Source organism: Paractinoplanes atraurantiacus (genome assembly GCF_900215205.1).
Lineage (GTDB): Bacteria > Actinomycetota > Actinomycetes > Mycobacteriales > Micromonosporaceae > Actinoplanes > Actinoplanes atraurantiacus.
The window spans coordinates 100685-158355 of record NZ_OBDY01000004.1; the positions used below are offsets into that span (position 1 = coordinate 100685).

Below are 57671 nucleotides of genomic sequence, written 5' to 3' on the forward strand. Positions count from 1 at the left end.
GCCGAGCGCGACTCCGTCCGGGCCCGCCTGCTGAGCCTGCGGGCCGTGGCCGAGCGGCTGCTCGACGAGCTCGACCCGGCCCTCGAGGACGCCGAAGCGGGGCTCGAGCACGCGAAGAAGGCCGGCGATCCGGTGCTCGAGGCCACCGTGCTCGGGCGGCTCGCCCATGTGCGGCACTGGCGGGGTGAGTATGCCGAGGCCGACCGGCTCTACGCCTTGGCCTCGTCGCCGGAGCTGCCGACGCGGCTTCAGGCCGAGCTGCACGAGCTGGCCGGGCGGTCGGCCTTCGAGCAGGGACGCTACCTGGAGGCCGTGAACCACTTCGAGACAGCTCTCGACCTGCGGAAGGGCACCGACCCTGATCTGGTCGAGCGGATCGAGCTGGCCCTCGACACGATCACCGGGTTGACCACTGAGGGCTGGGGCCCCTATCCGCGTACACCCGAAGAAATTGGCGGCGAACGGCCCGCGCCGGGACCTTCCCTCTTCGAGGACGAGAACGGCTGGGGTGCGGTCGACGAGCACGGGCAGGTCGTGGTCGAGGCGAAGTACGACCGCTTCGCCGACGGCTTCACCGCCGAAGGGCTCGCCGTCGTCGAAAGCGACGGCAAGCAGGGCGTCATCGACCGTACGGGGCAGGTCGTGCTGCCGCTGGAGCACGCCGAGGTGCGCCTCCACCCGGCCGCTTTCCTGGTCGCCGACAAGTTCGGGCTGTGGGGTGCGCTGGGGCGCGACGGCGCGCCGATGATCGAGTTGACGCACTCCGAGCGGGCCGATGTGATCGAAGAAATCGAGCGGCGTGTGCCGGCCACCCGGCCGGTTCTGTGACGAGGCAATAGTGTCAGGGGCATGGAGTTTCGTCATCTGGGCCGTTCCGGCCTGCTCATCAGCGAGATCGCCTACGGCAACTGGATCACCCACGGTTCGCAGGTCGAGGAGGACGCCGCGCGTGACTGCGTGCGAGCCGCCCTCGACGTCGGCATCACCACCTTCGACACCGCCGACGCGTATGCGGGCGGGCGCGCCGAGGAGGTGCTCGGCCGCGCGCTGAAGGGTGAGCGCCGCGCCGGGCTGGAGATCTTCACCAAGGTGTTCTGGCCGACCGGGCCGGGGCCGAACGACCGCAGCCTGTCCCGCAAGCACATCATGGAGTCGATCGACGCGTCGCTGGGCCGTCTCCAGACCGACTACGTCGACCTCTACCAGGCGCACCGCTACGACTATTCGACGCCGCTCGAGGAGACCATGCAGGCGTTCGCCGACGTGGTCCGCTCCGGCAAGGCGCTCTACATCGGCGTCTCCGAGTGGACCGCCTCGGAGATCCGCGCCGGGTGGGAGCTCGCGCAGGACCTGAAGATCCCGCTGGTGTCGAACCAGCCGCAGTACTCGGCGTTGTGGCGGGTCATCGAGGCCGAGGTGGTGCCCACCTCGATCGAGCTGGGTCTGGGCCAGGTCGTGTTCTCGCCGATCGCGCAGGGCGTGCTGACCGGCAAGTACAAGGTGGGTCAGGAGCCGCCGGCCGGTTCGCGGGCCACCGATCAGCAGGGCGGCGCCGGTTTCATCCAGCGCTACCTGAACGACGAGGTGCTGGGCGCGGTGGCCAAGCTTGAGCCGCTGGCCAAGCAGGCCGACCTCTCGCTGGCCCAGCTGGCCGTGGCCTGGGTGCTGCAGAACTCGAACGTGTCGGCCGCCATCATCGGCGCGTCCCGGCCGGAGCAGGTGCGTGACAACGCGGCCGCGGCGGGCGTCAAACTGGACGCCGACCTGATGAAGGCGATCGACGCCGCGCTGGACGAGGTGGTCGAGCGGGACCCGGCGAAGACGCAGAGCCCCGCCCGCCGTCCGTAGCGGTCAGGAGCCCGACCAGAAACGCATGAGCTCGAGGCCGACGCGGATCAGGGCTTCCGACAGCCCGATCCGCTCGGCCAGCCAGAACACCACGTCGTAGAACCACTGCCCCACCTTCGTCTGCCACAGCAGCAGGAAGAGCAGGATGAAGCCGTACGGGGCGAACAGGTTCCACGCCCGCTGGTAGGCCGGGCTCATCCAGGGCGCGATGATCCCGCCACCGTCGAGCCCGGGGATCGGCAGGAAGTTGAGCACGCTGGCCGTGATCTGCAGGAATGCGAGCGCGGCCAGCGCTGCCCAGAACTCCAGGTGGTCGGTGGAGCCGCTCAGCGCGTACCCGCCGAGCGACGGCACCAGCTCGGGCCCCACGCCGATCAGGAACGGGATCGACACCACCAGCGCCAGGATCACGTTGGTGAACGGGCCCGCGAAGCTGATCAGCGAGTCCTTGACCTTGCTGCGGATGTACCGGTGGTCGACCCAGACCGCGCCACCGGGCAGGCCGATGCCGCCGAGGATCACCACGACGACCGGCAGCACGATGGACAGCAGCGGGCTCGTGTATTTCAGCGGGTTGAGCCGCAGATATCCCCGCTCGGCCACGGTGTGGTCACCGGAGAAGTATCCGATCAGCGCGTGCGCGTACTCGTGCAGGCAGAGCGACACCAGCCAGCCCGAGACGATGAACAGGAAGACGTCGACCCGTACGTTGCCGAAGCCCGTCCACGTCATCCAGCCGCTCACCGCGAAGATCGCGACGATGCCGACGAAGACCGGGCTCGGGATGAAGGCGTTGCGGGGCGTCCGCGTGTAGACCGGTTCGTAAGTCACGTCACTCCGCCGGCAACAGGCTCATCCGGTAGTCCACCCGGTCGTCCTCGACCAGCACGACACCCGCCACGCCGGACTCGGCCAGCTGCCGCCACTCCTGGCCGATCCACGACTCGGCGTCGGACTGGCTGCTGAACGTCTCCGGCGGACCGGCCACCGGTTGCCCGTCGACGTTCTCGTACCGCCAACTCCACGGCATTCGCCGCCCCCTCACGTCCTCGGTCGGTGCGTCTCCACCCTACGGCGTCGCGCTGTGCGCCCCGGCCTTAAGGTACGGGGCATGTCCGATGATCGGTGGCACACCGTCCTGGTACTCGGCGGGATCCGCTCCGGGAAGTCCGAGTTCGCGGAATCGCTCGTGGCCGACGCCCCCGCAGTCCGATATGTCGCCACCGCGGTGGGCGGTGAGGACGACCCGGAGTGGCTGGAGCGGATCGAGACGCATCAGCGCCGCCGCCCGCAGGCCTGGTCGACCGAGGAGACCGGCGCCGACCCGTCCCGGCTGACCGAGCTGCTGACCGAGGCCAAGCCCGGCGACACGCTGCTGGTCGACGATCTGGGCGGCTGGGTGGCGGCCCTGCTCGACCCGGCCCGTCAGCCCAACGACGACGAGGCCGATGTGGCCGCTCTGGCCGCCGCCGTCCGCGATTGTGAGGCGCGTGTCGTGCTGGTCAGTCCCGAGGTGGGCCTGACTCTCGTGCCGACGACGCCGGTGGGCCGCGCTTTCGCCGACGCTCTCGGCACGACCAACCAGGCCTTGGCGCAAGCTTGCGACGGGGTCGCGCTGGTCGTCGCGGGCCAGGCCGTCTGGCTCAAAACAGCAGATGTACGGAATCACACAACCACCGAACCGCAGCCGACGGCCTCGACAGTCCACGACGTGGTGACCGAGTCCCCGGCCGCGCCGGCCCCCGCCGCCACCCCGGTCGCCACGACGCCGGCGGCGTCGGTGACGGAAACGATCCAGCCCCCGCCGGTCATCGAGCCCCAGCCGGCGGCCACCCCCCTGGCCCGCGTGCTCGACGAGCCCACCATGAGCCTGCCCGCGATCGGCGCCCGCCCGGTCTTCGAGCCCGGCATGGACCTGCCCCTGCCCGACACCGAGACCGGCCCCGAGGCCCGCGAACGCCTGGCCACCGTCGACTTCCCCGGCTCCGGCCTGGGCGCCCTGGTCGGCGCCGTCGAGTTCGCCGCCGCCACCCAGTCCACCGTCACCCCCCAGCCCTGGTCTTCGCTGCGCGTGCTGCTCCTCTCCGGCCGCCACGCCGGCGGCGCCGGTGCCGGCGACGACGTCGTCGACGTCGAGCGCCGCGTGGCCCAGGTCGAGAACGGCGAGGGCGTCCTCAGCCGCCTGGCCGGCGCGGCCGGCGCCGACATCGCCATCCTGCGCACCGGCGAGTCCACCGCCATGGAGGCCGGCCCGGTCCTCACCGACGACGAGGTGGAGCACCACCTGCAGACCGGCTGGCAGCTGGCCGAGGCCGCCGCCGACGCCGGCAAGGACCTGCTCGTGCTCGCCTCGATCGGCGTCGGCACCGACGCCGTGGCCGCCGCCGTCACCGCCGCCACCACCGGCGCCGAGGCGGTCGCCATCCTGCCCCGGGTGCTGCTGCCCGGCGGCGTCTACGACGACGAGTCCTGGATGCGCCGGGCCGCCGCCGTCCGCGACGCCCTGCACCGCATCCGCCGCGAGCCCCGCGGCGCCAAGGACCTGCTCCGCGAGCTGGGCGGCGCCGACACTGCCATCGCCGTCGGCGCCCTGCTCGGCGCCACCGCCAAGAAGCTCCCCGTGCTGATCGACGGCCCGCTCGGCATCGCCGCCGGCCTGATCGCCCGCGACCTGGGCAGCCAGGCCAAGCACTGGTGCCTGCTGGCCGACTCGGGCGGCCTGCACCTGGTCAAGGAGGGCGGCGACTTCCTGGGCCTGAACCCGGTGCTCGACCTCGGGCTCGGCCTCGGCGAGGGTGCCAATGCCCTGGCGACGCTGCCCCTGCTGCGTACGGCAATCGGATTGGCCGGAACCGTCGCCGTGCACCCCGCCATGTTGTCGGAGCTGGGCGACGGCGGCGCCTCCGACCTGATCGTCCCCAACGACGACGACGTGGACTTCGCCGAGCCGGAGCCCGACGGCCCCGGCCCCGCCTCGACCACCGAGTGACCCTGCTCGACGGCCTCAGGCTGAGCATCACCACCTTGACCGTCCTGCCCGTCCGCGGCGGCCGCGTGGACCGCGCGACCGCCGCCGTGGCCATGACCGCGGCCCCGCTCGTGGGCACCTTGCTGGGCGGCCTCCTGGCCCTCCTGCTGTGGCTGCTCCGCGAGGCCCACGCCCCCACCCTGGTTGCCGCCGCGGTAACCGTCGCCGCCGCAGCCCTACTGACCCGCGGCATGCACCTGGACGGCCTGGCCGACACCATCGACGCCTTGGGCTCCTACCGCCGAGGCGACGCGGCCCTGGAAATCATGAAAAAACCAGACATCGGCCCGTTCGGCGTAGCCGCAATCGCCGCGACGATGCTGATCCAAACGGCGACGTTGACCAGCCTGTCCGCCACAGCCGTGATCATCGCCTGGGCGGCGGGCCGGTTGGCGATCCCGCTCGCCTGCCGACGCGGTGTCCCCGCGGCCCGCCCCGAGGGCTTGGGCGCCCTGGTAGCCGGCACAGTCCCACTTGCAGCCGTCATCGTCGCCGCCGTCGTGATCGCCGCCGCGGGCGCACTCGCCCACCCGTGGCACGGCCCACTGGCCGTCGCCCTGTCGATCTCAGCGACGCTCCTGCTGGTCCACCACTGCACACGCCGCTTCGGCGGCATCACCGGCGACGTCCTCGGCGCCTCCGTAGAGCTGTCGACGACCATCGCCCTAGTAGCGCTGTCGCTGCATTGACCAGACCCACGCCTGACCACAGGTTGATGGCGCTTCTCTTCCGCCAGATCGTGGACGACGGCGGCGACATCGTCGACATCGCGCTCGCCGCCCGCCTCCACGGCTGGAACAAACACAGCACCCAGGCCGCCGCAGCACTGCGCAACGAGTTCGCCGTCCCACTCGAGGAGGTCTTGGCCTTCGCCGCCTGGATAGAGGCCTCAGAAGACACCGCGGAAGCTCACGCCACGCTCCGCGCCGGCGTTCCCACCGCCCTGCGCCTCACCCTTGACCCACGAACCCGCGCAACCGGCCTGGAATTGCCGCCCAGCCCGCCACCAGGCCCGGCCCGCGTGACCGGCTCCCCCACCCGCACCCCAGCGCGGCAGCGAACATCTCCCCGCATCCCGCGCAAGGTGAGCAGCAACCCGTCGTACCACCAAGCAGCGAGTAACCACCCACCCAGCCACACCCGGCCCTCAACCGTCCCAGCGCAAGCAAGTCCAACCCACTCAGCGCACCGACGGCTGCACGAACGGCGGCTTCACCACCCGCGCCTCGATCCGCTTACCGCGGATGTCGATCTGGACCAGGTCCCCGTCGGCCACGCCCGCTGCCGTGTCGATGAGGGCCAGCGCGATACCCACCTTCTTGGTCGGCGAGAACGTCCCGCTCGTCGTCTCGCCGATGCGCTGCGCGCCCGCGTACACCTCCATGTGCCCCCGCGGAATGCCGCGCCCCGTCAGCTCGAGCCCGCGCAGCGTGCGCCGCGCCCCCGACGCCTTCTCCGCCGTCAGCGCGTCGCGCCCCCAGAACGCCGGCTTGGTCCAGCCGACCGCCCAGCCCGAGCGGGCCTGCACCGGCGAGATCTCCAGGGACAGCTCCTGCCCGTGCAGCGGATAGCCCATTTCCGTGCGCAGCGTGTCGCGCGCGCCGAGACCGCACGGCCGGACTCCCGCCTCGATCAGCGCGTCCCACACCGCGGCCGCGTCGTCCCACGGCACCACCAGCTCGTAGCCGTGCTCGCCCGTGTATCCCGTACGGCAGTCGATCAGCGAGACGCCGCCCACGGAAGCCGTCGCGAACGACATGTATCCGTGCTCGGTCGGCAGCCCCAGCTTGGCCAGCACCGACGCCGACTGCGGGCCTTGCACGGCCAGGACGGCGTACGCCTGGTGCTCGTCCACGACCTCGATCCCGGCCGGCGCCGCCGCCGCGAGCCTGCGCACGACCTCGGCCGTGTTGGCCGCGTTCGGGATCAGGAAGACCTCGTCCTCCGAGATCAGGTACGCGATCAGGTCGTCGACCACGCCGCCGCTGTCGTCGCAGCACAGCGTGTACTGGGCCTGGCCCGGCTTGATGCGACCCAGGTCGTTCGTGAGGCAGGAGTTCACGAACTCGGCCGCACCCGCTCCGCGGACCCGGGCCTTGCCCAGGTGGGACACGTCGAACACGCCGACCGCCTCGCGGACCGCCGCGTGCTCTTTCAGGACACCGCCGCCGGCGTACTCCAACGGCATCTCCCAACCGCCGAAGGCGGCGAATTTGGCACCCAGCGCGACGTGGCGCTCGTGCAGGGGAGACCGGAAAAGGGCATCGGTGACCTCGGCAGACATGAGAGTCAACTTACCCGTGACCTTGCATGTGGTTAGAGTCGCGGGGACACCCCACATCGAACCAGCCGGCGCGCGCCCATGAGGCGCCCGGCCCTGAACGTCCGCGGAGAGCCTTCAGTGAGCCAGCCCAGCCTCAGCCTGGTCGACACCGACCCGGCCGAATTGGCCGTCGACGCCATCGTCATCGGCCTGCACAGTCAGCCCGACGAGGGCGGCGCCCTGCTTCCGGCCGCCGGCGCCGAGAGCATCGCCGCCGCCTTCGACGGCAAGCTGACCTCGACGCTGGCCCTGCTGGGCGCGAGCGGCGCCCCCGGCGAGGTGACCAAGCTCGCCACCCTCGGCACCGTCAGCGCTCCGCTGATCGTGGCCGTCGGCCTCGGCGACGAGCCGTCCGGCTCGGCGCCGAACCTGGAGACGCTGCGCCGGGGCACCGGCGCCGCCGTCCGCGCGCTGGCCGGCAGCGGCACTGTCGCGCTCGCCCTGCCGCTGCCCGACGACGCCGACGCGCCCGGCGTGCTGCGCGCGATCCTCGAGGGCGCGCTGCTCGGGTCGTACAAGTTCGCCGGCTACAAGACCAAGCCGCAGCCGAACCGCCGCGAGCCGGTCGCCGCCCTGCAGATCCACGTCCCGGACGCCTCCGACGCCGCGGCCACCGCCGAGCTGGAGCGGGCCGCGACCGTGGCCAAGGCCGTGCGCCTGACCCGCGACTGGGTGAACACCCCGCCGAACTCGCTGCGCCCGCCGGAGTTCGCCGACGCCGTGGTGGCCGCGGCCAAGGGCACCGGCCTGCAGGTCGAGGTGCTCGACTTCGACGAGCTCAAGGCCGGCGGCTACGGCGGCATCGTGGCCGTGGGCCAGGGCTCCGAGGCCAAGCCGCGCCTGGTCAAGCTGACCTACGTGCCCGAGGGCGTCGACAACCCGACGCGGGTGGCGCTGGTCGGCAAGGGCATCACGTTCGACACCGGCGGCATCAGCATCAAGCCGGCCGCCGGCATGTGGGAGATGAAGTCCGACATGGCCGGCGCGGCCGCGGTCGGCGCCACCATGCTGGCCATCGCCGCGCTCAAGCCGGGTGTCGCGGTCAGCGGTTATCTGGCGATCGCCGAGAACATGCCGTCGGGTTCGGCCTACCGGCCGGGTGACGTGCTCACCATGTTCAACGGCAAGCGGGTCGAGATCTTCAACACCGACGCCGAGGGCCGCCTGGTGCTGGCCGACGCGATCGCCCGGGCCTGCGCCGACGGCACCGACTACGTGCTCGAGGCGTCCACGCTCACCGGCGGCCAGGTGATCTCGCTGGGCAAGCGGATCTCCGGCCTGATGGGTTCCGACGGCGCGATCGAGCTGGTCAAGGCGGCCGGCGACAAGGTCGGCGAGCCGGTGTGGCCGATGCCGCTGCCGGAGGAGGTCCGCAAGGGCATGGAGTCGGACATCGCCGACATCTGCCAGACGAACGCGAACCTGGACCGGGCCGGGCACATGCTGCAGGGCGGCGTCTTCCTGCGCGAGTTCGTCGCCGAGGGCGTCGAGTGGGCGCACATCGACATCGCCGGCCCGAGCTACCACACCGGTGAGCCCACCGGGTATTGGGCGAAGGGCGGCACCGGCGTGCCGGTCCGCACCTTCCTGGCCGCGATCGACAGCCTGGCTTAAGAGCTCAGTTGGGGGTTTCGGGGCGGTAGGCCCCGGAGCCCCCCGGGTCGCGGCCGAGCTTCTTCTGCCGGGAGATGTAGTCGCGCATCCGCTGCGGATAACCGAGCAGGCGGATGTCGTAGATCGGTAGGCTCAGCTGATGTGCCCACCGCCGGGCGATCTCGGGCGATTCGATCCGTCGGCGGGTCCACTCGCCGTCGTGTGCCACAAGCAATACGGTGGTCTCGGTCACCGTGGTGCGGGGCTCGATGAACGCCTCGACCCCACGGCGACTGCGGACGAACTCCGCGAGATACTCAAGATCGGCACGGTCAACCGGCCGGCCGGCCGCCCGACGCGGCTCCCGGCTCCGCCGAAACCAGGCCACACCCGCTCCTCACGCTCATCGGTGCCGCAAGAGTACGTCGTACGGGCATGACTGTGGGGAACCTGGCTGCATCGACCGGTTCCACAAGTGACAAGATGGCCTGGACATACTGTGACCGTTTCCATTGTGTGACCCGCATGGCAACGACGCGAACACTGGAGTCAACGTGAGCCAGCCGAACGGCGGAAACTTCGACATCGTCATTCTCGGCGCTGGTAGCGGCGGGTATGCTGCCGCCCTCCGCGCGGCCGAGCTGAACCTCTCCGTCGCGCTGATCGACAAGGCCGAGCTGGGCGGCACGTGCCTGCACCGCGGCTGCATCCCGACCAAGGCCCTCCTGCACGCGGCCGAGATCGCCGACCAGACCCGCGAGAGCGAGCAGTTCGGCGTCAAGGCCGATCTGGTCGGCATCGACATGGCGGGCGTGAACGCGTACAAGGACGGTGTCGTCTCCCGCCTGTACAAGGGCCTGACCGGTCTGCTCAAGCAGGACAAGATCACGATCGTGCAGGGCGAGGGCAAGCTCGTCGGCAAGGACACCGTCGAGGTCGACGGCCGGCGCTACACCGGCCGCAACGTCATCCTGGCCACCGGCTCCTACTCGCGGTCGATCCCCGGGCTCGAGATCGACGGCAAGCGCGTCATCGCCAGCGAGCACGCCCTGAAACTCGACCGCGTGCCCTCCTCCGCGATCGTGCTGGGCGGCGGCGTCATCGGCGTCGAGTTCGCCAGCGTGTGGAAGTCGTTCGGCGCCGACGTCACCATCATCGAGGCGCTGCCCCGCCTGGTCGCGGCCGAGGACGAGGACATCTCGAAGACGGTCGAGCGCGCGTTCCGCAAGCGGAAGATCAACTTCAAGGTCGGCAAGCCGTTCGAGAAGGTCGAGCACACCGAGAACGGCGTGCGCGCCACCATCGCCGGCGGCGAGACCGTCGAGGCCGAGGTGCTGCTGGTCGCGGTCGGCCGCGGCCCGTCGACGGCCAACCTGGGCTACGAGCAGCAGGGCATCACGCTCGACCGGGGCTTCGTGATCACCAACGACCGCCTGCACACCGGCGTCGGCAACATCTACGCCGTGGGCGACATCGTTCCCGGCCTCCAGCTCGCGCACCGCGGCTTCCAGCAGGGCATCTTCGTCGCCGAGGAGATCGCCGGGCTCAACCCGGCCGCGATCGACGAGGCGGGCATCCCGCGCGTGACCTACTGCGACCCCGAGGTCGCCTCGATGGGCATCACCGAGGCCAAGGCCAAGGAGAAGTACGGCGCTGACAAGATCACGTCGTACAACTACAACCTCGGCGGCAACGGCAAGAGCCAGATCCTCAAGACCGCGGGCTTCGTCAAGCTGGTCCGTCTCAACGACGGCCCGGTGCTCGGCGTGCACATGGTCGGCGCCCGCATGGGCGAGCTGGTCGGCGAAGCCCAGCTGATCTACAACTGGGAGGCCTTCCCCGAGGAGGTCGCGCAGCTGGTCCACGCCCACCCCACGCAGAACGAGGCTCTGGGTGAGGCGTTCCTCGCGCTCGCCGGCAAGCCCCTGCACGCACACAGCTGATCGTCGTCAAAGACGTGGTTAAGGAGTACTGAGACATGCCGGTATCGGTCACCATGCCGCGGCTGGGTGAGAGTGTCACCGAGGGCACCGTCACGCGCTGGCTCAAGCAGGAGGGTGAGCGCGTCGAGGCGGACGAGCCCCTCCTCGAGGTCTCGACCGACAAGGTCGACACCGAGATCCCCTCGCCGGCCGCCGGCGTGCTCACCCGGATCGTCGTGGGCGAGGACGAGACGGCCGACGTCGGCAGCGAGCTCGCGGTCATCTCGGGCGACGGCGAGGACGCCGGCTCGGCCCCCGCCCCGGAGCAGAAGCAGCAGGAGCAGGCCCCCGAGCCCGAGCCCGCCGCGCCGACCACCCCCTCGACCGAGAAGCCGGTCGAGCAGGAGCAGCCCGCGCCGCAGACGGCCTCGTCGTCGTCCGGCGGCACGGCGGTCAAGATGCCCGCGCTGGGTGAGAGTGTCACCGAGGGCACCGTCACGCGCTGGCTCAAGCAGGTCGGCGAGACGATCGAGGTCGACGAGCCGCTGCTCGAGGTCTCGACCGACAAGGTCGACACCGAGATCCCGTCGCCGGTCGCCGGCACGGTCCTCGAGATCAAGGTCCAGGAGGACGAGACCGCCGACGTCGGCGCCGACCTCGCGATCATCGGCTCGGCTTCCGAGGCGCCGAAGCAGGAGGCCCCGAAGCAGGCCCCGGCCCCCGAGGCCCCGAAGCCGCAGGCCGCTCCGCAGCAGCCGGCCGCTCCGAAGATCGAGTCGAAGCCGGCTCCGGACTTCGGTTCGGGCGGGGAGTCGTACGCCGACCCGGCCCCCGAGGCCGAGGTGGCCAAGGACCCGTCCGCGGCCGAGCGCAACGCCGAGCCGCCGGCACCGACGTCGAGCCCGTCGCGTGAGGCCGTGCAGGCCAACGGCGCCGGTGACGCCGGCTACGTGACCCCGCTGGTGCGCAAGCTGGCCGCCGAGAAGGGCGTCGACCTGTCGACCCTGACCGGCACCGGCGTCGGCGGCCGCATCCGCAAGCAGGACGTCATCGACGCCGCCGAGAAGGCCGCCGCCGCCAAGGCCGCGCCCGCGCCGGCGCCCGCCGCCGCGAAGGCCCCGGCCGCCAAGCCGGCGCCGAGCCCGCTGCGTGGCCGCACCGAGAAGCTGACCCGCACCCGCGCGACGATCGCCCGTCGCATGGTCGAGTCGCTGCAGATCTCGGCGCAGCTCACCACGGTCGTCGAGGTGGACGTCACCAAGATCGCCCAGCTGCGGAACAAGGCCAAGGCCGACTTCCTGGCCAAGAACGGCGTCAAGCTCAGCTTCCTGCCGTTCTTCGCCCTGGCCGCGGTCGAGGCGCTGCGCCAGCACCCGGTGGTCAACTCCTCGATCGACCTCGAGGCGGGCACCGTCACGTACCACGACACCGAGCACCTCGGCATCGCGGTCGACACCCCCAAGGGCCTGATCGTTCCGGTGATCAAGGACGCGGGCGACCTCAACCTGGCCGGCCTGGCCAAGCGGATCGCCGACGTCGCCGACCGCACCCGGAACAACAAGATCGGCCCGGACGAGATCTCGGGTGGCACGTTCACGCTGACCAACACGGGCAGCCGGGGCGCGCTCTTCGACACGCCGATCATCAACCAGCCGCAGGTCGGCATCCTGGGCACCGGCTCGGTGGTCAAGCGGGCCGTGGTCGTCAGCGACCCCGAGCTCGGCGAGATCATCGTCCCGCGCTCGATGGTCTACCTGGCCCTGAGCTACGACCACCGGATCGTGGACGGCGCCGACGCCGCCCGCTTCCTGGTCACGCTGAAGGAGCGCCTGGAGGGCGGCCACTTCGAGGGTGAGCTGAGCTACTAGCTCCGCTTCGCTCCGCGGGGGATTTCGCCCCACGAGGCCGAAATCCCGGGTGCGGGATGGACAAAGCGACGAAGAAAGGCCCGCTCGTGATCGAGCGGGCCTTTTCGCGTTTTGAACGAGTTCGAGACGGGGCATGATTGAACCCATGCGGATCCTCATGGCCGGTGCGTCCGGTTATCTCGGCACGCCGCTCGCGCAGCGCCTGCGCGACGCCGGGCACGATGTCACCCGGCTGGTCCGCCGGCCCGCCGAGAAGCCCGACGAGGCGACCTGGCAGCCCTCGCAGGGTCAGCTCGACCCCGCGGTGGTGGCCGGCCACGACGTGGTGATCAACCTGGCCGGCGCCAACATCGGCGACAAGCGCTGGACCGCCCGCTACAAGAGCGTGCTGCGCTCGAGCCGGGTCGACACCACCGGCACCATCGCCCGCGTGATCCGCCTGCTCCCCGAGGCCGACCGGCCGCACACGCTGCTCCAGGCCTCCGGCGCCGGCTGGTACGGCGACACCGGCGACACCCCGGTCACCGAGGAGGCGCCGGCCGGCACCACCTTCCTGGCCGACCTGTGCCGGGTCTGGGAGGCCGCCGCCCGCCCGGCCGAGGACGCCGGCACCCGTGTCGTGCTGCTGCGCACCGCGCCCTCCCTCGACAAGGAGGGCAGCATCCTCAAGCCGCTGCTGCCGCTGTTCAAGCTCGGCGCCGGCGCCCGCCTCGGCAGCGGCAAGCAGTGGATGCCCTGGATCGGGCTGGCCGACTGGTTCGGCGCGGTCGAGTTCCTGATGGAGCGCGACGACATCGCCGGCCCGGTCAACCTGGTCGGCCCCGAGCTCGTCACCAACGCCGAGTTCACCCGCACCCTGGCCGGCATCCTGCATCGACCGGCGTTGCTCTTCGTGCCCGGCCCGGCCATGGACCTGGCGGTCGGCGAGCTGGGCGGCGAGGCCCGCCGCAACCAGCGAGTCGTCCCCGCGGTGCTGGAAAGGGCCGGATTCCAGTGGACATATCCGACAGTGGCGTCCGCGCTGCATGCGGCCCTGGGCAAGGAAGCAGCGGCATCGCACTGATCGACGGCGAGCCCTTGCTAACCTGCGGCTGATGTCCGTCGCCGCCCCCACCACCCCAGCCGCAGCAGACCGGCCGGCCGCGCCCGACGCCCGAGCGGCGACGAAGCGCCTCCGCGCCCCTCTGCTGGTCGCCCTCGCCGCCCTCGCCCTCGCGCTCTACGTCACCTCCGGGCTGTGGAGCAACCCGTACCGGCACGCCGTCGCCGACAACGTCGGCGACCAGGCCTTCTTCGAGTGGGTCCTGGCGTACGGCGTCCACCTGCTCCAGCACGGTGGTGATCCCTTCTTCACCGACCTGCTGAACGCACCGGACGGCGTCAACCTCGCCGCCAACACGTCGATCACGGTGTACGCGATCCTGTTCGCCCCGCTGACCATGCTGGCCGGGCCGCAGATCACCTTCGTCACGATCCTCACGCTCAACCTGGCCGGCTCGGCCTTCGCCTGGTACCTGTTCCTGTGCCGCTGGGTGACCCCCAACCGGGTCGCGGCCGCGGTCGGCGGGCTGTTCGCCGGGTTCGCGCCGGGCTTCATCTCGCACGCCAACGGCCACCTCAACTGGACCTCGGGCTGGATCGCGCCGCTGGTGCTCTGGCAGCTGCTGCGCATGCGCGACCAGCGGCACTGGATCCGCGGCGGGCTGATCCTGGGCGTGGTGCTCGCGGTGAGCTTCTCGATCGCCGCCGAGGGCCTGTTCTTCACCGCGCTGGCCGGCGGCGTCTTCGTGATCACGTGGGCGCTGGCCAAGCCGAACCGGGCCGAGGCCCGCAAGCTGCTGCCGCGCTTCCTGGGCGCGCTGGGTCTCACCGCGGTCGTGGCCGGCGCCCTGTTGGCGTACCCCCTCTATATGCATTTCGCCGGTCCGCAGACCTTCAAGGGCACCGGCTTCAACCAGCGGCACTACTCCGAGGACATCGCCTCCTTCTTCGCGTTCGCCGACCGGAGCATCGCGGCCGGGCTGGGCCTTGGCAGTGACCTGGCGCCGAACCCGACCGAGGAGACGTCCTTCTTCGGCCTGCCCCTCATGGTCCTGATGATCGGCGCCCTGGTCGCGCTGTGGCGGCGGGCCGACGAGGCCCGGCGCGCAACCCTGCGGGCTCTGATCGTGGTCGGCGCGGTCTTCTTCGTGGTGGCGCTCGGGCCGCGACTTCGTCTCCTCGACACGGAGTTGCCGATCCCCCTGCCGTACGCGCTGCTGCAGAAGCTGCCTTTGTTCGACGCCGCCCTTCCGTTGCGGTTCGCGCTGGTGCTGGTCGGGGTGTTCGCGGTGGTACTGGCGCTGATCATCGACCGCCTGTACGCCTCGGCGCACAAGAAGGCGCTGGTGGCGGCCCTGGTCCTGGCCCTCGTGCCGATCTACCCGCTGCCGCTGCTCTACCGGGAGCGGGCGGCCGAGCCGACGTTCATCAGCAGCGGCGCGTGGAAGGACTACACGAGCGACGGCGGCGTGATCAGCGCGCTGCCGTTCGCGATCAACGTGGCCGCCGACGGGCAGCGCTGGCAGGCGTACACGATGGCCCGCGGCGGTGGGGAGTTCCGGATCCCCGACGGCTACTTCCTGGGCCCGGACGTGCAGGGCAAGGAGGGTAAGGGGCGCATCGGCGCGGTACCCCGCGCCACCGACTGGCTGTTCCTGCGGGCGGCGCTGTACGGCTACATCGCCGACCTGGACAACTGGGACCGCGCCTCGGCCCGGGCCGACTTCCAGCGCTGGGGCATCACGGCGGTCTACCTGCCCGACGGCGAGATCACCGGCCCCGAGGGCCCGCTCTTCCGGCAGGCCGTGGAGACCACCGCCACCGACCTGCTGGGCAAGCCGGAGCACGTGGACGACGCGCTGGTGTGGCGCATCAGGCCGGGTGTGGATCCCATTGATAGGTAGGGGCAGCAGTACGGTTGGGTCGTGACAACACCAACGCTCACCGTGCTGCGCCGGGGGCTCGTCGACTACCGCGAGGCCTGGGACGAGCAGCGCCGTCTGCACGACGCCGTGGTGGAGGGCAGCCGGCCCGACACCGTCCTGCTGCTGGAGCACCCCAGCGTCCTCACGGCCGGCAAGCGCACCGAGCCCGCCGACCTCCCGATCGACGGCACGCCCGTGGTCGAGGTCGACCGCGGCGGCAAGATCACCTGGCACGGGCCGGGCCAGCTGGTCGGCTACCCGATCCTCAGGCTGGCCGACCCGATCGACGTGGTGGCGTACGTACGCCGTACGGAACAAATGTTGATCGACGTCTGCGCCGAGTTCGGCGTCGTCGCCGCCCGCTCCGAGATCGCGGGCCGCAGTGGCGCCTGGGTGCTGGCCGACGAGCGCGGGCCCGACCGCAAGATCGCCGCGATCGGCATCCGGGTCGCGCGCGGCGTCACCCAGCACGGTTTCGCCATCAACTGCGACTGCGACCTGGCCAACTTCGACCGCTTCACGCCGTGCGGCATCCGCGACGCGGGCGTCACCTCGCTCAGCGCCGAGCTGGGCCGTGACGTGCCGGTCGCGGAGGTGCTGCCCGTGGTGGAGAGGCACCTGCGTACCCTGCTCTGATGCCGCTCTATCGGAATCCGCAGGACAAGCGGGTCTTCGTGCCCAAGAAGGGCGGTGGGGTGGTCCTCAACTTCGGCCACCCCATCGCCTGGACGATCCTCGTCTGCATGACGATCGTCCCCCTCGTGATCGTCGCCGCGGTGACGATCGCCTACTTCGTCTAAGGGGTTATCCGGTGCAGGTCCCGCGGGAACGCGGTGACCTCCCGGACGTTCTTGATATTCATCAATCGGGCCACGAACCGCTCCAGGCCGATCGCCCAGCCACCATGCGGCGGCATTCCACAGCGAAAAGCTTCGAGATAGCCCTCGTACGGCTCGGTCTGGTGGGCCAAAACCCGGACATAGTCCTCATATCGATGCAACCGCTGGCCCCCGGTGACGATCTCCAAACCCTTGAAGAGCAGGTCAAAGCCGTTTGAGTACGCCGGGTCGGCCGGGTCCGGATGCGTGTAGAACGGCCGCTTGCGCATCGGATAACCCGTCACGTACACGAACTCCGACCCGTGCTCCTTTCGCGCCCACTCCCCCAGCGCCCGCTCGTGCGCCGGCGCCAGGTCGGGCTCGCCCTCCGGCGCTCCCGCGATCTTCAGAGCCTCCCGGAAGTGCACGGCCGGGATCTCGCCAGGGACGCTTCTTATCGCCAGGCCGGCACGCATCGTGATGGTCTCCATCATCACGGTCAACGTCCGGGTCAGGGCCGCCATCACGTCCCGGTGGTCCTCGATGAAACCCATCTCGGCGTCGAGCGACGTGTACTGCGACAAATGCCGCGCGGTGTCGCTCGGTTCGGCCCGGAACACCGGACCGACCTCGAAGACCCGCTCGAAGACGCCGACCATCATCTGCTTGTAGAACTGCGGCGACTGGGCCAGATAGCCCGGCCGTCCGAAGTAGTCGATGGCGAACACGTTCGCGCCGGACTCGGTGGCCGACCCCACGATCTTCGGCGTCTGGATCTCGACGAACCGCTGCTCGCCCAGCGCGGCCCGGAAGCCTTCGGTGGCCGCGGCCGCCACCCTCAGCGCGGCCCGGCGAGCCGGATGACGCAGGGCCAGGGCGGCGTGGTCGAGCTGGGTGGGCAGGCTTGCGGTCAGCTCGGGTCGATGCAGTTCGAACGGCAGCTGTACGCCCACAGCACTGAGCACCCGGATGACCGGCTCGGTGAGCTCCACTTTGCCCGGTGCCTGCTCGTTGGGGGTGACCGTGGCGGTCACCTCGACGACGCTCTCCTCGGTCAAGCCCTCGAGGATGCTCTGGTCGGTGACGACGACCTGGCTGAGCCCTTCGGCGTCGCGGACGATCAGGAACGCCACCGACTTGAGCAGGCGGCGGCGGTGGACCCAGCCGGCGATCGTCACGGTCTCGTGCACGTGGGACGCCAACTGGGTGGAGAGGATGCGTTGCATGGCGGGGACCTCCTCTGGTGACTGCAACGCGGCCCCAGGGAGGTGTGGGCGAGCGGGATCCTCGCGGTGCCACCACACCTTCGCGCCTCCGCTTCGGGAGGCGCCTCTTGGTCGTACAACGGCTCGGGAGTGTCTTCGCGCCCCGGCGAACGGGCCACCTTCACAGCTGCCGGTGGCTCTCTCGACCGTCGGATCGGGGCGGTACTCGGTTCCGTCCTCGCCGTCGGCCGGACGTTAACAGCAGGCGACCAGCATGCGAAAGCGCATTTACACGTGTTATGTGAGCGCAGTCACATGAGCCGCTCAGTGAGCCTCGTCGCCCCTGTCTAGGCAGAGGTCTCCACAGGCGTAATCTCGGGGTTGTGACTATTGCTCCCGAGGGCCGCCGCATGCTTCGCATCGAAGCGCGCAACGCCGAAACTCCCATCGAGCGGAAGCCGCCGTGGATCAAGGTCAAGGCCAAGATGGGCCCGGAGTACACGCAGATGCGCGGCCTGGTGCAGAAAGAAGGCCTGCACACGGTCTGCCAGGAGGCGGGCTGCCCGAACATCTACGAGTGCTGGGAAGATCGCGAGGCGACCTTCCTGATCGGCGGCGACCAGTGCACCCGCCGGTGCGACTTCTGCCAGATCGACACGGGTAAGCCGGCCGAGTTCGACGCCGACGAGCCCCGTCGCGTCGGCGAGTCGGTCGCCACCATGGGCCTGCGCTACGCCACCGTCACCGGCGTCGCCCGCGACGACCTGCCCGACGGCGGCGCCTGGCTCTACGCCGAGACCGTCCGCCAGATCCACAAGCTTCAGCCCGGCTGCGGCGTCGAGCTGCTCATCCCCGACTTCAACGCCGACCCGGCCCAGCTGGCCGAGGTCTTCGGCGCCACCCCCGAGGTGCTGGCGCACAACGTCGAGACGGTCCCGCGCATCTTCAAGCGCATCCGCCCCGGCTTCCGCTACGAGCGTTCGCTGGACGTCATCACCCAGGCCCGCGCGGCCGGCCTGGTGACAAAGAGCAACCTGATCCTGGGCATGGGCGAGGACCGCTCGGAGATCTCCCAGGCCCTCCGCGACCTCCACGAGGCCGGCTGCGAACTGATCACCATCACGCAGTACCTCCGCCCCACCCCGCGCCACCACCCGGTGGAGCGCTGGGTGAAGCCCGAGGAGTTCATCGAGCTCCGCGAAGAGGCCGAGCAGATCGGCTTCTCCGGCGTGATGAGCGGCCCCCTGGTCCGCTCCTCGTACCGTGCGGGCCGCCTCTACCAGCAGGCCCTGGACGCCCGCAAGTAATCGCCCGTCCTTCGATGCCCCGGCCCCAGGGCCGGGGCATCGTCGTTTCTCGCCCCACGCTCTCCCCCACCACCCTGTCGCCGCCCGCTCTTCACCACCCCTCCCAGCCGCGCCCGCCTCGCCGCACCCCTCTCCCCGGCGCCCTCGCCACGACCCCCTTCTCCACCTCCCGGCGCCCTCGCAACGACCCTCTTCTCCACCTCCCGGCGCCCTCGCCTGCCCTGGCCGCACCCCTCCCCCCAACCTCTCCGGCGCCTACACCCGCCTTTCCGCGTTCCTGAGGGAAACCGCGTGTGTTGTTTCCGGCCGCCCGAAGGTCTGGCCCAGCAGCACAAATCGCCCTAATCTCATATTTCGGGGATTTCGCCATGACCGAACTGGGGGGCTCGGCCGTGCTGCGTCGTTTCGTCTTCTTGCTGGCTGCTTCGTCCGCCGCGCTCGCGCCCGGCGCTGCCTACGCCACCACGCCGATCACCGACCAGGCGTGCGTATCCGCGGCCGCCGCCACCTACCGTCACACCTTCGACGGCCCTTCCGGCTCGGTGACGGTGACAGCCGCGAAGCCGCTCTGCTCGGGCCAGACCCAGACGTTCGCCCTGGCCTCCTACACGGCCGGGGCCCCGTCTTCGAACGCCCGCCCGTTCGTCTACTCCACCGACCGCGGCTCCATCACCGCGTCCAAGCGCACCCTGTCCCTCAAGGTCACCCTCCCCTCCTGCTACACCCAGGTCGAGGCCATCAAGGGCACAGCATTGGCGTACGAAGGAACGAACGCCCCCGCCGATCTGCTCCCCTCAGCCACCTACAGCGGCGGCACCAGGAGCTGCGCCCCCGCCCCCACCGTCACTTTCGACAACGCCTGCGACGGCTCCTTCACCGGCACGCTGGCCAACAGCGACCAGGCCTCCACCGACGCCGTCTTCCTGACCGGCGACCGCCTGCTGCGCCTGCCCCCGGGCGCTTCGAGGACGCTGACCGCCAAGGCCGGCACCACGCTCACCATCCGAACCAACACCTTCACCACGTACGCCGGCTCCTGGCGCCAGCCCACCGACTGCGCCACCATCGCACCCTCAGCAGCGCCGCCCACGACCGCCGCCACGACAACCCCCACGCCCACCACCGGCGGCGAAGGCGCCGGCGCCCCGGCATCCACCCCCGCCTCCTTGATCCCCTCCTCCGCATCCACCACCTCCGACCTCACCGACGCCGGCGCCTGGTACCCCGCAACCCCCACCACGCCGGCCGTCGCCACCGCCTCCCAGTCGAGCTCCACCATGAGCACCGGCAGCGTCCTGGCCATCGCCTTGGGCCTGCTCCTGATGGTCGGCGGCGGCTTCCTGCTGGTCCGCGTCCTGCGAACCCTCCGCGAAGAGCCCTGACCCCACCCCGCGTGGTGACGTGGCCTGCAAAGAGTTGCCGCGAACGCACCCGCTTGGCATGCTGGAGTCGATGCCGCATTAGCGGACGTCCCGGACGAGTGTGTGTCGTACCCGGCCTGACAAGACGACCACCGAAGAAGGTGCGTCCGCCATGGCTTGGCTCGTCCTGATCGTCTCCGGCATGCTCGAATCCGTCTGGGCGATCGCCCTGGATCGCAGCGCCGGCTTCACCCGCCCGATCCCCAGCATCGTCTTCGCCGTAGGCCTGCTCTTCAGCATGGCCGGCCTCGGCTACGCGCTGCGCACCATCCCGGTAGGCACCGGCTACGCCGTCTGGGTAGGCATAGGCGCCGTCCTCACCGCGGTAGTCGGCATTCTCGCCCTGGGCGAAAGCGCCAGCCTCCCCCGAGTGCTCTCCCTGCTCCTGGTAATCGCAGGAATCATCGGCCTGAAGGTCTTCCACTGACCATTCGGCACTCACCCGCACACAATCTCGCGCTGAGGCGGTAAAAGGAGGATTTGCCTCAGCCAAGAAGACGGAAAACCTTATTCGTGAAGCCCGAATAAATGTCAGGCCGACGGCATTCCGAGGGTGAACTCACAAACCGCGCCTTCGATGTCGGCACCGCGGACTGTCGCACCGCCTCAACGGTAACGGCACCCTCGCGGCACAGACTTCACGGCGCGGCACAGACTTCACGGCGCGGCACAGACTTCACGGCGCGGCACAGACTTCACGGCGCGGCACAGACTTCACGGCGCGGCACAGACTTCACGGCGCGGCACAGACTTCACGGCGCGGCACAGACTTCACGGCGCGGCACAGACTTCACGGCGCGGCACGGACTTCACGGCGCCCGCGGTGCCAACGGGGCGACCGTAGAGGGCCGCGGTGGAGGTTGGGCTGCCTGCTGAGCCGAGCGCCCCTCCTCGCGCCGCAACCACAGAAGCTTGGAGGCGTGGCGTTGATCGACACCCCACTTGCGGCGGCGCTCGCGCTCGCGGCGGAATCCGTCTTTTTCGGGTGACAAATCGCGCGCCAAGGCGCGACCTCGCATGACGTTCGTTTGATTGCGGGTTAACACTTCGATCGGCTGGTATCGCATATCTGATTATCCCACCGACCGGTCGGTAAAGCCATCCGACAGGTAATGAGGATCATGCCAAGTTAGCGATTATCTCCCCCAGGAAAAGCACGATGGGCGCCGCGGAAGAACGATGCGCTAGCGGGAGGGAAAGAATAGATCTAGGGCAAGTGGTCAGTCGGCCAGGAGGCCCAGGCGGTGGGCTACGGCGGCGGCCTCGACGCGGTTGGATACCTCCAGCTTGGCGATGATGCGGGAGACGTGGACGCTTGCGGTCTTGGGTGAGATGTAGAGGTCGGCGGCGATCCGGTTGTTGCTGTGGCCCTCGGCCACGAGGCGCAGGACCTCTCGCTCGCGCGGGGTGAGGATCTCGGTGCCGGCGGTCGCGGGCTCGGCGGCGGCGCGGATGCCCAGCCGGCGGGCCAGCGTTTCCGCGGCCTCGACCAGCGGGGTGGCGCCCAGAGCGCCGGCGATCGCCATCGCCTCGGCGATCAACTCCGCCACGCCCGTCTGTGCCCCAGCGACGGCGGCGGCAGCAAAAGAAGGCGCCAGGCCGGGGGCGGCGGAAGAAGGCGCCAGGCCGGAGGCGGCAGAAGAAGGCGCTGGACCAGCGCTCATCGGTGCGGAAGAAGACGCCCGACCAGCGGTCACTGGCGCAGAAGAAGACGCCGGACCCGCACTCACTGCCGCAGAAGACGCCTGACCAGCGATCACCGGCGCGGGAGAAGGCGCTGGGCCAGCGGTCACCGTTGCGGGGGAAGGTGGCGCGGGCGAGGTGGCGGTGAGGGCGGCTGGGCGCGGGGCTGGGATGAGCGGGGCCGTGCGGGCTGTGGTGCGGTCGGCGGCCAAGGTTTCGGCCAGGTCGAGCAAAGCTGTGGCCAGCTCGTGCGGGTGGCCGTCGGTGCGCCAGGCCTCTACGGCCGCTCTCCACGCGGGCTCGCCGCCGGTCAGTAAGGCCTCTGTCTGGGCGGCGTAGGCGCGCTCGGCGGGGAAGCGGCGGGGCAATGTGGCCGCCCTGGCAGCGATCTCCTCGGCCAGGGCCTTGTCACCTGCCCTGTTGGCTGCCCGGGCCGCGTTGGCCAGGATCGCCCATGTGTAGCGCGGGAGGGTGCCCATGGCCGGCTCTGTCAGGGAGGCTCGGGCCAGGTCGGCCGCCGCCTGTGGGGTGGCCGTCGTCAGGGCCGACAGGAGGCGCAGCTCGTGGATGGCCAGGCGGACCTCGGTCACCAGGAACGGGCGGGACAGGAAGCTCAACGACCTGCTCACCAGGGCCTCGGCGTCGTCCCGGCCCCGGGCCAGGCGCAGGCGGGAACGCAGGCGCAGCCAGTGCAGGGCCAGGGTGTTCGGCGGGTCCAGGCGGGCCGCCTCGGCCAGGCGGGCGTCGGCCTCGTCCCAGCGGCCCAGGGCGATCAGGGCCTCGGCGTAGTTGGCCATCAGGTAGACGCCGATCGTGCGGCTTATCCCGACCCGGTGAGCGTCGGGGAGGCCCTCGGCGGCGGCCGCGGCTGACGCCTCGTAGTCGCCTGTCTCGTACAGCTGGTCGGAGAGGTTGACCAAGCCCCTCGTGAGGCTGGGCAGGTCGGCGGCCTCGCGGGCCTGGGCGATCGCGGCGCGGATGGTGGGCAGGGCCTCGGTGGGCGGGATGCGGCCGGCGCAGGCCAGGCCGTACGCCATCTCGGCCGCCACCAGCGCGTCGACGTCGCCCTGCTCGGTGGCGTCGGCCTTGGCCACCTCGGCCACCTCGACGGCGCGGTCGCGGTCGATGGCGGCCAGGATGTGGGCCAGGTCGGCCAGCAGGCGGACCCGGTCGGTGCTGTAGGGGGCACCGCGCAGGAGGCGGAACGCCTCGTCGCACTCGGCGCGGCCGTCGGACTTGCCGGCCGTGCGCAGCAGTTTGGCCCGGCGGACCAGCAGGCGGCCGGCGCGCAGCGGCTCGGCCTCGGCGTCCAGGTCGGACAGGGCGGCCCGGGTGAGGCTGAAGGCGCGCATGTGGTCGCCCGACTCGATGGCGGCCAGCGCCGCTTCCTCGAGCAGGTCGAGGTGGTCGAGGCCGAGCTGGGTGGCGGCGTCGGGCACGTCCTCCCACAGCTCGAGCACCCGGTCGAGCAGGCGGGCCTGCTCGGCCCAGGCGAAGCGGTGGCCGGCCTCGTCGGCCGCGACCTTGGCCGTGACCAGGGCCCGGGGGTGGTCGCGGGCCGCGTGCCAGTGGTGGGCGATCTCGGCCGCGCTGCGGCCCAGGCCGACCAGGTGGGGCTCGGCCTCGAGGGCTCGGGCGTAGCGGGCGTGCAGGCGGGCGTGCTCGCCGGGCAGCAGGTCGTCGTGGACAGCCTCGCGCACCAGGGCGTGCCGGAACTCGTAGACGCCGTCGTCGTCGGCGGCGTCGAGGACCACCACGAGCTGGGCCGCCACCACGACGCGCATCGAGGACTCGAGGTCGGCCTCCGGCATGCCGGCGACCCGGGACAGCAGCTCGTGGCCGAACCTGGTGCCGCCGACGGCGGCCACCCGCAGCACCCGCTGGGCGGGCTCGGGCAGCTGGTCGACGCGGGACAGCAGCAGGTCGCGCAGGCTGCCGGGGATGTCGCCGCAGGCCGGGTCGGCCGAGGCGGCGAACTGCTCGATGAAGAACGGTATGCCCTGGGTGCGCTCGTTGACCGTGTCGACCACGCCCGGGTCGGGCTCGGCGCCGAGCAGGTGGGTGAGCATCTCGGCCGTGCCGTCGCGGTCGAGCCGGTCGAGCTCGTGGCGGCGCACGCCGCGGACCCGGTCGAGCTCGGCCAGGAACGGGCGCAGCGGGTGGCCGCGGTGCAGCTCGTCGGTGCGGTAGGTGGCGATGAGCAGCAGCCGGGGCAGCCGGGCCGAGCGGACCAGGAAGCCGATCAGGTCGCGGGTGGAGCGGTCGGCCCAGTGCAGGTCCTCGATGACCAGCACGAGGGGCTGCTCGGCGCTGAGCCGGCCGAGCAGAGCGCCGACGGCCTCGAACAACAGGCCCCGCTGCGGGGCCGGCGGGCCGAGCTCGGGCAGGAGCTGGGCCAGCTCACGCTCGTGGCCGTCGAGCACGCTCGTGCCCTCGGCGCGCACCAGATCGCGGACGGCCCCGGCGAAGGGCGCGAACGGCAGGCCCTCCTCGCCCAGCTCGAGGCACTGCCCGGTGAGCACCCGCACCTGGTCGCCGGCCAGGCCGCGGCGGAACTCCTCGACCAGGCGGGTCTTGCCGACCCCGGCCTCGCCGCCGACCAGCACGGTCGACGGCTCGGCGGAGCGGGTGCTTTTCAGCGCGTCGCGCAGCGCGGCGAGGTCGGGCTCGCGCCCGACCAGAACCTCGCTGTAGGCCGTCACGAGGTCGAGCATCCCATGGGGGTACGACAACTCGGCTCCCCGATATCTCACGGAGTGGCCGCTCGCCGCCACCGGCGACGGGGACGGGCCGCCCGGGCCCGGCGCCGCTCCGAGGCCTGGTCGATCAGCGAGGCGACGCGCTGGTGGTGCATGTCGAGCTGGATGTGCGGGTCGGAGTACGGGAACATCGGTGCCTCCTTGGAAGGGAACACCGAGAACTCTTCGCCCGAAGGCACCCCCGGGGCATGAGGCAGGAGCCTTATTTACACCCGTCTCACGGGCGACGGGAGACGTAAGGCCGCCCACCCCACGTAAGGCGTACGCACACCACTACACTTCCGTGTTATGGCAAACCCCCAGGAGAAGGTGTCTTTCGGCACGCGCCTGAAGCAGATCGGGCAGGTGTTCTCGTTCACCGCGAAGCAGGACAAGTGGTTCGTCCCGCTGCTCATCGCGGCCGTGGCCATCCCGGTCGCGCTCACCGTCCTCCTCGTGCTCCTGGGCGCCGGCTGGATCTACATCCCGATCGGCCTGCTGGTCACCCTGCTGGCCGCCGTGATCGTGCTCAACCTGCGGTCGAACGCGGCGATGATGAACGCGGCCGAGGGTCAGCCCGGTGCCGCCGCCTCCCTGGTCGAGAACATGCGCGGCGACTGGCGTGTCCGGCCCGCGGCGTCGTCGACGACGCAGTTCGACATGGTGCACATCGTGATCGGCAAGCCCGGCGTGATCCTGCTGGCCGAGGGCCAGCCGCAGCGCGTGCGCGGCCTGCTCGGCCAGGAGAAGAAGCGCCTCTCCAAGGTCATCGGCAACGCGCCGCTGTACGACTACATCATCGGCAACGGTGAGGGCGAGCTCCCGATCAAGAAGCTGCGGACCACGCTGATGCGCATGCCGCGAAATCTGACCGGCAAGGACGTCAACTCGCTCGACAAGCGCCTGGGCGCGCTGATGGCCCGCCCGCAGATGCCCAAGGGCGCCATCCCGAAGAACATGCGCCCCAGCAAGGGCGCCTTCAGGCAGCAGCGCCCCCGCTAAAAAAGCAAAATCCAAGGGCCGGTATCGCGTCAGCGGTACCGGCCCTTGACATATGTCGATGCGGCTCCTAACGTCCCGGCCAACTGTTAAAGAGTTTGCCAATCAAGGGGGCGAGAGAAGCGTGACCCGTCCGGCCGGCTCGTCCAGGCTGCTGCGCACGATGAACGCGAGCGCGGCGCTGGCCCACCTGCTGGATCCCGGCATGCTCACCCGCGCCGACCTGCGCAAGCTGACGGCGCTCTCCACCCCCACGATCTCCGAGGTGCTGCGCCGGCTCACCGAGGCCGGGCTGGTCACGGTGGCCGGGCACGACAGCGGTCGCCCGGGCCCGTCGGCCGAGATCTACAACGTCAACCCCGAGGCGGCGTACGCGGCCGCGGTCTCCGTGCGCGACGTGGGCCCCGGCGGCGCCCCGTCGGTCGTGGCCGCGCTCTGCGACCTCACCGGCCAGATATGCGGGCGTGCCGCGTCCTCCGTCGATTTCGCGGAGGAAGACACCCTGACCGCCCTGTCCGGCGTGCTCGACGACCTCTACGCCGGGGCCGGCGTCGCGGCCGGCCGGGTGCGGCATGTGCAGTTGGGCGTGCCCGGCTCCTACGACCCGCGCACCGAGACCATCCACCACGTCGACGTCCCCGGCCTCGGCCGCACCGGCCTCGTGCCGGAGCTGGCGGCGGCGCTGAGGACCGAGGTCGGCGTCGACAACGACGTCAACCTGGCCGCCATCGCCGAGCGGCGGCGCGGCGTCGGCCGCGACACCGAGGGCTTCGCCCTGCTCTGGCTCGGCGAGGACGGCCTCGGCCTGGCCATCGACCTGGCCGGCACCCTGATGCGCGGCGCCCGCGGCGGCGCCGGCGAGATCGGCTACATGCCGCTGTACAGGCCGCGCGAGAAGCGGTCCGGCCAAAAGCCCGCCGGCGACGAGCAGCCCGGCGGAAAGCCCGGCGGCGACGAGCGGGCCGGCGAGAAGCGGGACCTGCACGACCTGATCGCCGGCCCGGCCCTCCTCGGCCTGGCCCGGGAACACGGCCTCGAGAACGGCCGAACCGCCACCGAGGTCGTCCGCGACGCGCGCGGTGACCTCCTGACCGAGATCGCCGACCGGATCGCGGTCGGCGTGGCCGCCGTGATCGCGGTGCTCGACCCCCACCTGGTAGTACTGGCCGGCCCGATCGCCCAGGCCGGCGGCGTCACGCTCCTCTCCGCGGTGCGCACGGCCATGCGCCGGGCCGCCCCGCTGGAGAGCGAGATCGCCGTGACCGCCATCGACGACGACGCGGTGCTGCTCGGCGCGCTGGACGCCGGCCTCACCGCGGTTCACAACGCCCTGCTCACCGACATCCGCAACAGCTGACCCCCTCATAAATCGGAAGGCCACTGTGAACAAACGGATCCCCCATGCCCTTTTTGCCCTGACAACAGCGGTTATCGTGGCGGCCGGCTGCACTCCGGCCCCTAAAGAAAACAAAATCGCCGATCCCGGTACGGAGGTCTCCGGCACCGTCGAGCTCTGGCACTTCTTCACCGAGCGCGAGGCCGACGCGGTCGCCCAGGTGGTCAAGGACTTCGAGAACAGCCACCCGAAGATCAAGGTGACCATCAAGGCGGGCCAGGACGACTCCAAGGTCACCCAGGCCATCGGCGCCGGCAACGGCCCGGACGTCGGCCTGTCCTACTCGACCGACATCGTCGGCAAATTCTGCTCCTCCGGCGCCTGGGTCGATTTGAAGCAGTACATCGACCGCGACAAAGTGGACCTGAGCAAGCTCAATGCGACCACCCGCTCGTACACCGAATTCCAGGGCAAGCGCTGCGCCATGCCGTTCCTGGCCGACGCCTACGGCATGTTCTACAACAAGGACCTGTTCGCCAAGGCCGGGCTCACGGGACCGCCGAAGACGCTGGACGAGCTGACCGCGTACGCCAAGAAACTGACCGTCAAGAATGCCGATGGGTCACTGAAGACGGTCGGGTTCCTCCCGCTGTACGACTTCTACGAGAACGCGGCCGCACATCTCGCGCCCACCGTGGGCGCCAAGTGGCTGACCGAGGACGGCAAATCCGCGATCGGCGCCGACCCGGCCTGGAAGACGCTGCTCACTTGGCAGAAGAACCTCGTCGACTGGTACGGCTACGAGAACCTCACCAAGTTCCGGGCCGGCCTGGGCGACGAATACAGCGCCGACAACGCCTTCCAGAAGGGCCAGGTCGCGATCAACATCGACGCCGAGTACCGCCTCGCTTTCGTCAAGGACCAGGCCCCGAGTCTCAAGTACGGCGTCGCGCCGATCCCGACCAGCGATGCCGCCAAGTACGGCGGCGGCTACGTCACCGGCAACATCCTCGGCATCAGCAAGAACGCCAAGAATCCCGAGGCCGCGTGGGAGCTCATCAAATATCTGACCACTGACGACCAAGCCGTCATCAAGCTGGCCGGGCTGCTCAAGAACATCCCGACCACGACCGCCGCCATCGCCGATCCGGGACTCCAGTCGGACGCCGACTTCAAGACGTTCATCGACATCTTCAGCAACCCGAACTCGTCGACCACGCCGCCGTCCGCCTCCGGTCCGGCCTATCAGGAGACCTTCGGGCAGTTCCTCAACAACTACCAGTCGGGCAAGGTCAAGGACATCGACGCCGGCCTCGCCGACGCCGACAAGCAGATCAACAGCGTCATGACTCTGGGCGGATAGCCGATGTCCGCCAAAGTGCGGAGAGGCCTGACGACCTTCTCCTTCCTGGCTCCGGCGCTGATCGGCATCGCCGTCTTCTTCCTCTATCCCCTGGGGTCGGCGGTCTACTTCTCGTTCACCAAATTCGACCTGTTGTCGGTGCCGGAATGGGTCGGCCTGGACAACTACCGGCGGATGGCGGACGACCCGTTTCTGCTCCAGTCGATCCGCAACACCTTGTGGATGGTGGTCGTCTTCGTCCCGGTGCGGATCATCGGCGCGATCGGCCTGTCCATGCTGCTCACCCAGCTCAAGCGCGGCGCCGGCTTCTTCCGCACGCTGTTCTACCTGCCGGCCCTGGTGCCGCCGGTGGCCGCCACCATCGCCTTCGTCTATCTGCTCAAGCCGGGCACCGGCCCGGTCAACCACTTCCTGTCGATGATCGGCATCGAGGGCCCGCTCTGGTTCAACTCGCCGGCCTGGGCCAAGCCGTCGCTCGTGCTGCTCGGCCTCTGGGCGATCGGCGACCTGATGGTGATCTTCCTGGCCGCCGTGCTCGGCGTGCCGTCCAGCCTCTACGAGGCCGCGGAGCTGGACGGCGCCAACGCCTGGCAGCGCTTCCGGTCGATCACGCTGCCGACGATCCGCCCGGTGGTGCTGTTCGCCGCGGTCACCGGCGTGATCTACACGTTGCAGTACTTCGACCAGGCGGCGGTGGCCGGCTCGATCGCCAGCGGGCAGGCCACCGTCGGCGGCGGGATCTCGTCGAACTTCGGCTTCCCCGAGGGCTCGACCTTCACCTATCCGCTGTGGCTCTACACCGTGGGCTTCCGCTACAGCGCCCTCGGATATGCCAACGCGCTGGCCATCGGCCTTTTCGTGGTGGCCCTCGCGGTCACCCTCATCCTGCTGCGCCGGGCCAAGGCTTTCTCCGGGGAGGAATCATGACGGCCGTTCTCGAGGCGCCTGTACGGATGGAGCCGGCACCCGATCGGCGCGTGCGCCGTCAGAAAAAGCTGGCCTGGATCGCCAGGCACAGCATCGCCATCGCGATCGGCATCATGTTCGTGACACCGGTCGTCTATCTGGTGCTGCTGTCGCTGATGACCAGCGACCAGGCATTGACGAGCGACTACTGGCCGAACTCGTGGCATCCGGAGAACTACATCCGGGTCTTCGAGGTCACGCCACTGCCCCGCTATCTGCTCAACACCGTCGTCTACGCGGTGACGTCGACGGCTCTCGTGCTCCTGTCGAGCGTTCCCGCCGCGTACGCGCTGGCGAAATTGAAGTTCCGCGGCAGCAACGCGCTGTTCCTCCTGGTGATCTGCGTGATGATGCTTCCGCCGCAGGTCGTCACCGTGCCGCTCTATCTGATGTGGGCGCGGTACGGCCTCACCGGCTCGCTGTGGCCGCTCATCATTCCGGCACTGTTCGGCGACGCGTTCTGCATCTTCCTGCTGCGGCAGTTCCTGCTCACCATCCCCACCGAATATCTGGACGCGGCGCGGGTCGACGGCTGCGGCGAATGGCGGACGCTGCTGCGGGTGGTGCTGCCGATGGCCCGTCCGGGCATCGCGGCGGCCGGGCTGTTCCAGTTCTTCTACTGCTGGAACGACTATTACGGCCCGCTGCTCTACACCAGCGAGAACGAGAGCGCGTGGACGCTGTCGCTCGGGCTGGCGTCGTTCCACAGCGTCCATCACGTCGACTGGAATCTGGTCACGGCGGCCACCGTGCTGGCCATGGCGCCACTCATCGTCATCTTCTTCTTCGCCCAGCGCGCCTTCGTGCAGGGCATTACCTTGACTGGCTTCAAGGGATAGTGGAGTAAAGGATGAAAATCGCTGTCGTCGGCGGCGGGTCGACGTACACACCCGAATTGGTCGATGGTTTCGCTCGTCTCGGCCCGATGGTCACCGAGCTGGTGCTGATCGATCCGGCCGCCGAGAGGCTCGAGATCGTGGGCGCGTTCGCGGCCCGGATCCTTTCCCGATACGGGCACGCGGCGAAGATCTGGTGGACCTCCGATCTGGACGCGGGAGTGACCGACGCCGATGTCGTGCTGATTCAGCTGCGGGTCGGCGGCCAGAACGCGCGCATTCAGGACGAGACTTTCCCGCTCGAATGCGGCTGCGTCGGCCAGGAGACGACCGGCGCCGGCGGGCTGGCCAAGGCGCTGCGGACCGTGCCGATCGTGCTCGACGTGGCCTCGGTCGTCCGGCGGCGCGCCCGGCCGGACGCGTGGATCATCGACTTCACCAATCCGGTGGGCATCGTCACCCGCGCGCTGCTCGACGAGGGCCATCGCGCGGTCGGGCTCTGCAACGTGGCGATCGGCTTCCAGCGGCGCTTCGCCGGCCACCTCGGCGTCGAGCCGTCGCAGGTGACGCTCGAACACGTCGGCCTCAACCACCTGACCTGGGAACGGGCGGCCTATGTGGACGGCGTCGATCGCCTTCCGGATCTGCTGACATCACATTTGCCGGAATTGGCAGCTCAGGTACACCTACCGGAGCATCTGCTGACCACGCTGGGCAACGTTCCCTCGTACTACCTCTCCTATTTCTACGAGCACGACCGCCACGTCAGGGAGGCGGCGAACGGCCCGACGCGCGGTCAACGGGTCGCCGAGATGGAAGCGACGCTGCTCGAGATGTACCGCGACGTCACCCTCACCGAGAAGCCGGCTCTGCTGGGCCAGCGCGGCGGCGCCTACTACTCCGAGGCAGCGGTCGGGTTGATCGCTTCGCTGCACGGCTATGACGACAATGCCGTCCATTCGGTCAATGTGCGCAACCAGGGCACGCTGCCGTTCCTGCCGGACGACGCGGTCATCGAGGTCTCGGCCCGCGCGACCGCCGCCGGCCCCACGGTGCTGCCGATCAACCCCCTTCCGCCCGATCTGAGCGGTCTGGTCACGCACGTTTGGGGGTACGAGGAACTCGCGCTCGACGCGGCGCTGCGGGGCGGCCGGGAGCGCGTGTACCGGGCGCTGCTCGCCCACCCGCTGGTCGGACAGCACACCCAGGCCGCGGATCTGGCCGACCGGCTGATCGCGAGCGGGCGCGACCACCTCGCGTGGGCGCGATGAGCGGGCTCTACCTGGCGATCGACGGCGGCAACTCGAAGACGGACGTGGTGCTCGGCACGGCTACCGGCGAGGTGCTGGGTCACGTACGGGGCGGCACGTCCTCACCGCACAACGTCGGGCTCGACGGGGCGATCGCCGTCCTCGACGGCCTCATCCGCTCCGTGGTTCCCGACGGGACGGTCGTCGACCTGGTCGCGGCGTACCTGGCCGGCGCCGACCTGCCGATCGAGGTGAGCCGGCTGCACGAGGCGGTCACCGCCGCCGGCTGGGCCCGCCGGGCGCTGGTCGACAACGACTGCTTCGCGCTGCTGCGATCGGGCACGTCGATGCCCGACGCGGTCACCGTGGTCTGCGGCGCCGGCACCAACTGCGTGGGCCGGGCGGCCGACGGCCGTACGGCCCGGTTCGTCGCCCTGGGACCGATCTCCGGCGACTGGGGTGGCGGCCACGACCTGGCCGATCAGACCTTGCGCCTGGCCGCCCGGGGCGAGGACGGACGCGGGCGGCCGACCGCGCTGAGCGCCGCCGTGGCCGGATATTTCGGGCGGCCCACGGTCGAGGCGGTGTCGATCGCCCTGCATCTGGGCGAGATCGACCGCGACGAGGTGCCGTCGCTGAGCGAGCTGCTCTTCGAGGTCGCGGCGGCCGGTGACGTGGTCGCGGGCGGGCTGGTCAGCCGGCAGGCGACCGAGATCCTGGCCCAGCACCGGGTCGCGGCCGGCCGTCTGGATCTGCTGTGGCGGCCGCACGCGCTGGTGCTCGGCGGGGCCGTGCTGCGCGCACGGCATCCACTCCTGCACGACGAGGTGGTGGCCGGCGCGCGGAGGCAGGCCCCGCACGTCGAGATCTCGGTGCCTTCCGTGCCGCCGATCACCGGGGCGGCGCTGCTGGCGATGGACGCGCTCGGCGCCCCGCCCTCGGCCGAGCCCCTTCTGCGGGCCTCCCTCGGGGCTGAGGCCCTTACTGCTTGATCACCTTTGTCACGACGGACTTGGCGGCGCGGTCGTGCAGGCCGCGGCCGTCACCGTCGTTGATCAGCGCGGGGATGACCAGGGCAAGCAGAAGAGCCCTGATCAGGGCGCGGACGATGCCGATGGCGCCGCCGTCGACGACCGAGACGATGCGGATCTTCGCCAGCATCATGCCGAGGGTCTGTCCGAAAAGGCCGACGAAGAAGGCGTGCACCACGACGAAGACGCCCAGCTGGGCCCAGGGGTTCGTCCGCAGGTCGTCGACCAGCAGACTGGCGACCAGGGTGGCCAGCGCCCAGTCGATCACCAGGGCGACCAGTCGCCGGCCGAAGCCGGCCAGCTCCACCTGCCTGAGGTCGATCGCTTCCGCCATGGCTGAAGGGTACGCGGGGAGGTTTCGGTGACCCGGCACACGCCCCGGCCGACACGCGATAGCCTCACCCACAGTGTTCGTAACACGGCAGAAACATTTGGGATACGCCGGGGCAACTCCCACCCCATAGCGTCGCTGCCAGCCTAGCCACGCGGCGGACCACGCCGCCCCGGTATCGATTTTTCGCGCCAGGAGGACGTGTTGTTCGCCAATCCCGAGGAACTCCTGCGATACCTCAAGGACGAGGACGTCAAATTCGTCGACGTGCGGTTCTGTGACCTGCCCGGCGTGATGCAGCACTTCAACATGCCGGTCGAGTCGTTCGACGACAGCGTCGTGACCGACGGCCTCGCCTTCGACGGATCCTCGATCCGCGGGTTCCAGGCCATCCACGAGTCCGACATGATGCTGCTGCCGGACGTCACCACGGCCTTCATCGACCCTTTCCGCATCCAGAAGACGCTGGCGCTGAACTTCTTCATCCACGACCCGTTCACGCGTGAGGCCTACTCGCGTGACCCGCGCAACGTGGCGAAGAAGGCCGAGACCTACCTGGCCTCCAGCGGCATCGCCGACACCGCGTACTTCGGCGCCGAGGCCGAGTTCTACATCTTCGACTCGATCCGCCACTCCACGGCCGCGCACGAGGCGTTCTACTACGTCGACTCGATCGAGGGCGCCTGGAACTCCGGCCGGGAGGAGGAGGGCGGCAACCGCGGCTACAAGACCGCCTACAAGGGTGGCTACTTCCCCGTCGCGCCGGTCGACCACTACTCCGACCTGCGCGACGCCATGGTCCGCCGCCTCATCGACGTCGGCTTCACCGTCGAGCGCTCGCACCACGAGGTCGGCACCGCCGGCCAGGCCGAGATCAACTACAAGTTCTCGACCCTGCTGCACGCCGGCGACCAGATGCAGATGTTCAAGTACATCATCAAGAACACGGCCTGGGAGCACGGCAAGACGGCCACGTTCATGCCGAAGCCGCTGTTCGGCGACAACGGCTCGGGCATGCACACCCACCAGAGCCTGTGGCTGAACGGCGAGCCGCTGTTCTACGACGAGACGGGCTACGCGGGCCTGTCCGACACGGCCCGCTGGTACATCGGCGGCCTGCTGGCGCACGCGCCCAGCCTGCTGGCGTTCACCAACCCGACGGTCAACTCGTACCGTCGGCTGGTGCCCGGCTACGAGGCCCCGGTCAACCTGGTCTACTCGCAGCGCAACCGCTCGGCCTGCACCCGCATCCCGGTCACGGGAAGCAACCCGAAGGCCAAGCGCGTCGAGTTCCGCGTCCCGGACCCGTCGGGCAACCCGTACCTGTCGTTCTCGGCCCAGATGATGGCCGGCCTCGACGGCATCAAGAACAAGATCGAGCCCCCGGCCCCGATCGACAAGGACCTCTACGACCTCCCGCCGGAGGAGTGGGGCACCGTCAAGCAGGTGCCGGGCTCGCTCGACGCGGTCCTGAACAGCCTGGAGAACGACCACGAGTTCCTCACGGCCGGCGGCGTCTTCACCGACGACCTGATCAGCACGTGGATCGACTGGAAGCGCACCAACGAGATCGACCCGGTCCGCCTCCGCCCGACCCCCCACGAATTCGAGATGTACTACAACGTCTAAGCATGATCATGATTATGACCAGCGGCTCCGTCCGCTGATCTGACCTTGGGCCCGTCACCGGCCCAGACCTGGAAACGGCGGTCACGCCCGGCTCACAGCCGGGGTGGCCGCCGTTTTACGTTCGCCAGACGTCCCATCAATCACGAGCGGGCCCAGTCGACCCGTCCGGCCACTCGTGCGCGTACTCGTTGAGCGTCCCGCGTAGACATGTCTGAACGGGACGCCCAGCCCTCCGAGCGCCTCCGGCGGGCAGCGTGCGATGGTGTGCGACCCCGCCTCGGTTGACGTCGCGTATCCTCTGCCGGTTGCTGACGAGCCGGTGCGGAGAGGCAGCCGACGTGGTTGATGTGCTCAATGTCGTCATCTCAACCGCTATTTCCATTGCTTCGCTGCTTCTTGCGTACATGGGCTGGGTCAGTAGCGGCCGCGAAGATCAAGCCCGTATACGGGCGCAATCGGCCGTCTCCTCGGCGCTCGAGAAACTTCCGGCTGCGGAAGCAGGGCAGCGCACGTGGGACCGGCTCCGTGAGCAACTCGACGAGCCGGCGGTGGAACGGATCGCCCGTATCACCGGAGCTCTGAGCGAGTCGCAGAGATTGATCGCCGAATTGCAGGCCGAAGTGGATACGAAGCTTGCCGCGGTCGAGCGTCTTCGCGCCGAGGAGGAGCAGAACCGTCAGCTCGCGGCGATGCGCGAGGAGGAGGCCGAGGCGGTCCGGCGTCTCCTCAGGACAACGATCGAGTCGGCCCATGACGAGCTGCGGGCAGGCCTGGAACACGAGCGGGACGATTTGCGCGTCCGGCTCCAAGAGCTGCAGTCCGCGCTCGACGGCATGCGCGAGTCCAGCCGCAAAGATCAGATCCGGTTCTTTGTTTACGGCGTCGGTGTGTCGATCCCTATCGGCATTCTCATCAACATCTTCGTCTGACCACCCGGCGCCGGGCTCAGACGTCCATGTCGGCGGCTGCGGCGGCGGTCGCCGCGGTCACGGTGGCGGCTCGGGTGTAGGCCTCGTCGAAGGCAGAGGAGCCCAGAGCGGCGCGGGCCTCCGCGGTTATGCGGTCCACGTCGGGGACGGCCTTGTCCTTTGAGCCTCGTACGGCGTCGGCGGCGCCCAGCAGGAAAGCTGCCTTTGCGGGGTTGCCCTCTCGGAGGACCAAGTCGGCTATTCCTACCAGGACCACCGCGATCACCGGTGAGTCTCGGGAGGACATCGCGGCCTCCATCGCCTCCTCGTGGCAGGTGCGGGCTGCTCCCAGGTCGCCTGAGGCCGCGTCTACCAAGCCCTGTGTGCTCATCGTTATGGCTCGGAACTGGGGCACTGCGGCTGGGTGGCGCATCAGGCGTACGGCCGCCTCCATGCTTCGGCGGGCCTCCTCCAAGTCGCCCTCCATGCGGGCGAACGTGGCGCTTCCGTAGGCCACCGAGGCGTTCACCTCGGGGAGGTTGATCTCGTCGGCTGCCGCCTTGGCCTTTTTCAGGACTGTGCGGGCCTCGGCCGCCTCGCCGGCCAGCCACAGCTGGTGGGCCAGCTTCACCTCCATCTGGGGCAGATCCTCGCGTACGCCCACCTCGCTGACCAGGGCTATCGCCTCACGCTGCCAGATGACGGCCTGGGCGAAGTCGCCCGCGGACGCTGCCATGTCGCCCAAGGAGCTCAAGGTGAAGCCGATGCCCCAGCGTTCACCGATCGCGCGGAAGCCGGCCAGGGCCTCGCGCATCTCGCGTTCGGCGACCTCGGGGCTCTGGCCGAAGTTGAGGCGCAGCTGCGACGTCATCATCTTGGCCACCGCCCGCAGCCACGGGTCGGGGTCGTGGAACAGGGGCTCCGTCATGCGGAAGCCGGCCTCGGGGTCGTTGCGGTCGTCGAACATCACCGACAGGGGGCCGATCATGCGCAGGGCCGGATGCGCCGCCTGGCTGTGGGCGCCCGTGTCGCGGGCCCGGCGGAACTCCTCCTCCACCCGTTCCAGCGGCAGCGCGCCCTCGAGGCCGTTGATCGCCGCGTACGTGTGGACCAGCGCCAGCTCGTCGCGGTCCACCCCGTCGGGTGGCAGCGCCGAGACGCCGGCCGCCAGCACCGCGCCCTCCGACCGGTGGCCGCTCAGCCACCAGTACCAGCCGAGCCGGGCGACCAGCGCGGCGCCGGTCACCGTGTCACCGGCCTCGATCGCCGCCCGTACGGCCGCGTGCAGGTTGTCGTGTTCCGCCGCCAGGCGGCGCAGCCACACCAGCTGGTCGGCCGCGCGCAGTTGCGGGTCGGCCTCGCCGGCCAGCTCGATCAGCCAGGCCGCCAGGGCCAGCCGCTGCGACTCCGTCTCGCCGGCCAGGGCCAGCTGCTCCAGGCCGTACTCCCGAATCGTCTCCAGCATCCGATAGCGGCCGTCCGGGCCCAGCACCATCAGCGACTTGTCCACCAAGCCGCCCAGCACCTCCAGGTCGGTGTCGCACACCCGCTCGACCGCGTCCGCGTCGGCGCCGCCGGAGAACAGCGCGAACCGGCGCCACAGGCGGCGCGACGGCTCGTCGATCAGGTCCCAGCTCCAGTCGACCACCGCCCGCAGTGTCTGATGCCGGGGCAACAGCAGGCTGCCGCCGGTCAGCAGGCGGAAACGGTCGGCCAGGCGGTCGGCCAGGACCGATACCGGGAGGGTACGCAGCCGGGCCGCGGCCAGCTCGATGGCGAGCGGCATGCCGTCGAGGGCGCGGCAGATCCGTACGACCGCTTCGACGTTCTCCTCGGTCAGGGTGAAGCCGGCGGCGCGGTCGAGCAGAAGGCGTACGGCCGGAAAGCCGGAAGCGATCGCCGCCGCCGCACCCACCGGCGGGAGAGCCAGAGGCTCGACCGGGCAGAGCCTTTCGCCCGGAATGCCCAGCGGCTCGCGGCTCGTCGTGAGCAGGCGGACGCCCGGCGCCGCGCGCAGCAGAGCGTCGGCGACCTGCGCGGCGGCGGCGATCAGATGCTCGCAGTTGTCCAGGATGATCAGCATCTCGCGGCCGGCGACCGCGCTGATCAGCCGATCGAGGGTCTCACCGAGCGGCACCCGTCCGGGCACGTCGAGGATGGGCTGGCCGCGCGGCACCAGCGTGTTGAGCACGGCCTGCGGCACCTCGGCCGGGTCGGTGACCGGGGCCAGCTCGACCCGCCACACCTCACCCGGCACCTTGGCGCCGACTTCGACCGAAAGGCGAGTCTTTCCACTTCCGCCCGGACCGAGGAGGATGACGAGGCGATTCGTGCGAATTTCATTTAGCAGGTACGTGATCTCCTGCTCCCGGCCGACGAAGCTGCTCACCTCGGCCGGCAGATTGCCGCGGGCCGGTGCGGGCTCATCCCGCAGCAGCGACATGTGCAGCTCGGTGAGCTCGGCCGAAGGATCGGCGCCGAGCGTCTCGGCCAGCGAGCGGCGGACCTGCTCGAAGACTTCCAGCGCCCGTCCCGGATTGCCGCCCGCTCGCAAAGCCCGCATGAGCAGTGCCGCCAGGCGTTCGTCGAGCGGATGGGCCGCGACCAGCCCCTCCAACTCGGGCACGGTGTCCCGGGTTCCGATCTCGGCCGCGAGCCATTGCCGCCGCGCGGTGTCCCGCAACTGTTCCAATCGGACGGCCTCGGCGCGCGCGACGTCGGGGAAGTCGAGTTCGCCCCGCCACAGCTCGAGGGCGGCTGACGGGTCGACGGGAGCGAGCCGGGTGAACAGGTGGGCGTCGACCCGGTCCGCCTCGATGGCCAGCCGATATCCGCCGTTCATGGCCTCTACCGCCAGTCCCGCCCGGCGCAGCCGCGACACGAGGGCCTGGAGAGCGTTCCCGGCCGCCGCGGGCGGATCATCGGCCCAGACCCCGTCGATCAGCCGCTCGGCCGAGACGACGCGGCCGGCGTCGAGGGCGAGGAGCAGCAGGAGGGTACGGAGACGAGCGCCCGCGACCGGCACGGTCTCCCCACCGTCGGCGCGCAGCTCCAACGGCCCGAGAACCGCGATCTCCACCCGTACGATTCTGCCCGCTCTGGCAAATCGGTGGTGTCAGGTGAGACTCGACCAGGGGAAGTTGATCCACTTGTCGGTGCGCTTCCACACGTACTCGCAATTGATGATGGTGTGTGGCTTTTCGTAGATGACCGCGGTGCGCACCTCGGCGGCGTGGGCCGTGCAGAAGTCGCGGACCAGTTTGATGGTCTCGCCGGTGTCGGCGACGTCGTCGACGATCAGCACGTGGGCGCCGGTCATGTCGGCGACGCTGGGCTCCGGTCCCAGCATGACCGGGGTGTCCAGGCGCTCGTCGACGCCCGTGTAGAACTCGACGTTGACCACGTGCAGGTTCTTCACGTCGAGGGCGTAACTGATCGAGCCCGCCGCGAACAGCCCACCTCGCGCCACGGCCAGGATCAGGCTCGGGCGCCAGCCGTCATCGGCGATCTGCTGGGCCAGGGCGCGCCCCGCCCGCCCGAAGTCGTCCCAGGTCAGGATCTCCCGCTCGGTCACGCGTTCAACCTACCGGCCACACGTATGGGAGATCATCCGGCACGTCCGGGCCGAACAGCGGGCGATAGAAATCCGGATCCTTGCGCAGCAGCGCCGACTGGTGGCTCCGGTGCACGTCTTCGTCACCGAGCCACGGGGGAAGTTCTTTTTCAACGGCCAATTCTTTTTGCGTACGTACGGGACGGCCCAGCCCGAGATCGGCCACCAGGGTCGCTGCGCAGGTGTCGGGGCGTCCCGTGGCGGTCCAGACGGCGCACATGTCGAGGCCGTAGCGGACCAGCCCTTCCGCGTACCCCCGCCACATCTTCACCGCCGGGTGGTGGCGCCATCCGTACCCCTCGACCGTCAGCCCCCGCAGCACCTGAATGGTCTCCACCCGCTGCTTGCCCAGCCGCTTCTGATCGAGCGCCTCGGCCGACGCGACGAAGTCCGGGTAAGGCAGGAATGTCTGCATCCCCCGATTCTTCCCTGGTGGGGTGGCGCTACCCGCCGATCACGCAAGAGAATCTTCCGGTGATCCGCGACCTCTTCTCCCGCCGGTGACCGCCCCCCGGCACGTCTCCCTCGACCCGGACGGCCTGGCCGGCCTGTGCGTGCTCGTCGCCGCCCCCACCGGAGTCGTCTACCACCACCAGTACGGCGGCACGGCGTGCCGCCAGGGCCGCCAGGAGGGCTTCCTGGTCCCGCTGGCCGCGTTCAGCGCCCTCGACGAGCTCCGCGAGATCTTCGAGGTTCACCTGGACAGCGTCGGCACCTGGAATTACCGCTGGCCCGACGAGGAACTGGACCATTTGCGCCGCGTCATCGGCGAGGTCTCCTACTGGGCGTCCGACGACGGCCGCAGCGAGGAGCCGAAGCCCTTGACCCTCGACGAGTCCCGCCTCCCGGATGTGGACGAGGCCTGGATCCCGGTCGAGACCCCCGACGGCCCCGGCATCCTCATCTGGCCCAACTCCGACTGAGCGGATGAATGTTGATCCGGTGGCGCACAACCGTGTGGCCTGGGACCGGCAGGTCGACCAGGGCAACGAGTGGTCGCGGCCGATCTCCGCCGAGACCGTCGCCAAGGCGCGGGCCGGTGACTGGTCGGTCGTCCTCATCGGATACCGGCCCGTGGACCGTTCCTGGTTCCCCGCCGACCTGGCCGGCGCGGACGTGCTGTGCCTGGCCTCCGGCGGCGGCCAGCAGGGGCCGACGCTCGCCGCGGCCGGGGCCCGGGTCACCGTGCTGGACAACTCGCCGCGCCAGCTCGAACAGGACGAGCTGGTCGCCCAGCGCGACAACCTGCCGCTGCGCACGGTGCTCGGCGACATGCGCGACCTGTCCGCGTTCGCCGACGGCTCGTTCGACCTGGTCTTCAACCCGGTCTCGAACCTGTTCGTCCCCGAGCTCGCCCCGGTGTGGCGCGAGTCCTTCCGGGTGCTGCGGCCGGGCGGCACGCTCCTGTGTGGCTTCCTCAACCCGGACAACTACCTGTTCGACCACGAGGCCCTGGACGAGCGCGGCGAGCTGCTGGTCCGGCACAAGCTGCCGTACAGCGACCTCACACACGTACCGGCCGAAGAACGCGAACGGCTCTTCGGCGCCGACGCTCCGCTGGAGTACAGCCACACCATGACCGACCAGCTCGGCGGCCAACTGGCCGCCGGCTTCGTCATCACCGGCTTCGAGGAGGCGCCACACCACTCGGACGCCACCGCGGGCTGGCTGCCCGGCTACTTCGCGACCCGCGCCGTGAAGCCATAGGCCCGTTCCACTCACGGAATGTGTCATCCGCTCGGTGGATGAGGTGGCCGTCGGGTTGCCTCATGCTGATAAACCGTGTGGTGACGTTGCGCGAGGAGCTGATCACCTGTGGCTGATCTTGGAGTGCTGGTGCAGGACGTGATTCCGTTCGTGTCGGCCGCGGCCGGCGTGTACGGGGGCGCCGTGGTGCAGAAGGTGACCGACGCGGCCGCCGACGCCGGGGCGGACGCCACGGTGGGAGTGGGCCGGCGGTTGCTGCGCCGCCTGTTCACCTCCGGTCGCGGCGAGCAGATCCAGGCGGCGGTGGTGGAGGTCGCCGAGTCGCCGGAGGACGAGGCGTCGGTGGCGGTATTGCGGGCGCAGTTGGTGAAGGCCTTGTCGCAAGATCCGCAACTGCTGCAGGACTTGTCGCAGATCCTAGGTGAGGCTGGGGTCGGCACGGACCGGTACAAGGTGACCGTCACCGGCAGCCAAGGCGTACAGATCGGGTCGGGCAACACGCAGACGAACACGTTCACGTCGCCGGCGTGAGCTCCGGCGGCTACGAGGTCGACGTCACCGGCGGCCAGGGTGTCCAGGTCGGTTCGGGCAACACCCAGACCAACATTGGTGTGTACGCCCACAGGTTGCCACCGCCGCAGTCGGCGGGCCCAGGCGTGGTGGTCCACAACTTGCCGCGCCAGTCGGCGGTGTTCCTCGGTCGCGACCTACGGGTGCTCGCCGACCAGCTCGGCGGCGACGACGTGGGCGTGGTGGTCGGCCAGGCCGGCGCGGTGCACGGGCTGGGCGGCATCGGCAAGAGCGAGCTGGTCAACCACTACGCCCGTGAGTATCTGTCGCGGTACTCGCTGGTCTGGTGGATCACCGCCGACAACATCGAGAACCTGAACCTGGGGCTGGCCGCACTGACCCGCCGACTGCACCCGGTGGCCACGCTGGCCGACGCGCAGGCGTGGGCGCTGGGGTGGCTGCAGGCCAACACGGGCTGGTTGCTGGTGCTCGACAACGTCGAGGACGTCAACGACATCGCCGACCTGCTGGGCGTCGTCGGCACCAACGGCCAGATCCTCGTGACCACCCGCCGCGACCTGGGCGCGGCCCGCTGGGCGACGCTCGGGCTGACCCCGTTCCGGCTCGGCGTGCTGTCCCGGCCCGCCTCGATCGACCTGCTGACCCGGCTGACCGGCCGCGCCGAAGACCGCGAGGGCGCCGACCGGCTGGCGGAAGACCTGGGAGATCTGCCGCTGGCGCTGGAGCAGGCCGCCGCCTATGTCAGCCAGCACGCCCGGATGAGCTTCGACGACTATCGCACGCTCCTGAGCAGCCAGTTCGCGCGCGTCGCGTCGGCCAGCGGCTTCGGCGGGAAAGACGACCGTGCCGTCTCCCTGGTGTGGACGTTGACCATGTCCACCATCACCGGGAAGAGCCCCCTCGCCGGCCAGATGATGGACGTGCTGGCCTGGCTGGCACCCGACGACCTGCCCGACGAGGTTTTGGCTCCGCTCGCCGACGACCCCGCGGACATCGATGACGCCCTGGCCCTCCTGGCGTCCTACAGCATGCTCAACCAGGTCGACGGCATGGTGAGCGTGCACCGGCTCGTCCAGGCTGTAACCCGGCAGAGCCAGGAGAAGGCCGCCGAGGCCGCGCAGCTACACGCAACTGAGCTGCTGGCCAGGGCGCTCCCGAACGATCCCATCAACAATGTGCGCGGATGGCCACGATGGAGCACTCTGCTCCCCCACATCGACGCTCTCATCGCCGGCCTTTCCAGCGAACACCAAAACCAGCTCATCCTCCGCGTCGGTGATCGAGCGGCCACCTACCGGCAGTTGCAAGGCCAGACAAAAGCAGCGATCGACCAATTCGAACTGGTACTGGCCCACAGGCTGCGGATCGCAGGCGACGAGCACCGCACCACAATGGTGTCCCGGGCCAATCGCGCCAGCGCCTACCGGGAGGCCGGACGGCTGGAGGAAGCAATCCGCGAGTTCGAAAGCGTACTGGCCCAGAGCCGGCGGTTGCGGGGTCAGGAACACCTCGACACGCTGATCTGCCGGAGCAATCTCGCCAGCACCTACCAGGCAGCGGGACGGCTGAGAGAAGCAATCCCCGAATTCGAAAGCGCGCTGGCCGATAGTCGGCGTTTGCTGGGCGAGGAACATCCGGACACGCTGACCTTGTGGAACAACCTCGCCGGCGCCTACCGAACGGCGGGACGACTGGAAGAAGCAATCCGCGAATTCGAAAGCGTGCTGACCGAAAGTCGGCGTTTGCTGGGCGAGGAACATCCCACCACGCTGATCGCCCGGATCAACCTCGCCGGCACCCACCATGCAGCGGGACGACTGGAAGAAGCGATCCGCGGACTCGAAAGCGTGCTGGCAGACAGCCGGCAGTGGATGGGCGAGGACCACCCCAACACGCTGAGCGCGCGGAACAACCTCGCCAGTGCCTACCAGGCAGCGGGACGACTGGAAGAAGCGATCCGCGAGTTCGAAAGTGTGCTGGCCGACCGGCGGAGGTTGCTGGGCGAGGACCACCCGAGCACGTTGATCTCGCGCGACAACCTGGCCTACGCCTATAAATTGGCGGGGCGGCCGGAAAGCTGAAGCGGCGGCCACGCCGGCCATGTGCCGGGCATGACCACCGCTTCGCGGGCCTCGATCAGAACAGGCGGCCCAGACGCAGGAAGACCGTTTCGCCAGTCGCGTCGTCGAGGGCGTCGTTGTCGGTTACCGCGTAGGCCTGGCCGTTGCCGGTGATGGCCAAGCCCTCGACCTTGTCCTGCACCCAGCCGTTGTCGGCCTTCAAAGCCGGCAGCAGATCCTTGACCAGCTTCTTCTTCACCGTGGGGACGCCCGTCCACGTCGCCGGGACGTCGAACTTGTAGACCTTCTTGATGGCGGCCTGCGGGCCCCTCTGGTTGTCGCGCTCGATCACCGCGAACGTGTTGCTGTCGACCGCCACCAGCTCGGAGAGGCCGGTCCAGCCCAGCGGGGCCGCGTCGAGCGGGTAGGCCAGCCACGACCAGGTGGACTTGACCAGGTCGTACCGGCCGATGCGTACGACATTAGTGGGGTCTGTTTTCAGCGGGCGCTGGATGGCCACCCACACCGCGCCGTTGGTCTCGGCCACGCCCTCGAAGCCGTTTGTGGTCACGGCGGCGGCGATGTCGGCGGGCAGCGGGATCTCCTGCTGTACGGCGCCACGCGCGTCCAGGCGCACGAGCAGGTTCGGCGTTGAGGACGAGCCTTCGACGCCCAGCCAGTAGCCGCCGTTCTTGCGTGCGGCGATGCCCTCCGCGTCGTACCCAATCGGCTCGTTGTTCTTCGTCACCGTGAGCTGCTTGGTGATCTTGGCGGGACTCTCAGAGACCGAGAGAGTCAAGATCCGGGTCGGGGTGTACGCCGAGTCGGTCACCGAGACCAGCTTGTCCCGCGTGCCGGGGACCGCGGAGAGGGCCGACAGCGTGCCGAACGGGATCTCGTTCTTCGACACGATGGACGGGAAGCCCGCCTTGCCGACCCCGTAGATGTTCAGTGAGCCGCGGATGTTCGCGTCGGGGATCTCCTCCTCGCTGGAGATGATCACCAGGCCGCGGGACGGCACCGCGACGACGCCCTCGGGGCCGTTCGAGGTCGGCAGGAGCTGCTGGAATTTCGGCTTGCGCGGGTTCGACACGTCGTACACCGCGGTGAAGTTGCCGCGCTCGGCGTTGACGAAGACGTACGGGGTGCCGTTGATGCGGGCGAAGGCCACGTTCTCGGGCTCGATCCCCTTGGCGTCCGAGCGCTTGTCCGGGTAGAGGCCGTGCTCGACCGCGATGTGCTCGAGCGTGTTGCCGGCGTCCCAGACGACCCTGCCGTCGCGGGAGAAGATCGTCCAGCCGCGGCTGCCGCCCTCGTAGTCGCCCTCGTTGGCCGAGGCGAAGTAGTCGTCGGAGATCCAGGCGACGCCGTCGGGCTCACGCTTGGCGGTGATCGTGCCGTCCAGCGTGATGTTGTCGTCGTCCTTGGTGTCCACCTCGGAGACGGTGACCTGGCCGGCGTCGAACTGGCGGAGGACCTTCTTGGTGGCCAGCGAGACGATCGCGATCTCATTGTTCTCCTGCAACGAGAGCACGGCCTCGTCGCGGGAGTTGATGCTGACGTACTCGGGCTCGGGGTCGACGCCCGCGAGCGCGAGCTTGGTGAGTTTCCACGTTCTGGTGTCGATCACCACGAGGTAGCCGGCGGGCAGCTGCGGGAGCTGGCCGTCGTTGACGTCCTCGTCGCGCTCGTTTTCGATCGCGACGGCGATGTAGCGGCCGCTCGGCGCGACGGCGACCGAGTCGGGCTGGCCGCCCAGGTCGAGCTCGCGCACCACCTTGCGGCTGCGGTCGTCGATGACGACGAGCTTGCCGGACGGGTCGGTAAAGCTGGCCCGGGTGTTCACGCCGGCCAGCAGCAGGTGGCCGAGGTGCGCCACCGAGGTGGGCTCGCCCCCGACGGCCAGGGTGCCCTTCGGCTTCGGCCGGGACGGGTTGGTGATGTCGACGAAGCCGAGGCGCTTGCCGGGGCTGTCGGTGTAGACGACCGTACGGCCGTCCTCGGTCACCGTGGAGATCTCCGCGGCGGCCGTGTCGTCGATCGACGAGTTCAGATACGCGGGGAACGTGGCGAGGCGCTGGAACTCCGTCTTCGGGCCGTGCGCGGACGCGGGCGTGACATTTATGGCGGCCACAGCCGCTACACCCAGGAGAGCGATTGCCGAGCGTTTGGACATGCTCTCTGGCTACGCGACGATCTTGTCCTCTTCGTGGACGGGAAGCGAACGACGGGTGCCGATGGGTGTCCAGATCAGCAGGGCCAGGCTGAACCAGACATAGAAGTTGCCGCCGATCAGCTCCAGCGGCGGCCGCGGCCTCTTCTCCCACAGCCAGGTCAACCGCGAGGTCATGATGATGTACGCGGCCCCGCCGAGCCACAGGGGCCGCTTGTCCGTTCCGGACAGTCCGGCGTCGACGCAGCGCACGATGGCCGGAATGAGCCAGACGCAGTGGTGGATCCAGGTGACCGGGCTGATCAGGCACCCGAGGACGCCGGTCAGGGCGAGCCCGCCCATGATGTCGTCCGGCTCCTGGCGGACCCGCCAGGCCCAACCGGCGAGGGTCAGGAGTACGCAGACGAGCCAGACCTTGGACTCGGCCTGGTCGATGGGCAGCCGGGCCAGGAAGCCACGCTCGGACTGGTTGGACAGGAACGAGAGGACACCGACCCGGTTGGTGTCCCACAGGGCGGAGGTCCAGAACTCGCGGGACTCGTCCGGGAAGACCGCGGCGGCCACGAGGGTCACGCCGGCGGCGGTGCCGGAGGCGGTGATCGCCGCGCGCCACCGGCGGGTGATCAGCAGGTAGAGGATGAAGACGCCCGGGGTCAGCTTGATCGCGGTGGCCAGGCCGATGCCGACGCCGGCCCACCTGCGGCCCTTGGCCAGGCCGAGCAGCAGGTCACCGGCGACCAGCGTGAGCAGCAGCGTGTTGACCTGCCCGAAGGTGATCGTCTCGCGCACCGGCTCGAAGGCGATGGCCAGGCACACGGCGATCGCGAAGGCGAACCAGACGGTCCAGCCCTTGCGCTTGATCAGCGGCGACACGAACCACCAGGTGAGCAGCGCGGTGGTCAGCACGGTGGCGATCACGGCGATCACGACGACGGCGCCGAACGGCAGGAACGCCATCGGCGCCATCACCAGCCCGGCGAAGGGCGGATAGGTGAAGCCGTACGGGGTTCCGGGGCGCAGCCAGTCGTAGACCATGCCGCCGTCGCCGCGGAACCAGTACTGGATCGCGCCGTAGTAGACCTTCGAGTCAAAGTACCCGTTGCGCGTCTCAGCCAGGTAGACGATGAACAGCGCGATCAGCGCCAGGACCGCGACTATTCCGATTTTTCGCTTCATGTAGTGCTTTCCACGCTAAATAGATTACGAAGGCCGTCATGAGGATCGCGCCCTGGGCCTTCACGGCGAGGGCCAGGTTGTAGCCGTCGGGCAGACAGAGGGCGGCGGCGACGGCGCAGGGGACGACCAGCCAGCGCAGGTGGTCGTGCAGGGAGGCGGCCAGGACGGGGAGCGCCCAGACGGCGTACCAAGGATGGAAGACGGGCGAGAGAAGGACCGTCGCGGCGAGGGCGTAGCCGGTGTAGAGCAGAGGGTCGCGGAGGCGGGCGCGCCACCAGAGCAGGACGAGGACGACGGCCAGGACGGCGATGCCGACGACCCGGGTGACGGGGACGGCGTCAGGGCCGAAGAGGTCGATGGTCATGCCGATGGCGGTGGCGGGCGAGGTCCATTGAACGGAGGCGCCGCTGCCGGCCAGGCCGGTGATCCAGCCGAAGCCCCGCCCGGAGATCAGGGACGCCGCGGCCAGCGCCACCAGCACCCCGGCCACGAGCTCAGCCCCGGCCCGCAGGTACCCGGATGTACGCGATCGCAGCGCCAACCAGAAGGCGAACGGCACCACCACAACCGCAGTAGCCTTCACCCCGATCGCCAACCCGAGCAGCAGCCCCGCCGCCCACGTCAGGCGACTGCCCAGCGCCACAGCCAGCCCCGCCACCACGAAGCCGACCATCACCGCGTCGTTGTGGGCCCCCGAGATCAGATGGATCGGAATCAGCGGGCAGGCCAGCGTCAACCACACGGCACGACCGAGAGGTACGCCCGAGTGCCGCGCCAACGTCGGCAGGCACAGCGCGATCAGCACCACGCCGAGCAGAGCAATGACCCTCAACGCCGCCAGGGTGCCGGTCAGCGAGCCCCCCACCTTGACCGCCAAGCCCGCCAACAGCAGGAACACCGGCCCGTACGGGGCGGGCGACGACAACCACGTAGGCGCCACGGCCGTAGCCCACGGGCAGCCGAGGTCGGTCACCCCGCCCGCGTACGGGTCCAGGCCCGCCGATTGCTGCCAGCCCTGACAGGCGTACGAGAAAGCGTCATAGCTCCCGAGCGGAAGAAACGGCAGCAGCGGAACCGCCCACAGGGCCGCCGTGACGTACGCCCACCGTGCCGTCGGCGCCAGGCGGACACCGACCACCCACGCGCCGATGATCAGGAGCGTGCCGAGCAGCCAGGCGAGCGGGAGCGCGACGCCGTTCTCGCCGGCGAAAATCGTGCGCGGCGTCACTGTGGGCTCCCACGGGCTGCTGGCGCCGCCGAGCCAGGCGGCCACCGCCAGCAGCAGACTTCCTGCCAGGCCCACATATCGGACGGCGGTGGGGCGGGGCATGGCGAGCACCCTACCGTGACTCGCTGCGACGCCGGGTAGGGTCGGGCGCGTGTGGGCTCGGCACCGGCTGGAGTGGGTCACCGCCGTGGTCGCGGCGGTGCTGGGTGCCGTCTATCTGCTGCTGCCCCCGATGGGCTCCGATCTGGCCGCCCAGGTCGCCCGGGCCGAGTTCTTCGCCGATCACGGCTACACCCCGATCGACCTGCGGTGGTACGCCGGCGTCGACCAACTGGGCTACAGCCTGGTCTCTCAGCCGGTCATGGCTTTATTGGGTGTACGCCTGACCGGCGCCCTGTCTCTCGTCGGCGCCTCCGTCCTGTTCGCCGTGCTGCTGCGCGACACCAAGGCGCCTCGCCCCTGGCTGGGCGCTCTGGCCGGCACCGTCTGCATCGCGGGAAATCTGGCCAGCGGCCGGGTCACGTACGGACTCGGGGTATTTTTCGGACTTGCCGCCCTGGTCCTGGTGACTCGCCGTCGAGCGTGGCTGGCCGCGATCCCCGCCTTGCTGGCCGGAGCCACCAGCCCGGTGGCCGGCCTGTTCCTGGGCCTGGCCGGGGTGGCCCTGGCCGTGAGCGGCCGCCTCCAGCCGCCGACGTCCAGCGCGGGTGAAGAGCAAGAGAGAACCACGGCGTACGGCCCGGTCGCGCGCGGGCTTCTGATCGCTGTGCCGGCCGCGATCCCCTTGGCGGCCCTGTCTCTGTTCTTCGGGGATGGCGGCTGGATGAACATCAGCCGCACCGACACCTTCCGGGCCGTGGTGGCGAGCCTGGCCGTGGCCCTCTTCGTCCCGCGCCGCCCGGTGCGCGTGGCCGCGTTGCTGTCGGCGGCCGGCGTGCTCACATCCGCCCTGATCCACACTCCCGTGGGCCTCAACGCGACCCGCCTCGCCGTGATGTTCACCCTGCCGCTCCTGGCCGCCTACGCGACGTGGCCCTGGCACCCCGCCCGCCGGCCGACAGCGCCCCCAGCCCTCGCCGAACCGGCCGCGCCCTGGGCTGCGTCCGCGCGGGCCATGCCGCTGTGGGCCGTCGCGCTCCTTCTGGCGGTGGCCTGCTGGTGGCAGCCACCCGTCGTGACCGGCGACATCCGGGACATGGGCAACCCCACGGCCGAGCGGAGCTACTTCACCCCCCTGCTCGACCGGCTCGCTCAGGAGAAGCTGACCGGACGGGTCGAGATCCCTTCGACGCGGGACTACTGGGAGGCCGCCCACATGGGCGACGTCCCGCTGGCCCGGGGCTGGCTGCGCCAAGCCGACATCGCCCGCAACCCCCTGTTTTTCACCGACATTCCCGGCACATCGGGTACGGGGGTTCCGCTCACCGCCGACACCTACCGCGCCTGGCTCGACGAGCTGGCGGTGCAGTTCGTGGCCGTCCCCGACGCCGAGCTGACCTGGTCGGGCCGGCCCGAGGCGGCGCTGATCGCGGGCGGCCTCCCCTATCTGACGCAGGTCTGGAGCGGAGACCATTGGCGTCTGTACGCGGTGAGCGACGCCCGCCCGCTCGTAGGCGCCCCCGCCACCCTGGTCACCCAGACCGCCGGCGCGATCACCTTCGACGCGCCCGTCGTCGGCGACGTGGTTCTCCGCGTCCGCTTCTCCCGCTGGCTCACCGCCTCGAACGGCGCCGTGGTCGACCGCGACGGCGACTGGGTCCGCGTCCACATCCCCACACCAGGCCGCTACACACTGACCAGCTGAAGCGCGCCCCGCACCTCGCGCTCCAACGGCCTCGCCGGCGTAAATTCGGATGCTTCCGCGCCCGGCGCTCGATAACCTTGCCGCCATGCACACAGGCATCGCGTTCATGAGGTTGCGCACCCGCCGCTGACGGCGGCGCACCTCCTTCTTCTGTCGCCGCCGTCCCGGTTCCCGGCCGGAGCGGCCGTTCGACGCTGCCCCGGCTCCCTTTCCGAGCTGCGGAGCTTCCCTGTGTCTGTTCGCACCTTCACGCCTTCCCCGTCCGGCGACCAACTCGCCGGCGACCACGCCCACCTGCGCGCCGAGAACGTCAGCGTCACCCTCGGCGCCCGGCGGGTCCTCACCAAGGTCTCCCTCACCGTCTCCGCGCGGTCCCGCCTGGCGATCGTCGGCGAGAACGGCCGCGGCAAGACGACCCTCCTGCGCGTTCTCGCCGGTCTCCTCACGCCCGACGAGGGCCGCGTTCACCGCGCCGGCAGCGCCGGCCTGGCCGACCAGGCACTTCCCGCCGGCCCGGGCCTGACCGTAGGCACCCTCACCGGCGAAGCCCTGCGCGACGCCCACGCCGCCCTGGCCGCCCTCGACCGGGCCACCCACGATCTGGCCGCGACCGAGAGTGGCGGCCAAGCCGACCGCGAGGGCAGCCCCCACGACGCGGCCCACGCAGGCAGCGCCGCCCACCCAGGCAGCTCGATCCGGGCCGAAGGTGAGAGCGCCGAAGACCGCTACGCCGCCGCGCTCGAGCTCGCCACGCGGCTGGACGCGTGGGATGCCGAGCGGCGGGTCGATGTGGCGCTCGAAGCTCTCGGGGCCTGCACCGACCGGGGACGGGAGCTTCGCACCCTCTCCGTCGGGCAGCGCTATCGGGTGCGGCTCGCCTGCCTGCTCGGGGCCCGCTACGACCTGCTCCTGCTGGACGAGCCGACCAACCACCTGGACGCCGCCGGGCTCGACTTCCTCACCGCGCGGCTGCGGGAGCACAGCGGCGGGTTCGCGCTGGTCAGCCACGATCGGGCGCTGCTGCGGGACGTGGCCCACGAGTTCCTCGATCTCGACCCCACCGAGGACGGGCTGCCCCGGGTGTACGCCGGCGGCTACGACGGCTGGCAGGACGGGCGCCGGCGTGACCGGCGGCGGTGGGAGCAGGCCTTCGAGGAGCAGCAGGCCGAGCACCAGCGGCTCAGCACCGCTGTCGACAAGGCCCGTGACCGGCTCAGCACCGGCTGGCGCCCACCCAAGGGCACCGGCCGGCATCAGCGCCAGACCCGCGCCCCGGGTGTCGTGCAGGCCCTCAACCGGGAGCGGGAAGCCCTCGACGCGCACCGCGTCACCGCCCCCGCACCGCCGCCGGTTCTCCGGTTTCCCGAGCTTGCGGTGCGGCCCGGCTTGCCTTTGGTGCGGGCTCACGGCGTACAACTCAATAATCGCCTCAACCACCCGGTCAGCGTGAGTGTCGATGGGGGTGATCGGTTGCTGGTGACCGGGCCGAACGGCGCCGGGAAGTCGACGCTGCTGGCCCTGCTGGCCGGCAAGCTCGAACCCACGGCCGGCACCGTGCGGCGTTCCCACCGGATCGCCTTCGTCGAGCAGGAGGTCTCGGCCGTGCAGGCGCCGCGGGAGCATTTCGGCCTGCTCGACGCCGAGGCGCTGCGCACCCCCGTCGACCGGCTGTCGCTGGGCCAGCAGCGCCGCCTCGACCTCGCCGCCCACCTGGCCGCCCGGCCCGACCTGCTGATCTTCGACGAGCCCACGAACCACCTGTCGGCGGCCCTGGTCGACGAGTTGACCGAGGCTCTGCGGGCCACGCCGGCGGCGGTGATCGTAGCGACACACGACCGTCAGCTCTTATCCGATTTATCCGACTGGCCGACACTGGCGCTATAGCGGCCCGAGCACCCGGTTCCGTGTGTGCTGGTAGATCACCGAACTGCGAAAGCCCACGATCTCCCGCCGCTGGCTGAACTTGTCCATCAGGAAGGAGTGGAGGGCGTCGACGCTGGGCACCGCCACGTGCACGAGCAGATCGTCGCCGCCCGCCACCACAAAAACCGACAAAACCTCGGGCAACCCGGTGACGTACGCCTTGACGCCCTCGATCACGTCGCGGCTCATCGGCCGGACCTGAAGGTGCAGGAAGGCCTGGACGTGCCGGTTGAGCGCGCCCAGGTCGACCTCCGCGTGATAGCCGGTCAGCACGCCCCGGTCACGCAGCAGCCGCACGCGCTCCAGGCAGGTCGAGGGCGCCACACCGACCAGCCGGGCCAGGTCGCGGTTGGTCAGCCGTGCGTTGTGCTGCAACTCCCGCACGATCGCCGAATCAATGTCGTCCACCGCGCCCTACTTCCCCGCTTCCACCGAACTTCGTTCGGCAAGTCTGCGCTGGACCCGGCCAGGCGTCTAGCTTTCGCGGCAAAGACCGATTGATGTGTACGGAGGAAGCGATGTTCCCGCACGAGCGCGTGCTGATCCGCCGCGGCCCGGAGTCCGGCCTGCCGATCATCGTCGCCGTCCATTCGACAGCCCTGGGCCAGGCCCTGGGCGGCTGCCGGATGAAGGAGTACCCGGATTGGCGCGACGGCTTGGAGGACGCCCTCCGCCTGTCCGCCGCGATGTCCGAGAAGTGCGCCCTGGCCGGCATGCCCCACGGCGGCGGCAAGACAGTGGTGGTCACGTCGAGTTCCTTCGACCGCACAGCCGCCCTGCACGACGTAGGCACAGTGATCGAGGAGCTGAACGGCCTCTACGCGACGGGTCCGGACGTGGGCACCGGCCCCGCCGACATGCTCACCATCGCCGAACGCACCAGCCACGTCTTCTGCCGCCCCGCCGACTCCGGCGGCAGCGGCGACTCGTCCCCCGCCACCGCCCTCGGAACCGTGGCGGCCCTCCGCGCCGTCTGCGCCATCCTGTCCGGCCAAAGCGCCATCAATACAACGCCTCCCGCCCGAAATGTCGCAAACAGCGGGCTGCCCGGCGCCGCAGGGCGCACGCTGGCCGGGCGGAGCGCCGCGGAAAGCACGCTGGCCGGGCAGAGCGCCGCAGAGGGCACGCTGGCCGGGCGGAGCGTCGCGGAAAGCACGCTGGCCGGGCGAAGCTTCGCGGTGCTCGGGCTTGGGCATGTGGGCAAGCGCGTAGCGCGATTGCTTGCGGAGGCGGGCGCCAAGCTTGTGGTCAGCGACATCGACCCGGCTCGGCGCGAGGTGGCCGCCGAGCTGGGCGCCACCTGGGCCACCCCGGACGAGTGCCTGACCGCCGAGGTCGACGTCCTCGTCCCGGCCGCGCTGGGCGGCCTGCTGACCCCGGCCGTAGTCCCGGCCCTGCGCTGCACTGCCATCGCCGGCCCGGCCAACAACCAGTTGGACGCCCCGTCCACCGCCGACCTCCTGCACGCGCGGGGCATCCTCTGGGCACCCGACTACATCGTCAGCGCCGGCGGCGTCCTGCGCGCCACCGCCGTCGAGCTGCACCACGAAACGCCGGCCCAGGTGACAGCCCGCCTGAACGGCATAGCCACCACCTTGACCGCCATCTTCGAGACCGCCGAACGCAAAGGCATCACCCCCGCCGCCGCGGCAGCAGCGGAGGCTCAGCGCCGGATAAATCCGACATCGGACCGGGGTGAGGCCGAGTAGACGCAGCCCTCGTCAGGACCGAAGCCAAGCGAACGCAGCACCGCGCAGGCCGCCTGCAGCCCGCTGCGGGAGGGAAGGCCCCTTTGCGCCGCGTAGATGGCGCAGGCCAAATCACTCGCGCGTAGATCAAGCCGAACCGCGCGGTGAAAAGGGCCGAACTCGCTGTGCGCAGCGTAGGCCGGACCCCGCCGCCCGCAGCGCAGACCGGACCCCGCCACCCCGCAGCGCAGGCCAGATTTGTTGCTCGCGGCGTAGGCCGGACCCCGCCGCCGGGCCTGGGGCGGGCGGCGGGCGGCGGGCGGCGGGCGGCGGGCGGCGGGCGGCGGGCGGCGGGCGGCGGAAGGGTGGACCGTGGATTACCAGGCGAAGCGGCGGCGCTTCTTCTGGGGCTGGCGGCCGAAGCCGGCCAGCAAGTCGGCGCCCTGGCGCATGTAGCGGGTGGTGCGGGTCGGGCCCTTGCGGGCCTCCAGCCGGTCGCTCAGCTTGCGGAAGCCGGCGGCGGCGAGGGGGATCGCGACGGCCATGATGACGAAACGGCGAATCAGGCTGAAAATCATGGAACGTACATACCCCTAGGAACCAGGTCGAACACTCTCCGCGACCAATCGGGTGGCCAATTCCGCGTTGCGGCCGGCGAAGTCGCGCCACTGGGCCGGGGTCCGCGCCAGATGCGGCTCCGCCGCCGCCCGGGAGCATTTGCGCTGCTCCCAGCCACTCAAGCGACCACTGCGAATCTGGAAACGAACCAATACCCCGTCGGCCCAGCCGTACGCCTCGGCGTCGCCGCCCGGCACCAGCGTCGTCACCTTCTGCTCGGCCACGACCCAGTCGACCGCCTCGATCTCCTGCTGGATCCGGGCCGCCAGCTCGAAGCCCAGCCGCTCCGAGGCCCGGTCCCGCAGCTCCACCAGCCGGGACCTCAGCTGCGCGACCGCGGCCGGCTCGCGCCGCAGGACCGCCGTGATCAGCTCGACGAAGCGGTCCCGGTCGCCCGCGCCGACCCCGCGGATCGCCGCCATGTCGCGCTGCGAACCGCCCAGCCGGTCACCCGTGTACCGCAGCGGCATCACCCGCTCCAGCGCCGAGACGGCCAGCCGTGCCTGCGTACCCCCTAAATAAGGTCCGAAGACCAGACCGCCGGAAGCGGCCGGCGGCCAATGCGCCGCCTGCACCGTGAAGTCGGCGAGCCGGATGCAGAACGGCACCTCCATGCCGCCGCGGATCCGGTTCCAGCGCGGCTTGGACCGTTCCAGCAGGTTGCGTTCGAGCCAGGCCGCCTCGTGCACCGAGTCGCAGGTCAGCGCCTCGATCCGGGTGATCTGCGGAACCATGCGGGCCAGGTGGCGGCGTTTTCCCAGGTCGGTCCAGTACGAGCCGACGCGGTAGCGCAGCTCGGTGGCCCGTCCGATGTAGAGCACGTGGCCCCGCTCGTCCCGGAAGCGGTAGACGCCGGGCGCGACCGGGAGCCGGGGAACCAGCGCGCGGGTCAAGAGTCGAGGACCCGTTCCATGGCGGCCCGGGAGCGGCGGGTCAGGCGCAGGTAGCGGTCGACGAACTCGCCCGGGTCGCCGCCGCCGAGCAGCTGCACCGTGCCGGCCAGTTCGACGCCGTGCCGGGGCAGCTGGTCGGTCGGGCGGCCCCGCACCAGGGTCAGGGCGTTGCGCACCTGGGCGGCCAGGGTCCAGCCGGCCGTCATCGCCGCCGCGTCGACCTTGTCGACCAGTTTCGCCTTCACCGCCGCGGCCAGGGCGTCCAGGGTCCTCGTTCGCTTGAGGTCCGTGACCGCGTACGCGTGAAGCAATTGCAGTAGTTGCACCGCCCACTCCACGTCGGACAGACCACCGCGGCCGAGCTTGGTGTGTGTATGCGGGTCGGCGTTGCGCGGCAGGCGCTCCACCTCGACCCGGGCCTTGATGCGCCGGATCTCCACCACCTGCTCGCGGGTGAGCCCGCCGTCGGGGTAGCGGATAGGGTCGGCCAGCGTCTCGAACTCGCGGCCGAGAGTCTCGTCGCCGCAGACGAAACGGGCCCGCAGCAGCGCCTGCGCCTCCCACACCTTCGACCAGCGGGCGTAGTACTGCTGGTAGGCGGCCAGGCTGCGGACCAGAGGACCCTGCCTGCCCTCGGGCCGAAGGTCGGCGTCGATGCCCAGCTCGGGGTCGGGCGCGGGCGCGCTCAGCGACCGGCGCAGCTCCTCGGCGATGGCCAGGGCGGCGGATCCGTTGTCGGCGCCGTCGTAGACGAACAGCACGTCGGCGTCGGACGGGTAGCTCATCTCGTAGCCGCCGAGCCGGCCCATCCCGATGATGGCGAAGCGCATGCCGGGCGGGCCCGGCTTGGCCCGGCGGGCCACGGACAGGGCCGCGTTGAGGGTGGCGTCGGTGACGTCGGAGAGCGCGATGCCGATCGCGTTGACGTCCAGCGGCTGGGCCGGGGCCAGCTCGCCGGCCCGGCTCAGGATGTCGGCGCAGGCCAGCCGGAACAGCTCGCGGCGGCGCAGGGCCCGGATGGCGGCGATGGCCTTGACCGGGTCGCCGGCGTGCCGTTCGGCGGCCGCGGCGAAGCCGTCGATCAGCGACTCGCGCTTGCGGGGCTGCAGCTCGGCGTCGTCGGCCAGCAGCCGCAGCGCCTCGGGGTCGCGGGTGAGCAGGTCGGTCGCATAACGGGACAGGCCGAGGATCCGGGCCAGCCGCAGGGCGACCGGGCCGCCGTCGCGCAGCAGCCGCAGATACCACGGTGTGCTGCCGAGCTTGTCGGAGACGGTCCGGTAGTTGAGCAGGCCGCGGTCGGGCTCGGGGGCGTCGGCGAACTCCTGGAGCAGCATCGGCAGCAGGTGGCGCTGGATGGCCGAGGTGCGGGTGACACCGCCGGTGAGCGCCTGCAGGTGGCGCAGGGCGCCGGCCGGGTCGGCGAAGCCGAGGGTCTTGAGCCGGCGGCCGGCCGACTCGGTGGTCATCCGCAGCGCCTCGGCCGGCACCCGGGCCACCGCCTCCAGCAGCGGTTGGTAGAGCAGCTTGACGTGCAGGCGGCGCACCTGGGCGGCGTGGCCGACCCAGTCCGAGCGGAACGCGCCGACCGCGTCGCGGCCGGGCATGGCCGTATATCCGAGGGCGGCCGCGAGCCAGCGGAGCCCTTCCGGATCGTCGGGCACGGTGTGCGTACGTCTCAATTGTTGCAGTTGAAGTCGGTGTTCCACGCCGCGCAGGAAGCGGTAGCCGCGCAGCAGGGTCTCGCCGTCCTCGCGGCCGACGTAGCCGCCGGCGACCAGCGCGCGCAGGGCCGGCAGCGTGCCGCCGGAGCGCAGCGTCTCGTCGACGCGGCCGTGCACGAGCTGGAGCAGCTGCACGGCGAACTCGATGTCGCGCAGCCCGCCCGGCCCGCGCTTGATCTCGCGTTCCATCTGGTTGGCCGGCACGTTCTCGATGATCTTGCGGCGCATGTCGCGGACGTCGGCCACCGCCTCGGGCCGCTCGGCCGCCTGCCACACCAGCGGGGCCAGGTCGTCGATCCACTGCTGGCCGAGGGCCAGGTCGCCGGCGGCCGGTCGGGCCTTGAGCAGGGCCTGGAACTCCCACGTGCGGGCCCAGCGCCGGTAGTACGCCTGGTGGCTGGCCAGCGTGCGGACCAGCGGGCCGCGGCTGCCCTCGGGGCGCAGCGCCGCGTCGACCGGCCAGGCGACCTGTCCGCAGATCTCGATGAGCCGGGCCGCGATCGTGGTGCCGGCGCTCAGGTCCTCGTCGCTGTCGGCCACGAAGATGACGTCCACGTCGGACACGTAGTTGAGCTCGTTGCCGCCGCACTTGCCCATCGCGACGACCGCCAGGCGGGGCTCCGTTTTCACCCCGGCGACCGCGATGGCGTACGCGGCCCCGAGCGTCTCGTCGGCGAGGCGTGACAGGGCCGCCATGGTCGGCTCGAGCCCGCGCCCGCCGGTCAGGTCGGCGGCGGCGATCCGCAGCAGCGAGACCCGGTAGGCCCGGCGCAGCTCGGGAATGCTGGGAACGCCGTCGACCTCGAGGCCACCCTCGGCGTTCGGCGGCATGCCGGTCTTGCCGGTGGCCAGCACCCGCCAGTCGTCCGGGTTGGCCACCAGGTGGTCGCCCAGCGCGGACGACGCGCCCAGCACCGCGATCATGCGGCGGCGCAGGCCGGCGTCCTGGGTCAGTCCTCGCAGGATCGCGTCGGTCGCCTCGTTGGTGGCGATCTCGCCGCCGGGACCGGTGACCGGGCCGCCGTTGCCCCGGGCCGCGGCCCGCCCGGCCGCCTCGACCAGCCGGTGCAGCTGGCGCAGGGCCAGGGTCGGGTCGGCGGCGCGGGACAGCGCGGTGAGCAGCTCGGCCGCCTCGGGGCCGGCCGGCGCCTGCGCCTCGGTGTCCCA

Annotated in this window: 48 protein-coding genes and 1 riboswitch (2 of these 49 running past the window's edge); of the genes, 30 read left to right on the forward strand and 18 right to left on the reverse strand. The window is 70.4% G+C overall.

Features of this window, described 5'->3' with window-relative positions; all coding sequences use genetic code 11:
• Both CRP55_RS54500 and CRP55_RS12365 read left to right on the forward strand, forming a co-directional pair.
• Window positions 1-828, forward strand: the end of a protein-coding gene (locus CRP55_RS54500; RefSeq protein ID WP_245922946.1) for a WG repeat-containing protein. It extends 2421 nt beyond the left edge of the window; the window shows 828 of its 3249 coding nt (coding positions 2422-3249); its start codon lies beyond the left edge, outside the window; the stop codon is at window positions 826-828.
• Between the two features lie 21 nt (window positions 829-849).
• Window positions 850-1848, forward strand: coding sequence for an aldo/keto reductase family protein (locus tag CRP55_RS12365; protein WP_097320008.1), 999 nt, complete (start codon window positions 850-852; stop codon window positions 1846-1848).
• Window positions 1849-1851: 3 nt separating this feature from the next.
• Here CRP55_RS12365 and CRP55_RS12370 read toward each other — a convergent pair whose 3' ends face one another.
• Both CRP55_RS12370 and CRP55_RS12375 read right to left on the reverse strand, forming a co-directional pair.
• Window positions 1852-2679 carry a site-2 protease family protein gene (locus CRP55_RS12370; protein WP_097320009.1) on the reverse strand — a complete coding sequence of 276 codons (828 nt, stop codon included), beginning with the start codon at window positions 2677-2679 and terminating at the stop codon, window positions 1852-1854.
• A 1-nt stretch (window position 2680) separates the two neighbouring features.
• The gene (locus tag CRP55_RS12375) at window positions 2681-2878 is read right to left on the reverse strand and encodes a hypothetical protein (protein WP_097320010.1); all 198 of its coding nucleotides are present in this window, start codon (window positions 2876-2878) and stop codon (window positions 2681-2683) included.
• Window positions 2879-2959: 81 nt separating this feature from the next.
• Between CRP55_RS12375 and cobU the strand changes: the two genes are divergently transcribed.
• On the forward strand, window positions 2960-4837 hold the full coding sequence (gene cobU / locus CRP55_RS12380) for a bifunctional adenosylcobinamide kinase/adenosylcobinamide-phosphate guanylyltransferase (protein WP_097320011.1): 1878 nt from the start codon (window positions 2960-2962) through the stop codon (window positions 4835-4837).
• Entirely contained in the window at window positions 4834-5565 is a 732-nt protein-coding gene (gene cobS / locus CRP55_RS12385; RefSeq protein ID WP_245922947.1) for an adenosylcobinamide-GDP ribazoletransferase, read from the forward strand. Before cobU ends, cobS begins: the two co-directional genes overlap by 4 nt.
• 491 nt (window positions 5566-6056) lie before the next feature.
• Here the strand turns inward: cobS and gcvT are convergent, their stop codons facing one another.
• Window positions 6057-7160, reverse strand: a complete 1104-nt coding sequence (gene gcvT / locus CRP55_RS12390; RefSeq protein ID WP_097320012.1) for a glycine cleavage system aminomethyltransferase GcvT — start codon at window positions 7158-7160, stop codon at window positions 6057-6059.
• 78 nt (window positions 7161-7238) lie between these two features.
• Here gcvT and CRP55_RS12395 point away from each other — a divergent pair, with 78 nt between their 5' ends.
• Window positions 7239-8813 (forward strand): leucyl aminopeptidase, encoded by a 1575-nt coding sequence (locus CRP55_RS12395; protein ID WP_438865783.1) that lies wholly within the window; start codon window positions 7239-7241, stop codon window positions 8811-8813.
• A gap of 4 nt (window positions 8814-8817) precedes the next feature.
• Here CRP55_RS12395 and CRP55_RS12400 read toward each other — a convergent pair whose 3' ends face one another.
• Window positions 8818-9180: a hypothetical protein gene (locus CRP55_RS12400; protein ID WP_097320014.1), complete on the reverse strand. Its 363-nt coding sequence runs from the start codon at window positions 9178-9180 to the stop codon at window positions 8818-8820.
• A 166-nt stretch (window positions 9181-9346) separates the two neighbouring features.
• On the opposite strand from CRP55_RS12400, the gene lpdA reads away from it, so the two are divergent.
• From lpdA to CRP55_RS12430, 6 genes are all read left to right on the forward strand, one after another.
• On the forward strand, window positions 9347-10735 hold the full coding sequence (lpdA, locus tag CRP55_RS12405) for a dihydrolipoyl dehydrogenase (RefSeq protein WP_097320015.1): 1389 nt from the start codon (window positions 9347-9349) through the stop codon (window positions 10733-10735).
• A 35-nt stretch (window positions 10736-10770) separates the two neighbouring features.
• Complete coding sequence (gene sucB, locus CRP55_RS12410) at window positions 10771-12582, forward strand: 2-oxoglutarate dehydrogenase, E2 component, dihydrolipoamide succinyltransferase (protein WP_097320016.1); 1812 nt, start codon at window positions 10771-10773, stop codon at window positions 12580-12582.
• Between the two features lie 145 nt (window positions 12583-12727).
• Entirely contained in the window at window positions 12728-13645 is a 918-nt protein-coding gene (locus CRP55_RS12415; RefSeq protein WP_097320017.1) for a TIGR01777 family oxidoreductase, read from the forward strand.
• A gap of 31 nt (window positions 13646-13676) precedes the next feature.
• Window positions 13677-15527 carry a DUF6311 domain-containing protein gene (locus CRP55_RS12420; RefSeq protein WP_179855140.1) on the forward strand — a complete coding sequence of 617 codons (1851 nt, stop codon included), beginning with the start codon at window positions 13677-13679 and terminating at the stop codon, window positions 15525-15527.
• Between the two features lie 21 nt (window positions 15528-15548).
• Window positions 15549-16184, forward strand: coding sequence for a lipoyl(octanoyl) transferase LipB (gene lipB, locus CRP55_RS12425; RefSeq protein ID WP_097320018.1), 636 nt, complete (start codon window positions 15549-15551; stop codon window positions 16182-16184).
• Window positions 16184-16348: a peptide ABC transporter substrate-binding protein gene (locus tag CRP55_RS12430; protein ID WP_097320019.1), complete on the forward strand. Its 165-nt coding sequence runs from the start codon at window positions 16184-16186 to the stop codon at window positions 16346-16348. Before lipB ends, CRP55_RS12430 begins: the two co-directional genes overlap by 1 nt.
• On the opposite strand, the gene aspS is transcribed toward CRP55_RS12430, so the two are convergent.
• Complete coding sequence (gene aspS / locus CRP55_RS12435) at window positions 16345-17592, reverse strand: aspartate--tRNA(Asn) ligase (RefSeq protein ID WP_097320020.1); 1248 nt, start codon at window positions 17590-17592, stop codon at window positions 16345-16347. The genes CRP55_RS12430 and aspS overlap by 4 nt on opposite strands.
• Before the next feature lie 389 nt (window positions 17593-17981).
• Here aspS and lipA point away from each other — a divergent pair, with 389 nt between their 5' ends.
• The 3 genes from lipA (at window position 17982) to CRP55_RS12450 (ending at window position 20726) form a co-directional block, all read left to right on the forward strand.
• Window positions 17982-18878 (forward strand): lipoyl synthase, encoded by an 897-nt coding sequence (lipA, locus tag CRP55_RS12440; protein ID WP_097320021.1) that lies wholly within the window; start codon window positions 17982-17984, stop codon window positions 18876-18878.
• A 368-nt stretch (window positions 18879-19246) separates the two neighbouring features.
• Window positions 19247-20260 carry a hypothetical protein gene (locus tag CRP55_RS52930; RefSeq protein ID WP_179855141.1) on the forward strand — a complete coding sequence of 338 codons (1014 nt, stop codon included), beginning with the start codon at window positions 19247-19249 and terminating at the stop codon, window positions 20258-20260.
• A 67-nt stretch (window positions 20261-20327) separates the two neighbouring features.
• Window positions 20328-20395, forward strand: a riboswitch (guanidine-III (ykkC-III) riboswitch).
• 16 nt (window positions 20396-20411) lie between these two features.
• On the forward strand, window positions 20412-20726 hold the full coding sequence (locus tag CRP55_RS12450; protein WP_097320022.1) for a DMT family transporter: 315 nt from the start codon (window positions 20412-20414) through the stop codon (window positions 20724-20726).
• 793 nt (window positions 20727-21519) lie between these two features.
• Here the strand turns inward: CRP55_RS12450 and CRP55_RS12455 are convergent.
• Together CRP55_RS12455 and CRP55_RS52935 are read right to left on the reverse strand one after the other, a co-directional pair.
• Window positions 21520-24696 carry a helix-turn-helix transcriptional regulator gene (locus CRP55_RS12455; protein WP_097320023.1) on the reverse strand — a complete coding sequence of 1059 codons (3177 nt, stop codon included), beginning with the start codon at window positions 24694-24696 and terminating at the stop codon, window positions 21520-21522.
• Between the two features lie 35 nt (window positions 24697-24731).
• Complete coding sequence (locus CRP55_RS52935; RefSeq protein ID WP_179855142.1) at window positions 24732-24872, reverse strand: hypothetical protein; 141 nt, start codon at window positions 24870-24872, stop codon at window positions 24732-24734.
• A 157-nt stretch (window positions 24873-25029) separates the two neighbouring features.
• On the opposite strand from CRP55_RS52935, the gene CRP55_RS12460 reads away from it, so the two are divergent.
• The 7 genes from CRP55_RS12460 to CRP55_RS12490 all read left to right on the forward strand — a co-directional run bounded on the left by CRP55_RS12460 (window position 25030) and on the right by CRP55_RS12490 (window position 32462).
• Entirely contained in the window at window positions 25030-25722 is a 693-nt protein-coding gene (locus CRP55_RS12460) for a DUF4191 domain-containing protein (protein ID WP_097320024.1), read from the forward strand.
• A 121-nt stretch (window positions 25723-25843) separates the two neighbouring features.
• Window positions 25844-27076, forward strand: a complete 1233-nt coding sequence (locus CRP55_RS12465) for an ROK family transcriptional regulator (RefSeq protein WP_097320025.1) — start codon at window positions 25844-25846, stop codon at window positions 27074-27076.
• Between the two features lie 25 nt (window positions 27077-27101).
• The gene (locus CRP55_RS12470) at window positions 27102-28418 is read left to right on the forward strand and encodes an ABC transporter substrate-binding protein (protein WP_097320026.1); all 1317 of its coding nucleotides are present in this window, start codon (window positions 27102-27104) and stop codon (window positions 28416-28418) included.
• A gap of 3 nt (window positions 28419-28421) precedes the next feature.
• Window positions 28422-29345, forward strand: a complete 924-nt coding sequence (locus tag CRP55_RS12475; protein WP_097320027.1) for a carbohydrate ABC transporter permease — start codon at window positions 28422-28424, stop codon at window positions 29343-29345.
• Window positions 29342-30223, forward strand: a complete 882-nt coding sequence (locus CRP55_RS12480) for a carbohydrate ABC transporter permease (protein ID WP_097320028.1) — start codon at window positions 29342-29344, stop codon at window positions 30221-30223. The genes CRP55_RS12475 and CRP55_RS12480 overlap by 4 nt, the downstream gene beginning before the upstream one ends.
• An 11-nt stretch (window positions 30224-30234) precedes the next feature.
• A complete protein-coding gene (locus tag CRP55_RS12485; RefSeq protein WP_097320029.1) occupies window positions 30235-31491 on the forward strand; it encodes a 6-phospho-beta-glucosidase in 1257 nt (418 codons plus the stop codon).
• Window positions 31488-32462, forward strand: a complete 975-nt coding sequence (locus tag CRP55_RS12490) for an N-acetylglucosamine kinase (RefSeq protein ID WP_097320335.1) — start codon at window positions 31488-31490, stop codon at window positions 32460-32462. The genes CRP55_RS12485 and CRP55_RS12490 overlap by 4 nt, the downstream gene beginning before the upstream one ends.
• Here CRP55_RS12490 and CRP55_RS12495 read toward each other — a convergent pair.
• A complete protein-coding gene (locus tag CRP55_RS12495; RefSeq protein ID WP_097320030.1) occupies window positions 32452-32835 on the reverse strand; it encodes an RDD family protein in 384 nt (127 codons plus the stop codon). The genes CRP55_RS12490 and CRP55_RS12495 overlap by 11 nt on opposite strands.
• A 201-nt stretch (window positions 32836-33036) precedes the next feature.
• On the opposite strand from CRP55_RS12495, the gene glnA reads away from it, so the two are divergent.
• The gene (glnA, locus tag CRP55_RS12500; RefSeq protein ID WP_097320336.1) at window positions 33037-34461 is read left to right on the forward strand and encodes a type I glutamate--ammonia ligase; all 1425 of its coding nucleotides are present in this window, start codon (window positions 33037-33039) and stop codon (window positions 34459-34461) included.
• Between the two features lie 338 nt (window positions 34462-34799).
• On the forward strand, window positions 34800-35390 hold the full coding sequence (locus tag CRP55_RS12505) for a coiled-coil domain-containing protein (RefSeq protein WP_097320031.1): 591 nt from the start codon (window positions 34800-34802) through the stop codon (window positions 35388-35390).
• Between the two features lie 16 nt (window positions 35391-35406).
• On the opposite strand, the gene CRP55_RS12510 is transcribed toward CRP55_RS12505, so the two are convergent.
• Genes CRP55_RS12510 through CRP55_RS12520 form a run of 3 tightly spaced genes read right to left on the reverse strand, consistent with a single transcriptional unit; the run spans window position 35407 to window position 39397 of the window.
• Window positions 35407-38448, reverse strand: a complete 3042-nt coding sequence (locus CRP55_RS12510) for an AfsR/SARP family transcriptional regulator (protein ID WP_097320032.1) — start codon at window positions 38446-38448, stop codon at window positions 35407-35409.
• A 36-nt stretch (window positions 38449-38484) separates the two neighbouring features.
• Window positions 38485-38943: a phosphoribosyltransferase gene (locus CRP55_RS12515; protein WP_097320033.1), complete on the reverse strand. Its 459-nt coding sequence runs from the start codon at window positions 38941-38943 to the stop codon at window positions 38485-38487.
• A 4-nt stretch (window positions 38944-38947) separates the two neighbouring features.
• A complete protein-coding gene (locus tag CRP55_RS12520; protein WP_097320034.1) occupies window positions 38948-39397 on the reverse strand; it encodes an MSMEG_6728 family protein in 450 nt (149 codons plus the stop codon).
• Window positions 39398-39482: 85 nt separating this feature from the next.
• Between CRP55_RS12520 and CRP55_RS12525 the strand changes: the two genes are divergently transcribed.
• From CRP55_RS12525 to CRP55_RS12540, 4 genes are all read left to right on the forward strand, one after another.
• The gene (locus CRP55_RS12525; RefSeq protein ID WP_097320035.1) at window positions 39483-39905 is read left to right on the forward strand and encodes a DUF6210 family protein; all 423 of its coding nucleotides are present in this window, start codon (window positions 39483-39485) and stop codon (window positions 39903-39905) included.
• A 19-nt stretch (window positions 39906-39924) separates the two neighbouring features.
• Window positions 39925-40689, forward strand: coding sequence for a class I SAM-dependent methyltransferase (locus tag CRP55_RS12530; protein ID WP_245922949.1), 765 nt, complete (start codon window positions 39925-39927; stop codon window positions 40687-40689).
• A 108-nt stretch (window positions 40690-40797) separates the two neighbouring features.
• Window positions 40798-41220, forward strand: a complete 423-nt coding sequence (locus tag CRP55_RS12535) for an RIP homotypic interaction motif-containing protein (protein WP_245922950.1) — start codon at window positions 40798-40800, stop codon at window positions 41218-41220.
• Window positions 41217-43301, forward strand: a complete 2085-nt coding sequence (locus CRP55_RS12540; RefSeq protein WP_097320038.1) for a tetratricopeptide repeat protein — start codon at window positions 41217-41219, stop codon at window positions 43299-43301. The genes CRP55_RS12535 and CRP55_RS12540 overlap by 4 nt, the downstream gene beginning before the upstream one ends.
• A 55-nt stretch (window positions 43302-43356) precedes the next feature.
• Here the strand turns inward: CRP55_RS12540 and CRP55_RS12545 are convergent, their stop codons facing one another.
• The 3 genes from CRP55_RS12545 to mptB are packed head-to-tail and all read right to left on the reverse strand — an operon-like array spanning window position 43357 to window position 47959.
• The gene (locus CRP55_RS12545; protein WP_097320039.1) at window positions 43357-45456 is read right to left on the reverse strand and encodes an esterase-like activity of phytase family protein; all 2100 of its coding nucleotides are present in this window, start codon (window positions 45454-45456) and stop codon (window positions 43357-43359) included.
• Between the two features lie 9 nt (window positions 45457-45465).
• A complete protein-coding gene (locus CRP55_RS12550; RefSeq protein WP_097320040.1) occupies window positions 45466-46629 on the reverse strand; it encodes a glycosyltransferase family 87 protein in 1164 nt (387 codons plus the stop codon).
• Window positions 46562-47959 carry a polyprenol phosphomannose-dependent alpha 1,6 mannosyltransferase MptB gene (gene mptB / locus CRP55_RS12555; RefSeq protein WP_097320337.1) on the reverse strand — a complete coding sequence of 466 codons (1398 nt, stop codon included), beginning with the start codon at window positions 47957-47959 and terminating at the stop codon, window positions 46562-46564. The genes CRP55_RS12550 and mptB overlap by 68 nt, the downstream gene beginning before the upstream one ends.
• Before the next feature lie 49 nt (window positions 47960-48008).
• Here mptB and CRP55_RS12560 point away from each other — a divergent pair, with 49 nt between their 5' ends.
• Together CRP55_RS12560 and CRP55_RS12565 are read left to right on the forward strand one after the other, a co-directional pair.
• A complete protein-coding gene (locus tag CRP55_RS12560) occupies window positions 48009-49661 on the forward strand; it encodes a hypothetical protein (RefSeq protein ID WP_097320041.1) in 1653 nt (550 codons plus the stop codon).
• A gap of 231 nt (window positions 49662-49892) precedes the next feature.
• Window positions 49893-51545 (forward strand): ATP-binding cassette domain-containing protein, encoded by a 1653-nt coding sequence (locus tag CRP55_RS12565; protein WP_097320042.1) that lies wholly within the window; start codon window positions 49893-49895, stop codon window positions 51543-51545.
• Here the strand turns inward: CRP55_RS12565 and CRP55_RS12570 are convergent.
• Complete coding sequence (locus CRP55_RS12570; protein WP_097320043.1) at window positions 51540-51992, reverse strand: Lrp/AsnC family transcriptional regulator; 453 nt, start codon at window positions 51990-51992, stop codon at window positions 51540-51542. The two genes, CRP55_RS12565 and CRP55_RS12570, sit on opposite strands and share 6 nt — an antisense overlap.
• A 110-nt stretch (window positions 51993-52102) precedes the next feature.
• On the opposite strand from CRP55_RS12570, the gene CRP55_RS12575 reads away from it, so the two are divergent.
• Window positions 52103-53293: a Glu/Leu/Phe/Val dehydrogenase dimerization domain-containing protein gene (locus CRP55_RS12575; protein WP_097320044.1), complete on the forward strand. Its 1191-nt coding sequence runs from the start codon at window positions 52103-52105 to the stop codon at window positions 53291-53293.
• 356 nt (window positions 53294-53649) lie between these two features.
• Here CRP55_RS12575 and CRP55_RS12580 read toward each other — a convergent pair whose 3' ends face one another.
• The 3 genes in view from CRP55_RS12580 to CRP55_RS12590 are tightly spaced (at most 15 nt apart) and all read right to left on the reverse strand, a layout consistent with a single transcriptional unit that may run on beyond the window.
• Complete coding sequence (locus CRP55_RS12580) at window positions 53650-53850, reverse strand: hypothetical protein (RefSeq protein ID WP_097320045.1); 201 nt, start codon at window positions 53848-53850, stop codon at window positions 53650-53652.
• Window positions 53851-53865: 15 nt separating this feature from the next.
• Entirely contained in the window at window positions 53866-54783 is a 918-nt protein-coding gene (locus CRP55_RS12585; protein WP_097320046.1) for a GIY-YIG nuclease family protein, read from the reverse strand.
• Window positions 54780-57671, reverse strand: the 3' portion of a protein-coding gene (locus tag CRP55_RS12590; protein WP_097320047.1) for a bifunctional [glutamine synthetase] adenylyltransferase/[glutamine synthetase]-adenylyl-L-tyrosine phosphorylase. The gene runs 90 nt beyond the window's last position; 2892 of the gene's 2982 nt are visible here — the last part of the coding sequence; the start codon falls outside the window, past its right edge — the gene reads right to left on this strand; its stop codon occupies window positions 54780-54782. Before CRP55_RS12590 ends, CRP55_RS12585 begins: the two co-directional genes overlap by 4 nt.

Excerpts from the sequence above, each read along its gene's own strand:
- CRP55_RS12475 (WP_097320027.1), top strand. The coding sequence starts at position 28,422 with ATGTCCGCCAAAGTGCGGAGAGGCCTGACGACCTTCTCCTTCCTGGCT.
- mptB (WP_097320337.1), bottom strand. The coding sequence starts at position 47,959 with ATGCCCCGCCCCACCGCCGTCCGATATGTGGGCCTGGCAGGAAGTCTG.
- cobU (WP_097320011.1), top strand. The coding sequence starts at position 2,960 with ATGTCCGATGATCGGTGGCACACCGTCCTGGTACTCGGCGGGATCCGC.
- CRP55_RS12490 (WP_097320335.1), top strand. The coding sequence starts at position 31,488 with ATGAGCGGGCTCTACCTGGCGATCGACGGCGGCAACTCGAAGACGGAC.
- CRP55_RS12545 (WP_097320039.1), bottom strand. The coding sequence starts at position 45,456 with ATGTCCAAACGCTCGGCAATCGCTCTCCTGGGTGTAGCGGCTGTGGCC.
- CRP55_RS12575 (WP_097320044.1), top strand. The coding sequence starts at position 52,103 with ATGTTCCCGCACGAGCGCGTGCTGATCCGCCGCGGCCCGGAGTCCGGC.
- CRP55_RS12395 (WP_438865783.1), top strand. The coding sequence starts at position 7,239 with ATGAGGCGCCCGGCCCTGAACGTCCGCGGAGAGCCTTCAGTGAGCCAG.
- CRP55_RS12415 (WP_097320017.1), top strand. The coding sequence starts at position 12,728 with ATGCGGATCCTCATGGCCGGTGCGTCCGGTTATCTCGGCACGCCGCTC.
- CRP55_RS12460 (WP_097320024.1), top strand. The coding sequence starts at position 25,030 with ATGGCAAACCCCCAGGAGAAGGTGTCTTTCGGCACGCGCCTGAAGCAG.
- CRP55_RS12520 (WP_097320034.1), bottom strand. The coding sequence starts at position 39,397 with ATGCAGACATTCCTGCCTTACCCGGACTTCGTCGCGTCGGCCGAGGCG.
- CRP55_RS12450 (WP_097320022.1), top strand. The coding sequence starts at position 20,412 with ATGGCTTGGCTCGTCCTGATCGTCTCCGGCATGCTCGAATCCGTCTGG.
- sucB (WP_097320016.1), top strand. The coding sequence starts at position 10,771 with ATGCCGGTATCGGTCACCATGCCGCGGCTGGGTGAGAGTGTCACCGAG.
- CRP55_RS12495 (WP_097320030.1), bottom strand. The coding sequence starts at position 32,835 with ATGGCGGAAGCGATCGACCTCAGGCAGGTGGAGCTGGCCGGCTTCGGC.
- CRP55_RS12420 (WP_179855140.1), top strand. The coding sequence starts at position 13,677 with ATGTCCGTCGCCGCCCCCACCACCCCAGCCGCAGCAGACCGGCCGGCC.
- CRP55_RS12480 (WP_097320028.1), top strand. The coding sequence starts at position 29,342 with ATGACGGCCGTTCTCGAGGCGCCTGTACGGATGGAGCCGGCACCCGAT.
- gcvT (WP_097320012.1), bottom strand. The coding sequence starts at position 7,160 with ATGTCTGCCGAGGTCACCGATGCCCTTTTCCGGTCTCCCCTGCACGAG.
- CRP55_RS12365 (WP_097320008.1), top strand. The coding sequence starts at position 850 with ATGGAGTTTCGTCATCTGGGCCGTTCCGGCCTGCTCATCAGCGAGATC.
- CRP55_RS12455 (WP_097320023.1), bottom strand. The coding sequence starts at position 24,696 with ATGCTCGACCTCGTGACGGCCTACAGCGAGGTTCTGGTCGGGCGCGAG.
- CRP55_RS12550 (WP_097320040.1), bottom strand. The coding sequence starts at position 46,629 with ATGAAGCGAAAAATCGGAATAGTCGCGGTCCTGGCGCTGATCGCGCTG.
- aspS (WP_097320020.1), bottom strand. The coding sequence starts at position 17,592 with ATGCAACGCATCCTCTCCACCCAGTTGGCGTCCCACGTGCACGAGACC.
- CRP55_RS52935 (WP_179855142.1), bottom strand. The coding sequence starts at position 24,872 with ATGTTCCCGTACTCCGACCCGCACATCCAGCTCGACATGCACCACCAG.
- CRP55_RS52930 (WP_179855141.1), top strand. The coding sequence starts at position 19,247 with ATGACCGAACTGGGGGGCTCGGCCGTGCTGCGTCGTTTCGTCTTCTTG.
- lipA (WP_097320021.1), top strand. The coding sequence starts at position 17,982 with ATGCTTCGCATCGAAGCGCGCAACGCCGAAACTCCCATCGAGCGGAAG.
- CRP55_RS12375 (WP_097320010.1), bottom strand. The coding sequence starts at position 2,878 with ATGCCGTGGAGTTGGCGGTACGAGAACGTCGACGGGCAACCGGTGGCC.
- CRP55_RS12580 (WP_097320045.1), bottom strand. The coding sequence starts at position 53,850 with ATGATTTTCAGCCTGATTCGCCGTTTCGTCATCATGGCCGTCGCGATC.
- CRP55_RS12430 (WP_097320019.1), top strand. The coding sequence starts at position 16,184 with ATGCCGCTCTATCGGAATCCGCAGGACAAGCGGGTCTTCGTGCCCAAG.
- CRP55_RS12485 (WP_097320029.1), top strand. The coding sequence starts at position 30,235 with ATGAAAATCGCTGTCGTCGGCGGCGGGTCGACGTACACACCCGAATTG.